51 protein-coding genes and 1 pseudogene (1 of these 52 only partly in view) are annotated in these 57,339 nt (G+C 68.2%); 29 read left to right on the top strand and 23 right to left on the bottom strand.

Translation table 11 applies throughout. The features are described from left to right. The 3 genes from D0C15_RS14755 to D0C15_RS14745 all read left to right on the top strand — a co-directional run. Positions 1-751, top strand: the end of a protein-coding gene (locus D0C15_RS14755) for an AMP-binding protein (RefSeq protein ID WP_116045443.1). Its footprint begins 806 nt before the window's first position; the window shows 751 of its 1,557 coding nt (coding positions 807-1,557); its start codon lies beyond the left edge, outside the window; the stop codon is at positions 749-751. Beyond that, positions 742-1,356: a TetR/AcrR family transcriptional regulator gene (locus tag D0C15_RS14750; protein WP_245975802.1), complete on the top strand. Its 615-nt coding sequence runs from the start codon at positions 742-744 to the stop codon at positions 1,354-1,356. Before D0C15_RS14755 ends, D0C15_RS14750 begins: the two co-directional genes overlap by 10 nt. 81 nt (positions 1,357-1,437) lie before the next feature. After that, positions 1,438-1,764 carry a hypothetical protein gene (locus D0C15_RS14745; RefSeq protein WP_091675088.1) on the top strand — a complete coding sequence of 109 codons (327 nt, stop codon included), beginning with the start codon at positions 1,438-1,440 and terminating at the stop codon, positions 1,762-1,764. 70 nt (positions 1,765-1,834) lie between these two features. Here D0C15_RS14745 and D0C15_RS14740 read toward each other — a convergent pair whose 3' ends face one another. Continuing rightward, positions 1,835-3,004, bottom strand: coding sequence for an acyl-CoA dehydrogenase family protein (locus D0C15_RS14740; RefSeq protein ID WP_116045441.1), 1,170 nt, complete (start codon positions 3,002-3,004; stop codon positions 1,835-1,837). Positions 3,005-3,119: 115 nt separating this feature from the next. Here D0C15_RS14740 and D0C15_RS14735 point away from each other — a divergent pair, with 115 nt between their 5' ends. Continuing rightward, on the top strand, positions 3,120-3,812 hold the full coding sequence (locus tag D0C15_RS14735; RefSeq protein WP_116045439.1) for a 4'-phosphopantetheinyl transferase family protein: 693 nt from the start codon (positions 3,120-3,122) through the stop codon (positions 3,810-3,812). A gap of 43 nt (positions 3,813-3,855) precedes the next feature. On the opposite strand, the gene D0C15_RS14730 is transcribed toward D0C15_RS14735, so the two are convergent. Further along, positions 3,856-5,034 (bottom strand): isochorismate synthase, encoded by a 1,179-nt coding sequence (locus tag D0C15_RS14730; RefSeq protein ID WP_245975800.1) that lies wholly within the window; start codon positions 5,032-5,034, stop codon positions 3,856-3,858. A 190-nt stretch (positions 5,035-5,224) separates the two neighbouring features. Beyond that, positions 5,225-5,536: an integration host factor, actinobacterial type gene (gene mihF / locus D0C15_RS14725; protein WP_116045434.1), complete on the bottom strand. Its 312-nt coding sequence runs from the start codon at positions 5,534-5,536 to the stop codon at positions 5,225-5,227. A gap of 393 nt (positions 5,537-5,929) precedes the next feature. Between mihF and D0C15_RS14720 the strand changes: the two genes are divergently transcribed. The 8 genes from D0C15_RS14720 (at position 5,930) to D0C15_RS14685 (ending at position 16,042) form a co-directional block, all read left to right on the top strand. Next, complete coding sequence (locus tag D0C15_RS14720; protein WP_116045431.1) at positions 5,930-7,558, top strand: long-chain fatty acid--CoA ligase; 1,629 nt, start codon at positions 5,930-5,932, stop codon at positions 7,556-7,558. Positions 7,559-7,758: 200 nt separating this feature from the next. Continuing rightward, on the top strand, positions 7,759-9,489 hold the full coding sequence (locus tag D0C15_RS14715) for a TIGR03767 family metallophosphoesterase (RefSeq protein ID WP_116045428.1): 1,731 nt from the start codon (positions 7,759-7,761) through the stop codon (positions 9,487-9,489). A gap of 63 nt (positions 9,490-9,552) precedes the next feature. Further along, positions 9,553-9,954 (top strand): PaaI family thioesterase, encoded by a 402-nt coding sequence (locus D0C15_RS14710; RefSeq protein WP_116045425.1) that lies wholly within the window; start codon positions 9,553-9,555, stop codon positions 9,952-9,954. Positions 9,955-10,031: 77 nt separating this feature from the next. Beyond that, entirely contained in the window at positions 10,032-11,306 is a 1,275-nt protein-coding gene (locus D0C15_RS14705; RefSeq protein ID WP_116045423.1) for a C39 family peptidase, read from the top strand. 157 nt (positions 11,307-11,463) lie between these two features. Then, positions 11,464-12,117 (top strand): TetR/AcrR family transcriptional regulator, encoded by a 654-nt coding sequence (locus D0C15_RS14700; protein ID WP_116045420.1) that lies wholly within the window; start codon positions 11,464-11,466, stop codon positions 12,115-12,117. Beyond that, positions 12,114-13,676: a glycerol-3-phosphate dehydrogenase/oxidase gene (locus D0C15_RS14695; protein ID WP_116045417.1), complete on the top strand. Its 1,563-nt coding sequence runs from the start codon at positions 12,114-12,116 to the stop codon at positions 13,674-13,676. Before D0C15_RS14700 ends, D0C15_RS14695 begins: the two co-directional genes overlap by 4 nt. 210 nt (positions 13,677-13,886) lie before the next feature. After that, positions 13,887-14,819 carry an ABC transporter ATP-binding protein gene (locus D0C15_RS14690; protein WP_116045415.1) on the top strand — a complete coding sequence of 311 codons (933 nt, stop codon included), beginning with the start codon at positions 13,887-13,889 and terminating at the stop codon, positions 14,817-14,819. Further along, complete coding sequence (locus D0C15_RS14685) at positions 14,816-16,042, top strand: ABC transporter permease (protein ID WP_116045412.1); 1,227 nt, start codon at positions 14,816-14,818, stop codon at positions 16,040-16,042. The genes D0C15_RS14690 and D0C15_RS14685 overlap by 4 nt, the downstream gene beginning before the upstream one ends. 9 nt (positions 16,043-16,051) lie before the next feature. Here the strand turns inward: D0C15_RS14685 and D0C15_RS14680 are convergent, their stop codons facing one another. The 4 genes from D0C15_RS14680 to D0C15_RS14665 all read right to left on the bottom strand — a co-directional run bounded on the left by D0C15_RS14680 (position 16,052) and on the right by D0C15_RS14665 (position 20,621). Then, a complete protein-coding gene (locus D0C15_RS14680) occupies positions 16,052-17,407 on the bottom strand; it encodes a cryptochrome/photolyase family protein (RefSeq protein ID WP_116045583.1) in 1,356 nt (451 codons plus the stop codon). A 122-nt stretch (positions 17,408-17,529) separates the two neighbouring features. Next, entirely contained in the window at positions 17,530-18,852 is a 1,323-nt protein-coding gene (locus D0C15_RS14675) for a citrate synthase (RefSeq protein WP_116045410.1), read from the bottom strand. A 190-nt stretch (positions 18,853-19,042) separates the two neighbouring features. Continuing rightward, positions 19,043-19,978: a carbohydrate kinase family protein gene (locus tag D0C15_RS14670; protein ID WP_116045408.1), complete on the bottom strand. Its 936-nt coding sequence runs from the start codon at positions 19,976-19,978 to the stop codon at positions 19,043-19,045. 22 nt (positions 19,979-20,000) lie between these two features. Beyond that, a complete protein-coding gene (locus D0C15_RS14665) occupies positions 20,001-20,621 on the bottom strand; it encodes a TetR/AcrR family transcriptional regulator (protein ID WP_245975798.1) in 621 nt (206 codons plus the stop codon). Between the two features lie 69 nt (positions 20,622-20,690). Here D0C15_RS14665 and D0C15_RS14660 point away from each other — a divergent pair, with 69 nt between their 5' ends. Continuing rightward, complete coding sequence (locus D0C15_RS14660) at positions 20,691-21,845, top strand: acyl-CoA dehydrogenase family protein (RefSeq protein WP_116045404.1); 1,155 nt, start codon at positions 20,691-20,693, stop codon at positions 21,843-21,845. A 92-nt stretch (positions 21,846-21,937) separates the two neighbouring features. Here the strand turns inward: D0C15_RS14660 and D0C15_RS14655 are convergent, their stop codons facing one another. The 6 genes from D0C15_RS14655 to D0C15_RS14630 form a co-directional block, all read right to left on the bottom strand. Further along, on the bottom strand, positions 21,938-23,152 hold the full coding sequence (locus tag D0C15_RS14655; RefSeq protein WP_116045402.1) for an amidohydrolase: 1,215 nt from the start codon (positions 23,150-23,152) through the stop codon (positions 21,938-21,940). Between the two features lie 147 nt (positions 23,153-23,299). Next, complete coding sequence (locus tag D0C15_RS14650) at positions 23,300-24,208, bottom strand: aldose 1-epimerase family protein (RefSeq protein ID WP_116045400.1); 909 nt, start codon at positions 24,206-24,208, stop codon at positions 23,300-23,302. 75 nt (positions 24,209-24,283) lie between these two features. Further along, complete coding sequence (locus tag D0C15_RS14645; protein ID WP_116045398.1) at positions 24,284-25,669, bottom strand: APC family permease; 1,386 nt, start codon at positions 25,667-25,669, stop codon at positions 24,284-24,286. 59 nt (positions 25,670-25,728) lie between these two features. Then, positions 25,729-27,024 carry an MFS transporter gene (locus D0C15_RS14640; RefSeq protein ID WP_116045397.1) on the bottom strand — a complete coding sequence of 432 codons (1,296 nt, stop codon included), beginning with the start codon at positions 27,022-27,024 and terminating at the stop codon, positions 25,729-25,731. 168 nt (positions 27,025-27,192) lie between these two features. Then, entirely contained in the window at positions 27,193-27,882 is a 690-nt protein-coding gene (gene pdxH, locus D0C15_RS14635) for a pyridoxamine 5'-phosphate oxidase (protein WP_162830082.1), read from the bottom strand. A gap of 124 nt (positions 27,883-28,006) precedes the next feature. Beyond that, a complete protein-coding gene (locus D0C15_RS14630; RefSeq protein WP_116045394.1) occupies positions 28,007-28,648 on the bottom strand; it encodes a TetR/AcrR family transcriptional regulator in 642 nt (213 codons plus the stop codon). Positions 28,649-28,776: 128 nt separating this feature from the next. Between D0C15_RS14630 and D0C15_RS14625 the strand changes: the two genes are divergently transcribed. After that, a complete protein-coding gene (locus tag D0C15_RS14625) occupies positions 28,777-29,982 on the top strand; it encodes a lipase family protein (protein WP_425455396.1) in 1,206 nt (401 codons plus the stop codon). Positions 29,983-30,260: 278 nt separating this feature from the next. Then, positions 30,261-31,409, top strand: a complete 1,149-nt coding sequence (locus tag D0C15_RS14620; RefSeq protein ID WP_116045391.1) for a citrate synthase 2 — start codon at positions 30,261-30,263, stop codon at positions 31,407-31,409. Here D0C15_RS14620 and D0C15_RS14615 read toward each other — a convergent pair. Continuing rightward, a complete protein-coding gene (locus D0C15_RS14615; protein WP_116045576.1) occupies positions 31,352-32,005 on the bottom strand; it encodes a TetR/AcrR family transcriptional regulator in 654 nt (217 codons plus the stop codon). The two genes, D0C15_RS14620 and D0C15_RS14615, sit on opposite strands and share 58 nt — an antisense overlap. 29 nt (positions 32,006-32,034) lie before the next feature. After that, on the bottom strand, positions 32,035-33,789 hold the full coding sequence (locus D0C15_RS14610; RefSeq protein ID WP_116045388.1) for an SDR family oxidoreductase: 1,755 nt from the start codon (positions 33,787-33,789) through the stop codon (positions 32,035-32,037). A 333-nt stretch (positions 33,790-34,122) separates the two neighbouring features. On the opposite strand from D0C15_RS14610, the gene D0C15_RS14605 reads away from it, so the two are divergent. From D0C15_RS14605 to sepH, 4 genes are all read left to right on the top strand, one after another. Beyond that, on the top strand, positions 34,123-35,886 hold the full coding sequence (locus D0C15_RS14605) for an L-lactate permease (protein WP_116045573.1): 1,764 nt from the start codon (positions 34,123-34,125) through the stop codon (positions 35,884-35,886). Between the two features lie 5 nt (positions 35,887-35,891). Continuing rightward, the gene (locus D0C15_RS14600; RefSeq protein ID WP_116045386.1) at positions 35,892-37,250 is read left to right on the top strand and encodes a serine hydrolase domain-containing protein; all 1,359 of its coding nucleotides are present in this window, start codon (positions 35,892-35,894) and stop codon (positions 37,248-37,250) included. A gap of 83 nt (positions 37,251-37,333) precedes the next feature. Beyond that, positions 37,334-38,461, top strand: coding sequence for a phosphoserine transaminase (serC, locus tag D0C15_RS14595; RefSeq protein ID WP_116045383.1), 1,128 nt, complete (start codon positions 37,334-37,336; stop codon positions 38,459-38,461). 221 nt (positions 38,462-38,682) lie between these two features. Beyond that, a complete protein-coding gene (gene sepH, locus D0C15_RS14590; RefSeq protein WP_116045381.1) occupies positions 38,683-39,558 on the top strand; it encodes a septation protein SepH in 876 nt (291 codons plus the stop codon). Between the two features lie 8 nt (positions 39,559-39,566). Here sepH and D0C15_RS14585 read toward each other — a convergent pair whose 3' ends face one another. From D0C15_RS14585 to D0C15_RS14575, 3 genes are read right to left on the bottom strand one after another with little or no spacing between them, the layout of a single operon-like run. Continuing rightward, positions 39,567-39,947, bottom strand: a complete 381-nt coding sequence (locus tag D0C15_RS14585; RefSeq protein ID WP_116045379.1) for an MmcQ/YjbR family DNA-binding protein — start codon at positions 39,945-39,947, stop codon at positions 39,567-39,569. 56 nt (positions 39,948-40,003) lie between these two features. Continuing rightward, positions 40,004-40,615 (bottom strand): DUF2537 domain-containing protein, encoded by a 612-nt coding sequence (locus tag D0C15_RS14580; RefSeq protein WP_116045377.1) that lies wholly within the window; start codon positions 40,613-40,615, stop codon positions 40,004-40,006. 37 nt (positions 40,616-40,652) lie between these two features. Beyond that, positions 40,653-41,504, bottom strand: a complete 852-nt coding sequence (locus tag D0C15_RS14575) for a TrmH family RNA methyltransferase (protein WP_116045376.1) — start codon at positions 41,502-41,504, stop codon at positions 40,653-40,655. A 198-nt stretch (positions 41,505-41,702) separates the two neighbouring features. Between D0C15_RS14575 and D0C15_RS14570 the strand changes: the two genes are divergently transcribed. From D0C15_RS14570 to D0C15_RS14550, 5 genes are all read left to right on the top strand, one after another. Beyond that, on the top strand, positions 41,703-43,202 hold the full coding sequence (locus D0C15_RS14570) for a glutamate-cysteine ligase family protein (RefSeq protein ID WP_116045374.1): 1,500 nt from the start codon (positions 41,703-41,705) through the stop codon (positions 43,200-43,202). 76 nt (positions 43,203-43,278) lie between these two features. After that, positions 43,279-43,896 (top strand): TetR/AcrR family transcriptional regulator, encoded by a 618-nt coding sequence (locus D0C15_RS14565; protein ID WP_116045371.1) that lies wholly within the window; start codon positions 43,279-43,281, stop codon positions 43,894-43,896. 83 nt (positions 43,897-43,979) lie between these two features. Beyond that, positions 43,980-44,666, top strand: a complete 687-nt coding sequence (locus tag D0C15_RS14560; RefSeq protein WP_116045369.1) for a biliverdin-producing heme oxygenase — start codon at positions 43,980-43,982, stop codon at positions 44,664-44,666. 267 nt (positions 44,667-44,933) lie between these two features. Then, positions 44,934-45,557, top strand: coding sequence for a superoxide dismutase (locus tag D0C15_RS14555; RefSeq protein WP_116045367.1), 624 nt, complete (start codon positions 44,934-44,936; stop codon positions 45,555-45,557). Between the two features lie 106 nt (positions 45,558-45,663). Beyond that, a complete protein-coding gene (locus D0C15_RS14550; RefSeq protein ID WP_116045570.1) occupies positions 45,664-46,452 on the top strand; it encodes an arylamine N-acetyltransferase family protein in 789 nt (262 codons plus the stop codon). 206 nt (positions 46,453-46,658) lie between these two features. Here the strand turns inward: D0C15_RS14550 and D0C15_RS14545 are convergent, their stop codons facing one another. Together D0C15_RS14545 and D0C15_RS14540 are read right to left on the bottom strand one after the other, a co-directional pair. Beyond that, on the bottom strand, positions 46,659-47,912 hold the full coding sequence (locus D0C15_RS14545) for an MFS transporter (protein ID WP_116045365.1): 1,254 nt from the start codon (positions 47,910-47,912) through the stop codon (positions 46,659-46,661). A 149-nt stretch (positions 47,913-48,061) separates the two neighbouring features. Continuing rightward, positions 48,062-48,502 carry a MarR family winged helix-turn-helix transcriptional regulator gene (locus D0C15_RS14540; RefSeq protein WP_116045362.1) on the bottom strand — a complete coding sequence of 147 codons (441 nt, stop codon included), beginning with the start codon at positions 48,500-48,502 and terminating at the stop codon, positions 48,062-48,064. A 124-nt stretch (positions 48,503-48,626) separates the two neighbouring features. On the opposite strand from D0C15_RS14540, the gene D0C15_RS14535 reads away from it, so the two are divergent. Both D0C15_RS14535 and D0C15_RS14530 read left to right on the top strand, forming a co-directional pair. Then, positions 48,627-49,250 (top strand): RNA polymerase sigma factor, encoded by a 624-nt coding sequence (locus D0C15_RS14535; RefSeq protein WP_116045360.1) that lies wholly within the window; start codon positions 48,627-48,629, stop codon positions 49,248-49,250. Beyond that, positions 49,243-50,145, top strand: a complete 903-nt coding sequence (locus tag D0C15_RS14530; protein ID WP_116045358.1) for a CU044_5270 family protein — start codon at positions 49,243-49,245, stop codon at positions 50,143-50,145. Before D0C15_RS14535 ends, D0C15_RS14530 begins: the two co-directional genes overlap by 8 nt. 72 nt (positions 50,146-50,217) lie before the next feature. On the opposite strand, the gene D0C15_RS14525 is transcribed toward D0C15_RS14530, so the two are convergent. Continuing rightward, positions 50,218-51,675 (bottom strand): NCS2 family permease, encoded by a 1,458-nt coding sequence (locus D0C15_RS14525; RefSeq protein WP_116045357.1) that lies wholly within the window; start codon positions 51,673-51,675, stop codon positions 50,218-50,220. 83 nt (positions 51,676-51,758) lie between these two features. On the opposite strand from D0C15_RS14525, the gene D0C15_RS14520 reads away from it, so the two are divergent. Next, entirely contained in the window at positions 51,759-52,031 is a 273-nt protein-coding gene (locus tag D0C15_RS14520) for a DUF2530 domain-containing protein (protein WP_245975796.1), read from the top strand. A gap of 23 nt (positions 52,032-52,054) precedes the next feature. Here D0C15_RS14520 and D0C15_RS14515 read toward each other — a convergent pair whose 3' ends face one another. After that, positions 52,055-54,958, bottom strand: a complete 2,904-nt coding sequence (locus D0C15_RS14515) for a sacsin N-terminal ATP-binding-like domain-containing protein (RefSeq protein WP_116045355.1) — start codon at positions 54,956-54,958, stop codon at positions 52,055-52,057. Continuing rightward, positions 54,939-55,751 carry a DUF3027 domain-containing protein gene (locus tag D0C15_RS14510; RefSeq protein WP_116045353.1) on the bottom strand — a complete coding sequence of 271 codons (813 nt, stop codon included), beginning with the start codon at positions 55,749-55,751 and terminating at the stop codon, positions 54,939-54,941. The genes D0C15_RS14515 and D0C15_RS14510 overlap by 20 nt, the downstream gene beginning before the upstream one ends. A 329-nt stretch (positions 55,752-56,080) precedes the next feature. Here D0C15_RS14510 and D0C15_RS14505 point away from each other — a divergent pair, with 329 nt between their 5' ends. Continuing rightward, positions 56,081-56,866, top strand: coding sequence for a glutaminyl-peptide cyclotransferase (locus D0C15_RS14505; RefSeq protein WP_425455394.1), 786 nt, complete (start codon positions 56,081-56,083; stop codon positions 56,864-56,866). A gap of 38 nt (positions 56,867-56,904) precedes the next feature. Continuing rightward, a pseudogene (locus tag D0C15_RS34125) lies at positions 56,905-57,339 on the top strand (hypothetical protein); the annotation flags it as partial.

Genomic DNA, 57,339 nt, shown 5'->3' with positions numbered 1-57,339 from the left:
GCACCGGGTAAGGGCGATCAGCGCCTCAGCGATTCCCCGCGACCTGCACGCCGAGCTGGAGCGACGCTGGGCAGCTCCGTGGCACGAGGCCTTCGGCATGACCGAGACCGGCGGCGACATCCGGGTTTCCGCGGCGGATCACCGCGACGCGGTCGGCACCGGCTGCCTGGGCAGGCCGGTTCCCGGGCGGGAGGTGCTGATCGCCGACGAACACGGCCGCGCGCTCCCGCGTGGCGAGACCGGCGAGTTGCTGATTCGGGGCGTGGGGCTGATGCACGGCTACCACGAGGACCAGGAAGCGACCGAGCGGGCGTTCCGGGGCGGCTGGTTCCATACCGGCGATCTGGCCACGATGGACACCGAAGGCCGGGTGTACTACGTCGGCCGCACGAAGGACATGATCCGGCGCAGCGGCGAGAACGTGTCGGCCGACGAGGTGGAACGCGCCCTCATGTTGCACCCCGAGGTACGCCTGGCCGCGGTGATCGCGGTCCCGGACGAGATTCGCGGCGAGGAGATCAAGGCGTACGTGGTGCTCGACGGCGAGCACGACGTGTCCACGCTGCCACCCACCGAGCTCGCCGAGTTCTGTGCGGAGAAACTGGCCTACTTCAAGGTTCCGCGCTACTGGGCCTACGTCGAGGAGTTGCCGATGACACCGTCGGAGCGGGTCGCCAAGGGCGAACTGCGCCGGGCGGGACCGGATCTGCGGGTGGGCTCCTACGACAGGACGGACGGCACGTGGCGGTGAAGGACCCGGTACCGAGCCGGGAACGCGTGCGCCGGGCCGCGCTGAAACTCTTCGCGACACGAGGGTTTCACGGCACCGGGATCCGAGATCTGGCGCAGGAGGCGAACCTGTCCTCCGCCAGCCTCTACCACTACATGGGCACAAAGGAGGCGTTGCTGGCCGAGCTCATGCGGGAGTCGCTGGTGTCGCTGCTCGGCTCGGCCCGCGCCGCCGTGGCCGGTATCACCGATCCGAGGGAGCGGCTACGCGTGCTCGTCGCCCTGCACGTGACCACGCATGCGACACAGCCCGACGAGACGCGCGTGGTGGACAACGAGGTGCGATCCCTCTCACCCGAATCCCAGCAGGCCGTCATCCGATTGCGCGACAGTTACGAGACGCTCTGGGCCGAGGCCATCGACGACGGTGTCCGCAGCGGGATCTTCCACACGGACGAACCCACGGTCAGCAGGCTGGCGTTGCTGGAGATGTGCAACGGCGTGGCCAGGTGGTATTCGCCCAGCGGCCCGTTGTCTCTGGAGCAGCTGTCCCGGCACTACGCCACGCTCGCATTGGGTGCACTCGGCGCGTCCGGGTCAGCGGAGCCGGCCGGAAAATCCCCCTGAACAGGGGTGGAGGTGAGGTCGGCAGCGTGTTGGGCCCCGCTAACGCTTGCCCCGGCAGCGATGCTGGGGGACGCTCGAAGGGTGACTGAGGAAACGATCCAACTGGAACTCACCGAATCGGGCCTCGCACCTGGACTTCCGGTGCCGACCGACCCTCGGGACCAGGTACAGGATGTGCCTTATCGCCCGGTCGAGTTCCGCGATGATGATCTACCTGCGGCCCTGGAACGTTGCGCCGGGTGGCTTCGGGACGCACAGCGTTGGCTGGGTGAACCCGTGGACGTTATCGCCATCCACCTGGACTACGACGAGCGGGAAGGTTCGCCGTACTACGACCTGAAACTGCTCTGCAACGAAGAAGATCTGGCAGGCGTTCCCCTGGCACTACGCGCACGCAAGGACGACTGAGAACCTGACCATCGCCCACCTCGGGAGCTGCTGACGCTCCCGAGGTGGGCCATGACGGCTTCCGCTCCGCTCAGCCCAGCGCGCCACTGACCTTGGCGTGCCCCTTCAACAGGTTTCGCGCGATTGTGCGGCGCTGGATCTCGTCGGTGCCCTCGTAGATGCGCAGCAGGCGCAGTTCCCGGTACCACCGCTCGATCGGCAGTTCGCGTGTGTAGCCCATGCCACCGTGAATCTGCATCACCCGGTCGACGATCTCGTTGGCCTTCACGCCGCCGTACAGCTTCGCCATCGACTGTGCGTGCCGGGAATCCAGGCCGGAGTCGACCTGCCAGGCCGCGTGCAGGACGAGCCAGCGCAGTGCCTCGAGTTCGACACCGGAGTCCGCGATCATCCATTGGATAGCCTGCCGTTCGGCGATCGGCGCGCCGAACGTCTCCCTGGTGTTCGCGTGCTCGATCGCCATCGTCAGCAGCCGCTCACAGGAACCGATCGCCCTGGCGGGCAGCAGGTATCGGCCACGGCCGATCCACTGCATCGCCAGCGCGAAGCCCTGACCCAGCTCACCGAGGATCTGACTCTCCGGCACCCGGACGTCCTCGAAGACCAGGGCCGCCGGGCCCCACTCGCCCATCGTGTCGATGTACTCCGAGCGCCAGCCCATCTCCCGGTCCACGAGGAAGCAGGTAACGCCGCCGTCGGCGCCCTTTTCCGGATCCGTGATGGCGAACACCATCGCGAAGTCCGCCTCATTACCGCCGGTGATGAAGGTCTTCTCACCGTTGATGATCCAGTCCGTGCCGTCCTTCTTGGCGGACGTACGAATGTTCTTGGCGTCGGAGCCCGCACCCGGCTCGGTGATGGCGAAACAGGACTTCCGCTCGCCGGAGATGGTGGGCAGCAGGTAGCGCTCGCGCTGCTCTTCGTTGCCGTGAAACAGAATGTTGTCAGCGGAGCCGCCGAACTGGAACTGCACGAACGTGCGACCCAGCTCCGCCTCCAGCAGCGCGGTCATGACCGCGGACAGGCCCATACCGCCGTAGGACTCGGGGGTCTGCACTCCCCAGAAGCCCGACTCCTTGGCCTTGAGCTGCAACTCGGTCAGCTCGTCCCTGGTCAGCCCCGGCTCGCCTGCCCGCTCCCTGCGCAGCACCTCCTGCTCGCGGGGAACGAGTTCACGCTGGACGAACGTACGCACCCAGTCGCGTACCTCGCGCTCTTCGACACTGAGACTGAAATCCATGGGGCACGGCTCCTTCGACTACCCGGCGGTCGCGCAACTAAGCGGTCGCTTAGTACTGACCGTAACGTATGCCGAGCACTGGCGGCAGTCCCCGGTCTGCCCGTACGTTCGTCTGGTGATCGACTGCGCCGTCTGGTGGGCCACCCCGGTCGCCCGTACCGACGAGTTCCTCCCACTGCTCAGCCCTTTGGAGGCCGAGCGATACGACGGCTACCGGCAGGAGCTGGACCAGCGACGTTTCCTGACCGGCCGGGTACTGGCCAAAACGCTCGTCGCGGCTCGGCTCGGCATCGCCCCCGAAACCGTGACGTTCGACGCCACCTGCGCGGACTGTGGCAAACACCACGGCCCGCCGCGCCTGCCGGACGCCCCGGTGCGGTTCTCGATCTCCCATTCCGGGGAACGAGTCGGCATCGCGCTGACCGAGGACACCCCGGTCGGTCTCGACGTCGAGGCCGCGAACCGGCGCGCCGAGGACTCCCTGATCGACTACGCGCTCAGCGAGACGGAGCGGCGCACCGTGCACGCACTACCTGAGGACGAGCGCGCGGACGCCTTCTTCACCTACTGGGCCCGCAAGGAGGCGGTACTGAAGGCCACCGGCAAGGGTCTGCGGCTCCCGCTGCGCAGCATCACTCTCACTCCGCCGAGTGAACTCGCGGGCCTGCTCAGCTCGACCGACGACTCGCTCACCCCGGAGAGCACCAGGCTGGCCGACCTCACACCGGGCCCCGGGTACCGCGCGGCCGTCGCCCTGCTCACCGAGCAGGAGATCGCCGTGACCGAGCACCACTGGTCACCGGCCTAGGGCGTGTCTGATGGATCCGGAAAGCGGATCCGTCGGACACACCCTAGAAGTCCAGTTCCAGCCCCATCGCGTGCAGCAGGGTCTGGAACTTCGCCGAGGTTTCCGCGAGTTCCGCATGCGGCTCGGAGTCGGCGACGATCCCGCCACCGGCGTACATCCGCAGCCCGTGCCCGGCGACCTCGGCGCAGCGGATCGCGACCGCCCACTCACCGTCGCCCCTGGCGTCCACCCAGCCGACGGCCCCGGCGTAGTACCCCCGGTCGAACGGCTCGAGCTTGCCGACGAGTTCCCTTGCGAAACCCGTCGGTGTGCCGCAGATCGCCGGTGTCGGGTGCAGGGCCGCGGCCAGACGCAACGCTGTCACATCGGGATCGACGAGTTCGCCGCTGATCGTGGTGCGCAGATGCCATACGGCCGGCGTCGCCACGAGCGAGGGCTTCGCGGGCACGTGTAGTTCCCGGCAGAACGGCCCCAGCGTCTGCACCACGGCCTCGACGAGCACCGCGTGCTCGGCGTGGTCCTTCGCCGAGGCCAGCAGGGCCTTCGCGTTGGCCGCGTCCGTCTCCGGGTCGTCCGATCGCGGGGCCGATCCCGCATGTGGGTGCGCGAGCACCGAGCGGCCGGTGCGGGAGATCAGCAGCTCCGGGGTGGCACCGACAAGGTTGCGCCCATCGGGCAGACCTGCGGCGTAGGTATAGCCATTGGGGTTGTCGAGCACCAGGTTGCGCAGGATCGTCGCGGGATCGACGGGATCGGCGAACTCGATGTCCAGCGCACGGGCGAGCACGACCTTGCGCAGCTCGCGATGGCGCAACATCGTGATGGCCCTGGAAACGGCTTCGACGTGCCGGGCGGGTTCGGGAACGGAGTGCGCGCCGATGGGAATGCCGACGGCGCGGCGAGGCAGGCCGATGACGCCGGGATGCGCGGGCCCCGCGGAACGGACGCGCTCGGGCAGCACGATTCGACCTGGAGCGCCCGCGGTCGCCGTGGTGTCGAAGGGCAGCGCTCCCGCGGCGAAACCAGCCGCGGAGCCAGCCAGCGCGGTCGCGGTGTTCTCGCTCAGCCGAACAGCGTCGGTGTCGGTGAACTCGGTCGTCTCCCCCGCGCCCAGCAGTGTGTGCCGGGTGGTAGCGAGGAAGAAGTCGCCAGCCGTGTAGTCGTCGAGCAGCTCTCGTGCGGTCGCCGCCTGCTGCTCGACACCCTCCTGCGTCACGCTCACCGACCTCAGCTCCTTCACGCGCGGGATTTCCGCACCCGTCCAGTTCAGCATGCACCCCTACGGGTGAAATGCCGGACCGGACGGCCAGTGAGGTCGGTCATGGTGCCGCAGGAGCGCAGGCTTGTTTCTCGCGCGGGCCGGGGTGCTGGACACCCCGGCCGCGCGCGAGTTCGAAACGCTCCTGGTCGGGCTACTTCAGCGCGTCGAGCAGAGCTTCGCGCTGGCGCTCACCGAGGCCGGCAGCACGCCGGTCGGGGTCGATGCCGGCCTGCTCGAGCAGGGCCGCCACCTTGACCGCGCCAAGACCCGGTACGGCCTTGAGTAGCTGGGTGACCTTGGTCTTGCCGATCGTCTTGTCTTCCTTGGCCCGCTTGAGCACCTTGTCGATGCTCTCCTTGCCGGACTTGATCGACGCAAGCAGCTCGGAGCGCGCCTTGCGAGCCTCGGCCGCCTTGGCCAGGGCGTCCGCACGCTGCTCCGGAGTCAACGTAGGCAGAGCCAACGCACTAGTCCTTCCTTCTCAGGTGTCCACCTCACGCCCGGCACCAGAACGGTGAAATCCGGGCGGAGGCCCTCAGTGGCGACAAGCAGCCACCAATGCTTGCAACTGCAAGCGCTGGTAGGACCGCCCTGCCACGGCCCCAGTAAACGCCACCTGCGGTTCGCGCGTGACACCGACACGCATAAATGACCCGGTAGAGCACAACCCGCCACAGCACCACTACCTGCTGCAACCTGCGGATCGGTCTATCACTCGGCCCAGTGGGCCGACGCAACGCTTGTGCATCGTGCACATGCCTCGTATGCCCGAGTCGCATTAGAGTCGCCCGTGACTTGGTTCACTGAGGAGTCTTGAGCAAGACACTGTCGAGCGAGCAACGATGCGGGAGTCACGATGTTGAGCACCATGCAGGACGCACAGCTGTCACTGGCGGATCTGCTCCGCCACGGCACTACCGTCCACTCCGAGAGCGAGGTCCTCACCTGGACGGGCTCGGAATCCCGCCGTAGGACGTTCGGGGAGATCGGCGAGCGTTCGGCCAAGCTGGCGAACGCGCTTCGCGGCCTGGGCGTGGACGGGGACCAGCGGGTCGGCACGTTCATGTGGAACAACGCCGAACACCTCGAGGCCTATCTCGCGATTCCGGCGATGGGTGCCGTACTGCACACCCTGAACATCCGCCTGTTCCCCGAGCAACTGGTCTTCGTCGCCAATCACGCGGAGGACCACGCGATCATCGTGGACGGCACGCTCGTGCCGTTGCTGGCCAAGCAGCTGCCGGAGATGAAAACCGTCAAGCACGTGATCGTGGCCAACGGCGACCCCTCGACCCTGCAGGCCCCGGACTCGATCCAGGTGCACTCGTACGAGGAGCTGCTCGCGGCCGCACCGGACACCTTCGACTGGCCGGTCGTGGACGAGCGCTCGGCCGCGGCGATGTGCTACACGTCGGGAACGACCGGCGACCCGAAGGGTGTCGCCTACTCGCACCGGTCCATCTGGCTGCACTCCATGCAGGTATGCATGAGCGACAGCATGCGCCTCTCGCAGGCGGACAAATCGCTGGCGATCGTGCCGATGTTCCACGCGATGTCCTGGGGACTGCCCTACGCCGCGCTGATGGTCGGCGCCTCACTGGTCATGCCGGACCGGTTCCTGCAGCCGGGCCCGATCGCGGAGATCCTGGCGGCGGAGAAGCCGACCATGGCGGCCGCCGTACCGACCATCTGGCAGGGACTGCTGGCCCACCTGGACGCCAACCCGCAGGACATCTCGCATGTCCGGGAGGTCGTGGTCGGCGGATCCGCCGCGCCGCCCGCGATGATGCACGCCTTCGAGGAGCAGTACGACGTCCCGGTGCTGCATGCCTGGGGCATGACCGAGACCTCGCCGCTGGGCAGCGTCGCCCGCCCACCCGCTTCGGTGAGCGGGCAGGAGGCGTGGGCATACCGCTATACGCAGGGCCGGTTCCCGGCCTCCGTGCGCGCCAGGCTGATCGGCGACTCCGGCGAGGAGATGCCGTGGGACGGCGAGAGCGTCGGCGAACTCGAGGTACAGGGCCCGTGGATCGCTGGTTCGTACTACGGCGGCGAGTCGGTCGACCCGGAGAAGTTCCACGAGGGCTGGCTGCGCACCGGTGACGTCGGCAAGATCACCCCGGACGGCTTCCTGACCCTGACCGACCGCGCAAAGGACGTGATCAAGTCCGGCGGCGAGTGGATCTCGTCGGTGGACCTGGAGAACGCCGTGATGGGGCACCCCGCCGTCGCGGAGGCCGCGGTGATCGGTGTGCCGGACGAGAAGTGGGACGAGCGCCCACTGGTCGCGGTCGTCGTGCGCGAGGGCCAGAACGTCACGGCCGCCGACCTGCGGGAGTTCCTGGCCGACAAGGTCGCCAAATGGCAGCTGCCGGAGAACTGGACCTTCGTCGAGGAGGTGCCGAAGACCAGCGTCGGCAAGTTCGACAAGAAGCGTCTGCGCGCCTTCCACTCCGAGGGCAAGCTCGACATCAGCCGCCTCTGACTGGCCGCCGCAGCCGCCTCAAGGGGTTCCCCAATGTGGCTTTCGGGAACTTGAACGTCCCCAATGCCACATTGGGGAACCCCCACCCCCGCAAAACGTGACGAAATTTCGCGTTTGGCTTCCCCGGTGTTCACCGCTCGGTTAGCCTCGGACGGCACTGTGTTCGCACCGACACCGTTCGTAGCTGACTGGGGAGTGCCGTGGCCGAGCTGACTCGAAGAGGATTCGTCACCGCCGCCGGGTTGTCCGGCGCCGGACTGCTTCTGTGCACCCCGGCAGCGAGCGCGATCGACAGGGCGCTGCGGGAGACCACCCGGCGCACGATCGCGCCCTCGGGCACCACGCTGGAGTCGGTGGCTACGCCGGTAAGCCCGGGGCCGGGTTACACCCGCCTCACCTCTGGACCGGGCTGGCCGGTCGTCGTGCGGCAGGATCTCACACCAGCCAAGGCCGGCCGGGACGACCGGCGCACCGCAGTCGCCTCCTTCGTCCAGTTCACCGACCTGCACATCACCGACACCCAGTCCCCGGTCCGGTTCGAGTACCTGCACTCCTTCACCGGATCCGCCCACCGTCCACAAGAGACATTGGGGGTGGTGTCGACGGCCTCCCTGGTGAACCGGGTCAACGCACTGGCAGGCGGGCCGTTCACCGGTCGCCCACTGGACTTCATGATGACCACGGGGGACAACACCGACAACCACGAGCAGGTCGAACTCTCCTGGTTCCTCGACCTGCTGAACGGTGGCAGCATCACCCCCAACACGGGCGATCCGAACAGGTACGAGGGCGTACAGGACTCCGGATCCGCGCACTACTGGAATCCCGGCACCGTCCTGCGGGACGAGTACACCGAGAAGGGTTTCCCGCACCTGCCCGGCCTGCTCGACGCGGCGATCACGCGGTTCTCCTCGCCAGGTCTGGACATCCCCTGGTACTGCACGTTCGGCAACCACGACAACACCCCGGTCGGCACACTGCCCGCCAACCTTCCCGGCATCGAGTACTTCTACACCGGCCGACGCAAGGTGATCGGCAAGGACGAGCGCACGTCCAGGACACTGGCCGCCGCGATGAAGAAGCCGGGCGGAACGCTTCCGATCGCCGAACTCTTCAGCGGCGGCGGCACGATCCGCGAGATCACCCCCGACGAGCGGCGCACCCCGTTCGGTACCGCCGAATTCGTGCAGGCGCACCTTGACCCCGCCAATGCCGGCCCCGGCCCGAACGGTCACGGCTTCACCGAGGCCAACGCCGACGGCCGCGAGGTGTACTACACGTTCCAGATCGCCCCCGGCATCACCGGAATCAGTCTCGACACCACAACTCTGGCAGGGTTCGCCGACGGCTCGATCGGCCTGGCCCAGTACCTCTGGGTCGAGCGAACCCTGCGTCGCGCCAGTTCCACCTACTACAACTTCTGGGGCCGCAAGGTCACGCAGAACGTCAGCGACGAGCTGTTCGTTCTCTTCAGCCATCACACGAGCGACACGATGGGCAACGTCCTGCCGGACTCGCGCAGTCCGCTCGACCCGAGGCTGAACGGGGACACCTTCGCCGGAATGCTCAACCGGTTCCCGAACGTGCTCGCCTGGGTCAACGGCCACACACACCTGAACAGGGTCGTCGCGCACCAGGGAAACACGCCCGCACAAGGGTTCTGGGAGATCAACACCGCCTCGCATGTGGACTTCCCCCAGCACGCGCGCGTGCTCGAGTTCGCCGACAACGCCGACGGCACGCTGTCGCTGTTCACCACGCTGGTCGAGTCCGATGCTCCCTACTCCGCGAGCTACGACGACACCTCACCCGGCGCGCTGGCCTCGTTGTACCGCGAACTGTCGTACAACGACGTACATGCGGAACCAGGCCGGGTGGGCGGCACGGCAGACCGCAATACCGAACTACTACTGGTGCACCCGTTGCGCTGACGCCACCGCGATTACCCCAGAGGTAATGGACGCACCTCTGCCTGCCCCGGCAGGCTGGCGGGCATGGACACCGAAGGCACCGCACTCTTCCACCGCACCATGCCGTTCACCGAACGCCTCGGCGTACGGGTACTCGAACATGCCGCCGAACTCGTGCGCAGCAGTGTGGCGTGGGACGAGACGCTCTGCACGCTCGGTGGTGTGTTGCATGGCGGCGTGCTCATGTCGCTGGCCGACGCCAACGCGGCAGTGTGCGCGTTCCTGAACCTGCCGGACGGCGCACAGGGCACCACCACGATCGAGTCGAAGACCAACTTCCTGCGTGCGGTGCGCTCCGGAGAAGCCGTCGCGTCCTCCCGGCCACTACACGTGGGCCGCAGGATCATCGTGGTGGAGACCGAGATTCACGACGACCACGACACCCTGATCGCGAAGGTCACCCAGACACAGGCCGTGCTCGGTTAGTCCAGACAGAGGTTTACAACCAGTGGATTTAGGGTGAAAATCCTCCACTATCTTGCAAGTGCGAAGAGTGGAGCGACATGCGCGGACGTGCCCTCACGATGATGCTGGTCCTGGCCATGGCGGCGATGGCCGTGCCCGCGACAGCACAGCCGTCCGGCATCCGAGCGAGTGCGGCGGCGAGCGGGGAAGAATCGATCGACTATCACGAGTGGGCTTCCAGCAGGGATTTCGCGGCGGGCTCGCGCGAGGGCGTCTCCCCCGGCGCCGGCGGGCTCAGAATCACTCACCCCTCGGGCACGGTCCAGCGCAGCGAACCCGCACTCGGCACCACCCGGACCTATGAGTTCGGCACCTGGACCTCGCCGAGCTACGAACCCGGTTTCGACGCGACCGAGCTCGTGGCCTCCTGGAACGCCCGTACCCCACGTAAAACGTGGTTGCAGGTGGAAGCCAGCGCCAGGACAGCGAACGGGAACGAGACCAACTGGTACGTGCTCGGCCAATGGGCCCACGGCGACGGCGACATCCAGCGCACCACCGTCGCGGGCCAACGCGACGAGCACGCCAGTGTCTTCGTCGACACACTGGCCACCAAGACAGGTGTGACCCTGCGGTCCTACCGTCTGCGAGTGACCCTCTACCGCGAACAGGGCAGCAGGGCGACCCCGATGGTGAGCGCCGTCGGCGCGATGACCTCCGCGGTGCCCGATCGGTTCGAGGTACCCACCTCCACCCCCGGTGCGGCGCGCGGAATCGAGCTTCCCGTACCACGCTACGCGCAGAACATCCACAAAGGACAGTATCCGGAGTACGGCGGGGGCGGGCAGAACTGGTGCAGCCCGACGGCCACCCAGATGGTGATCGAATACTGGGGCCGTAAGCCGAGTCAGCGAGAGCTGTCCTGGATCCCGGCCGGATACACCGATCGAAGTGTCGCGCACGCGGCTCGGCACACCTACGACTACTCCTATGAGGGCACCGGAAACTGGCCGTTCAACACCGCCTATGCGGCACACTACGGGCTACGCGGGCACATCACCCGCCTGCACTCACTGGCCGAACTGGAAGGCTACATCGCCAGGGGCATCCCGGTGATCACCTCGCAGTCCTTTCTGGAGAGTGAACTGGACGGGGCGGGATACGGCACCGCGGGACACATCATGGTCGTCGTCGGGTTCACCGAAGACGGTGACGTGATCGCGAACGATCCAGCCTCGAACAGCAACGCGGGCGTGCGTAACGTGTACGACCGCGCGCAGTTCGAGACGATCTGGCAGCGAACGCAACGCCTCGATGCGGACGGTGACGTGGCGGGCGGACCAGGCGGGATCGTCTACCTGATCAATCCCTGACCAGGGTTCTGCTCGAGCGGTCAGAGGCAGCCGCTCGCCGCGACGACAGAACGCGCCGAATCGCGTGCGGGCCGATACGCTCGACCAGGACAACCCAGGCGTCCACGAACGGTGAAGACAGTGGTCGACGATGTGGATCACCATTAAAGTGTGACAAATGGAGACTAAACGTCACAGTGAACGTGGCCCGGGTAGCGCACTGTCCGATACGCGTTCCCGGCCCGCCGCCTCTCGCGTCTCCGACGACGTTCTGCTCGACGCGGCCCGCTCATGCGTGCTCGACAAGGGCGTGCGCCGCACCACCCTTGCCGAGATCGCCCGTACCGCCCGTGTCAGCCGCATGACGTTGTACCGCCGGTTCCCGGACGTCCGCAGCGTCCTCGCCGCGTTGATGACCAGGGAGTTCGGCACCCTCCTGCGCGGTACCACCGCCGGAGCGGCCACCGCGGACACCGCGCGGCAGCGGCTGGTGGACAGTGCGGTCGCCGCCGTGCGCGCACTGGTCACCGACCCGTTGATGCGAACGGTGCTCGACCTCGACGCCGAACTCGTCATGCCGTACGTCGTGCAGCGTCTTGGCGCCACCCAGCGCCTAGCCGAGCAGGTGCTGACCGCCCAGGTCACGGCGGGACACCAGGACGGCTCCATCCGGGGTGCGGACAGTGCCGTACAGGTGCGCGCGGTACTGCTCGTGGTCCAGTCGTTCGTCCTCTCGCTCCGGCCTGCGACCACCGACGTCGACAAGGGGGCGCTGCTGGCGGAACTCCGGCATCTCCTGGACGCCACCCTGCGCCCGGAGCCCGGAACATGATCCACGGCTCGCTCAACGCCCGCCGCAGACGGCGTGAGCTCGATCGGCTGGCCTGCGGCGAGACGGTCGACGTACTGGTGGTGGGCGGCGGGGTGACCGGCGCAGGGATCGCGCTGGACGCGACTTCGCGGGGGCTTTCGGTCGCCCTGATCGAGGCCGACGATCTGGCATTCGGCACCTCCCGCTGGTCCAGCAAACTGGTCCACGGTGGCCTGCGTCATCTCGCCAGGGGCAATGCCGCGCTCGCCCACGAGACCGCCGTCGAACGACACATCCTGATGGCCAGAACAGCCCCGCACCTGACCCATCCGCTGGGACAACTGCTTCCGTTGCTGCCCGGGACATCCCGGGCGGAGCGCGCACGCGTCACAGCGGGTCTGCTCGCGGGAGACGCGCTGCGCCGCGCGGCAGGCACACCGGCAGACGTGCTGCCCCGGCCGAGAACGATTCCACCGGTCGAGGCGCTCGCACTCGCACCCGGCCTGCACCGCGGCGGCCTGCGCGGCGGGCTGCTGTCCTACGAAGGCGCTCTCACCGACGACGCCAGGCTGGTGGTCTCCCTCGCCAGAACCGCCGCGGCGTTCGGAGCCAGGATCCTCCCGCGGGTTCGGGCGAACGACGTGGACCGAGACAACGTGCACGCCACCGATGAACTGACCGGCGAGTCACTCGAACTGCACGCACGGCAGGTGGTGAACGCGACGGGTGTGTGGGCAGGAACGCTGGTCCCCTCGGTGCGGTTGTCCACTTCCCGCGGATCCCACCTGGTGCTCGACACCGGCGCTACCGGGCTCGGTGGTACCGCTGTGCTGGTGCCGGTCCCCGGCGAGCGCGACCGGTTCGTGCTGCTGCTGCCCCAGCCCGGCGGCAGGTTGTACCTCGGGCTCACCGACGAGCCGGTGCCGGTCGATTCACCGGACGCCGCCGTGGTTCCACAGTCTGATGTGGACTTTCTACTCGCCACCGCGTCCACCGTCCTGGAACGGGATCTCACCGAGGCAGACGTGCTGGGCCGCTACGCGGGCCTGCGACCGCTGATCCACACCCACGGACGAACGGTGGACCTGTCCAGGAAGCATGCCGTGCTCACCTCGCCGGAGGGCGTACTCACCGTGGTGGGTGGCGACCTCACCACCTACCGCGGAATGGCCGAGGACGCCGTCGACGCGGCGGTCTCGGCGGCCGGACTGCCTGCGGGCCCGGTCCGCACCCGCTGGCTACCACTGCTGGGCGCCACCAGGAGGGACCGGCTGCCCTCGGTGCAGGCACCGGCACGGCTGGTGGAGAAGTACGGGATCGAGGCACTCCGGGTCGCCGCCCCTGGCGAACTGGACCCGGACCTCGCAGAACCGCTGTTTCCCGGCTGTGCGGTCACCGCGGCCGAGGTGGTGTGGGCGGTCCGGCACGAGGGCGCGCTCGACTCGGGGGATGTCCTCGACCGCAGGACCCGGCTCGGTCTCGTGGCGGACGAACGCGCCGCGGCCGAACCCGCGGTGGCGGACCTCGTACGGCGATCGTTGATCGGCCTCGAGGACGACCCAAGCCGGCCACCTTCGTGACGGATCGGGATCGCCACGACACGTCGGGCGAAAGTTGACCTTTTATCGCGTTTTTGCCAACGTACGGCTGTAAGGAGGGTTCGAAACCGAACTCGCTGGGGACCGGAGACATACTCCATATCAAGTTGGGCACGATTCTGTGTACCTGCAGGACGCGATGCCGGGCTCACGACCTCATAGACCTCGCGATTGTGCAAGGAGAGAATTCCCGTGCCAGACAACACGCTGGAGATCGATCAGATCTCCAAGCGGTACGGCGACATCGTCGCCCTCGACTCGGTCAGCTTCGACGTCCGGCCAGGTGAACTGTTCGGTTTCGTCGGCAGCAACGGCGCCGGAAAGACCACGACGATGCGCATCGCGCTCGGTGTGCTCGCCGCCGACTCCGGGGAGGTCCGGTACGACGGCAGGCCCGTCGATCACGAGATCCGGACGCGCATCGGATACATGCCCGAGGAGCGCGGGCTCTACCCGAAGATGAAGGTGCTCGACCAGCTCGTCTATCTGGCACAACTGCACGGCCTCAGCGCCAACGAGGCGCACAAGAGCGCGGAGGAATGGATCGTCCGGCTCGGGCTGCGGGAACGACGCGGGGACGAGGTCCAGAAGCTCAGTCTCGGTAACCAGCAGCGGGTACAGCTCGCGGCCGCCCTCGTGCACCACCCCGCCGTCCTGGTGCTCGACGAACCCTTCTCCGGTCTGGACCCGCTCGCGGTGGACGTGATGAGTCAGGTGCTCCGGGAAAAGGCGGCGGGTGGCGTCCCGGTGGTGTTCTCCAGCCACCAGCTCGATCTGGTCGAACGGCTCTGCGACCGGGTCGGGATCATCCGCGCGGGCAGTCTCGTCGCGGCGGGAACCGTCGATGAACTCACCACGACCGCCGCGACCCAGCTCACCGTGCGAGCTCCCCAGGCGCCCGAGGGCTGGGCGGCCCAGCTGCCCGGCGTTCGCGTGTTGTCGGAGAACGGCTCCGGCACCCTGCTAGAGCTGTCACCGGAGGCCGACGACCAGGCGGTGCTCAACGCCGCACTCGCCACCGGCCCGGTCACCGAGTTCAGCAGGCGCCGGCCCTCGCTGACCGAACTGTTCCGCAGCGCCGTCTCCGACGACACCGACTCCACGGAAGGAGCGGCCCGAGCATGAGCACTCCCACGACGACTCAGCCGCCCGGAAACAGCCGAGCCGTCCGGCCCATGACCGCGGTCCGCCTGGTTGCCCAGCGCGAGCTGAACACGAGACTGCGCACCAGATCCTTCGTGATCGGTACGGCCGTGATCCTGCTGGTCCTCGCCGGATATTTGCTACTACAGGCCTCACTGTTCAGCGATATGGACAAGAAGGAGGTCGGGCTGGCCGGGCAGGCCGCCGGTATCGAAGCACCACTGCGCGCGCAGGCCGAGGAGCTTGGCCAAGACATCGAGACAACCCAAGTGTCCAGTGTGGAGGCAGCACGCGAGCAGGTCGAGAACGGCGACTTGGACGCGGTGATATCCGGCAGTGGCGCCGATCTGCAGGTGCTGGTCAAGTCCGAACTGGACCAAGAGCTGCAGATCCTGCTCAACTCGATCTCGCAGAACGAGGTGCTGAGCGCGAAACTCGCGGAGGCGGGCGTCAATCCGTCCCAGGTGCTGAGCGAGGTGGGCGCGGCCCAGGTCTCCGTCACCACGATCGAACCCGAGGACCCCGAACGCGGTCAGCGGATGGCAATCGGGCTGATCATGGTTTTCCTGCTCTACATGAGCATCATCACCTACGGCAGCCTCGTCGCGCAGGGTGTTGTCGAGGAGAAGGCCAGCCGCGTCGTGGAGATCCTGCTCTCCACCGTGCGCCCCTGGCACCTACTGCTCGGCAAGGTGATCGGGCTCGGTCTGGTCGGGCTCAGTCAGTTGCTCATCCTGGCAGGCGCCGGACTCGTGATGGCGAGCGCGACGGGCGTACTGACGCTGTCCGGGGTGGCCATGAGCGCGATTCTCTGGGGCCTGCTCTGGTATCTGCTCGGGTTCTTCCTCTACGCCACGATTTTCGCCGGGGCCGGCTCGCTGGTCTCCCGGCAGGAGGACGTGCAGTCGGTGGTGACGCCCGTGTCCATGGTGCTGATCATCGGCTTCATCGTGGGCCTCAACCTGATGATCCAGGATCCGGAGGGGACGGGAACCGAGGTCCTTTCGATGATCCCGTTGCTGTCGCCGGTACTGATGCCCGGCCGCATCGCCGCGGGATCCGTGGCCGGTTGGGAGATCGCGGTGTCGATCCTGTTGACCGCCGCCACGGTCGCGTTGTTCACCTGGCTCAGTGGCAAGGTCTACCGCAACGCGGTTCTGCGAACCGGCAGTCGCGTCAAACTCTCCGATGCGCTGCGCGGCTGAGTTTTCGTTCTACCGGCCGGTGATCCGGCCGTAGCGCTCCAGCGCCACCCGGCGCTCGTGTCCGTGTTCGACCACGGGCGCCGGGTAGTCGCGCCACTGTTCGGGCGGTCGCTTCCATGGCTGGTGCACGGCTTTACCCGCTATCGCGCGCAATTCCGGGATGTAGGCCCGCACGTAGTCGCCTGCCGGATCGAACTTCTCGCCTTGGGTGACCGGATTGAAGATCCGAAAGTATGGCGCGGCATCGGTGCCCGATCCCGCCACCCACTGCCAGTTCAGCTGGTTGGACGCGAGGTCACCGTCCACGAGGTGGCGCATGAAATGGCGCGCACCCCAGCGCCAGGGCAGGTGCAGGTCCTTGACCAGGAAGCTGGCCACCACCATGCGGATTCGGTTGTGCATCCAGCCCTCCGCGAGCAGCTGCCGCATTCCGGCATCGACGATCGGGTAGCCGGTGCGTCCCTCACACCACTGATCGAACGCCATCCGCGCGGCCGCACCGGACTCAGTGACCATCGCGTCGAATCTGCGGTCGTAGTTGCCCCTTGCCGCGTCAGGGCACTGCCAGAGCACGTCGGCGTGAAACTCCCGCCAAGCGAGCTCACTGCGCAATGTGTCCGGTCCGGGTCCCTCCTCGCCTGCCAGGTCCGCGAGCAGGGTACGCGGATGCAGGCACCCCCAGCGCAGGTACGGAGAGAGCCGGGTGGTGGCGAGCCGGTCGGGGCGGTCGCGGTCCTCGGCGTACGCTGCTAACCCGTCGGTCAGGAAGTCCCGCCAGCGATCGAGGGCCGGTTCCTCACCTGGTTCGGGAAGCAGCATTCCTTCCGGGGCCGGAGTGTCCGGCACGTCTGTGCGACCCTCCACCGCGGGCGGCTCCAGCCAGTCCACAGTGGAACTTGATGTATCGGCGGGAGCGGGCCACCCGTGGCGCAGCCAGGCCCGGTAGAACGGAGTAAACACGCGGTAGGCGTCGCCGTCCGGCTTGCGCACCCTGCCGGGTGTGACGGCGTAGGGCGATCCGGCTCGCACGAGTTCGACGTCGTCTAGTGCCCGCTCGACCTCGGCGTCACGCCGCCGTCCGTACGGGCCAGCGTCGGCGGCGATGTGGACGCTCCCGGCGCCGACCGCGGCCGCGACCTCGGGAACGACCCTGACCGGATCGCCCCGCACCACCAACAGCTTCCCGTCGAGCTGTGCCGCGAGCGCCCGCAGGCAACCGTGCAGGAACGAGGTGCGTGCGTCGCCCGCGGGACCGATCAGCGAATCGTCCAGGACGTAGAGCGCGAGCACGCTGCCGCGACTGCGGCTCGCGGACAGCAGGGCCGGATTGTCGATCAAGCGCAGGTCCCGGCGAAACCAAAGCACCGAAGGCACAAGCAGACATTAAAGGCCGGTCCAGGTCCCCGCAGATCGGGTACCAGAACGGCGTCAGGGCCGCCCTGCTTCGGCAAGGGCGGCCCTGACGGGGTTCAGCTGCGAACCTGGATTCAGCGCTCGCTCATCGGAACGTAGTCGCGCTCCTTCTCGCCCGTGTAGATCTGGCGAGGACGGCCGATCTTGGTCGCCGGATCCTGGATCATCTCGCGCCAGTGCGCGATCCAGCCCGGCAGCCTGCCGAGTGCGAAGAGGACCGTGAAGTACTTCGTCGGGAAGCCGAGTGCCCGGTAGATCAAACCGGTGTAGAAGTCGACGTTCGGGTACAGCTTCCGTTCGACGAAGTAGTCGTCGGAAAGGGCCGTCTCCTCAAGCCGCAACGCGATGTCGAGCAGTTCGTCGTTGCCACCGATCTTGCGCAGGATCTCGTCCGCGGTCTTCTTGATGATCTTCGCGCGCGGGTCGTAGTTCTTGTAGACCCGGTGGCCGAAGCCCATCAGGCGGACGCCCTGCTCCTTGTTCTTCACCCGCTCCACGAACTTGGCGACGTCACCACCGTCGTTGCGGATGCCCTCGAGCATGTCCAGCACGGCGGCGTTGGCACCACCGTGCAGTGGACCGAAGAGCGCGTTGATACCCGCGGAGATGCTGGCGAACAGGTTCGCCTCGGAGGAGCCGACGAGCCGCACCGTCGAGGTGGAGCAGTTCTGCTCGTGGTCCGCGTGCAGGATGAACAGCAGGTCCAGCGCCTTGGCGACCTCGGGGTCGACCTCGTAGGGCTCCGCGGGCAGACCGAAGGTCATCCGCAGGAAGTTCTCCACCAGGTTCAGCGAGTTGTCCGGGTAGAGGAACGGCTGGCCGATGGACTTCTTGTAGGCGTAGGCCGCCAGCGTCGGCACCTTTGCCAGCAGGCGGATGGTGGACAGCTCCACGTTCGGTTCGTCGAACGGGTTGAGCGAGTCCTGGTAGAAGGTGGACAGCGCCGATACGGCACTGGACAGCACCGGCATCGGGTGCGCATCGCGGGGGAAGCCGTCGAAGAAGCGCTTCAGGTCCTCGTGCAGGAGCGTGTGCCGGTTGATCCGGGAGGTGAAGTCCTCCAGCTGCTGGGTGTTCGGCAGCTCGCCGTAGATCAGCAGGTAGGAGACCTCGATAAAGGTCGAGTGCTCGGCAAGCTGCTCGATCGGGTAACCCCGGTACCGCAGAATCCCCGCGTCGCCATCGATATAGGTGATGGCCGACGAGGCGGCACCGGTGTTCACGAAGCCCGGGTCGAGGGTGATGTACCCCGTCTGCGCCAGCAGCTTCCCGAGCTCGATACCGGGAGCGCCCTCGACGGCCTGGACCACCTTCAGTTCGTGCTCGTCGCCGGTGGGCAGGCGGAGCGCGACTTTCCCGGTACCGGTCTGCGCCCCCGTGTTTGTCGCGTCGGACATGCAGGTCCCTCTCACGGTCACACGGGACGGCGGTGCCCACAGGTTGCGCAGGTCACCTCGTCAGCACGCGAGCAGGAATCCGCTCGCCGCACACCGCCCCGCTGGGGTATGAATTCTTCCCTACGCTAGTCCACCAATAGCTGTACGCGCAGCCATTGAGTTACCCACAGCTAAGCGTTTGGGACCAGGTTCACACACCCGAGGCCGTCAGCTCGGCCGTCCACGGTGGTTCGGCCCCGCTTCGGGAGACGGTGACGGCCGCGGCACGAGCCGCGTAATCCAACGCCTGGCGCCAATCCGCCTCGTCCAGCGCGGTCAGATCACCCGCGTCGCGCCGGTACAGCCAGGCGAGCAGGGCACCCTGGACTGTGTCGCCGGCGCCGATGGTGTCCACCAGGGTCGCCGGCGCTGTGGGAATCGTCACGTCGATTCCGCCGGCTGTCAGCACGCTCAGGCCGTCTCCCCCTCTGGTGAGCACGACCGCGTGTACCCCGGTGTCCAACCAAGACCTCGCCGCCTCGGCCGCGTCGGCCCCGCCCGCCAGCCAGGCCGCGTCCTCGACGGACAGCTTCAACAGCCGTACGTGCGGTAGCCAAGACGCGAAGCGGGCTCGGTAGGCGACGCCGTCGACGATCAGCGCCTCCCTGATGTTCGGGTCGAGTGCCGTGAGCACTCCGTCGGCCGACGCTCGCCGCAGTACCGATTCGTAGGCGGTCGCGCCCGGCTCGAGCACCATGCCGAGCGTGCCGAGTGACACCGCGAAGGTCGAGTCGGGCAGCGGGCCAGGATCAGCGACCAGCCGGTCGGCCGTGCCTTCGGTGTAGAACGTGTAGTGCGCCGAGCCGGTCTCGTCGAGTGCGACGACGGCAAGCGTCGTCGGCTCGGCACCCCGCTGCACCATCGATACGTCCACTGAGGACTCTTCGAGCCGGCTCAGCAGGGCGGCGCCGAACCGATCGGTCGACACCCGGGACAGGAACGACACCGGAGTGTCCAGCCTTCCCGCGGCGAGCGCGACGTTGTACGGGCCCCCGCCGAGCCGTGGCCACAGAGGCCGTACTCCAGTGTCCGGATTGGACTCTCCCGGCACGAGGTCGACCAGCGCCTCTCCACCCACCACGATCACGCCGCGATGTTATCCCGCCGTATCACCTGGCGGCCAGCCCGCCGAGCAGCAGATCGGCGAGGGCACGGAAGGCCTCTGCGTCGCTCACTCCGGCACGCTCACCCACCACCCCGGTCTGGATGGCCTCGACCAGCAGGCCCGCCATCTCCGCGATCAGCCCCGCGTGCACGTCGCGGAACACCCCGTCGGCGACTCCCTTTGCGATGAACGTCCGGATGCGGGCCGCCGCGGCCTGCGAGTTGAGCTCGTAGGCGTGCCGGGCAGGGGCGAACGCGGCGACGTCGCGCATGAACTCCGGCGAGGCCCTGTGCAGTTCCTCGGCCGCTCCGGAGAGGTAGGTCTCGATGAGCTTGGTGGCGTCGTCGACCCCCTCGATGCGGCCCTCGATGCGTTCCGCCGCGCCTTTGAAGAAATGCCCGACCACCCGGACCGCGAGCTGTTCCTTACTCGCCGCGAGGGCGTACAGGGTCGACTTGGAGCAGTGGGCCCTGGCGGCGAGGTCCTCGAGGGTGAATTCCACGAACCCCTCGGCGAGAAAGAGTTCCTCCAGCTCCGCGAGCAGGGCCCGTTGCCGGGCGGTGAGCGGTTTGCGGGCCGGTGATCCGGGAAGCACGACCGAAGCGTACGCGTCGACAGGTGCCATCTTCATACAGTACTGTAGATGGGCCCACAGTACTGTTTCTAGTACCTTGATCTCTTGCGGAGGACTTCCATGCCGGCGGACCGACTGCTCCCCACCACCGAGGCAGCGGACCTCGTCGCGCTGGCCCGCGAGATCGCCAGTGCCGAACTGGCGCCGCTGGCCGCGGAGTACGAGGAGGCGGAGCGCTTCCCCCGTGAGCAGTTCGCCCTGCTCGGCAAGTCCGGACTGCTCGGCCTGCCGTACTCCGAGCGCTGGGGCGGTGGCGAGGTGTCCTACGAGGTCTATCTCCAGGTGCTGGAGGAGGTCGCCGCCGCGTGGATGTCGGTCGGCGTCGGCCTCTCGGTGCACACGATGTCCTGTTTCGCGCTGGCCCACCACGGCACGGACGCGCAGCGCGATCGCTGGCTGCCCGCGATGCTCGGCGGCGAACTGCTCGGCGCATACGCACTCTCCGAGGCGCATGCGGGCTCGGACGCGGCGGCGCTGACCACCAGGGCCCAGCGCGAGGGCGAGCACTATGTCGTCAACGGCACCAAGGCGTGGATCACCCACGGCGGCCAGGCCGACTTCTACACCACCATGGTCCGGACCAGCGGACACGGTGAGGAGGCAGGCAGCGGGATCAGTTGCCTGCTGGTGGACGGGGAAACTCCCGGGCTGTCCGCCGCACCGCCGGAGCGCAAAATGGGCCTCACCGGCTCGACCACCTCGCAGATGATCTTCTCCGACGCGCGGGTCGAAACCGACCGGCTGATCGGGTCGGAGGGCGAGGGACTGCGCATCGCCCTTTCTTCGTTGAGTTCGGGCAGGCTGGGTATCGCCGCCTGCGCCGTGGGGCTCGCACAGGCCGCGCTGGACGAGGCCGTCGCCTACGCCAAGAGCCGTACCCAGTTCGGCAGGAACATCATCGACTTCCAGGGCATCGAGTTCCTGCTGGCGGACATGGCCGCGGCCGTGGAGTCCTCAAGGGCCACCTACCTCGAAGCCGCCCGCCGCCGCGATCGCGGTAAGCCCTTCCAGCGCCAGGCATCGGTGGCCAAACTCGTCGCGACCGACGCCGCGATGAAGGTGACCACCGATGCCGTGCAGGTGCTCGGCGGCGCCGGCTACACCAGGGACTTTCCGGTGGAGCGGTACATGCGCGAGGCCAAGGTCCCGCAGATCTTCGAAGGCACCAACCAGATCCAGCGCCTGGTAATAGCCCGAGACCTCAAAAACACCTAACCGACACGCCCAGCCCCCGACTTGGCAGTTCCAGGGCCCGACTTGGCAGATCCGGGGCCCGAGTTGGCAGATCCGGGGCCCGAGTTGGCAGATCAGCTCTCCTGGTAGCGGCGCTCCGCGACCACGCCCTCACCCTGAACCTCGTCGAAGTGGTACACCTCGCGGCCCCGGACGAACACGCGCATGGCCCGGTTCATCACGTCCAGCGGGTCGCCGGACCAGATGACGACGTCGGCGTCCAGGCCGGGCTTGAGCGCGCCGATCCGGTCCTGCAACCCGAGGATCGCGGCGGGGTTGACGGTGAGCGCGCGCAACGCCGTGTCGGTGTCCAACCCTTCCTTCACCGCCAGCGCGGCCTGGTAAACGAGGAAGTTGATCGGAATGACCGGGTGATCGGTGGTGATCGCCAGCTGGACGCCGGCGCGGGCCAGGATGCCCGCCGAGCGAATCGTGCGGTGCCGCACCTCCACCTTGACGCGGCTGGTGAACAGTGGCCCGAGGATCACCGGAATGCCACGCTCGGCGACGAGATCGGCGATCAGGTGCGCCTCCGTGCCGTGGTTGAGCACCAGTTTGTAGCCGAACTCCTCGGCGAGGCGGATCGCGGTGACAATGTCGTCGGCACGATGCACGTGCTGGTCCCAGTAGAGCTCGCCGTCGAGCACCCGCGCCAGTGTCTCCAGGGTGAGGTCGACGTCGAACGGTTTGCCCTCGGCCTGCGCGTGATCGCGCTGCAAGGAGTAGTTGCGCGCCTTGGTGAACGCCTCCCGCAGCACGGCGGCGACACCGAGCCTCGTTGACGGTGTCTTGTCCTTCTCGCCGTACACCCGCTTCGGGTTCTCGCCCAGTGCGCTCTTCACACTGACGTCCTCGGCGAACACGATGTCGAAACCGTTGCGGCCCCACGTCTTCACGCCGACGGTCTGCCCACCGATCGGGTTACCAGAGCCCGGCTTGATCACCACGCTGGTGACACCACCGGTCAAGGCGTCGTCGAAGCCGACCTCGTAGGGGTCGATGCCGTCCAGCGCGCGGAATCGGGCTCCGTTGGGATCGGTCATCTCGTTGGTGTCGTTGCCGGACCAGCCCTCGCCGTCCTCATGCACGCCGAGATGGGCGTGCGCGTCGATGAAGCCGGGGAGCACCCACGAGCCGGAGGCGTCGATCAGCCTCGCCTCGTCCGGGATGTCGACATCGGCCTCGGATCCCACCGCGACGATCTTGTCGTCGGACATGAGTACGGTGCCGCCGTCGATGGGGTCTCCGTCGACGGGAACTACATAGCCACCAGTGATCGCGCTGTACATAGTTCGACACGCTAACGAATTACCCGCCTCCGGCGCCACCACCCGCCAGTCACGATCCAGCCACCTCGCACTTTCCCGGGAAAGTGCGATACGTGCACGCGCATGTACCGCACTTTCCCGGGAAAGTGCGAGGGGTAGGAACCGGGCTCAGAGGTGAACGGCTACGCCCCAGCTCGCGGTCCAGGTGCCGGCGGGGGCGAGGGTGATGAGGTCGGTGCCGGAGTTCAGGGCGTCGGCGGGGCAGGTCATCGGCTCGATCGCCACCGCTCGGCCCCGGCCGACCAGGTCGGCGGGGGTGAAGACCTGGGCCCAACGGAAGTCCGCGTCAGTCCAGACCTCCACCGTGGTGGACTCGTGGGCCAGCAGGTGGTGGTGACGGCCGTCGGCGGCGGGCAGCAGGCCACCGAAGGCCGTGTCCAGATCCAGCTCACCGACTCGGACTCCCGAGCGCAGGTCGTACTCGGTGCCCGCGACGTCGCGCTCCTCGCCGTAGGGGAGCTGCTCGTCCGCCAGGTACGGACGCACCCGCGTGGCGGGCAGGGTCAGCGTGAGGTCGTCGGTGGGCACGTCACCGATCCGGAAGTAGGGATGCGTGCCGACGCCGAAACCGATCGGCGAGTCCCCGTCGTTGCGCACCTGGTGCGTGACGGTCAGCTCGCGAGGCGCCAGGTCGTAGGTGATCACCGCATGCAGCGGCACCGGCCAGCCCTCCTGCTCAGGGATGTCGATCGACATCGTGATCGAGGACTCCGCGTGCTCCAGCAGCTGCCACTCCTCGTGCCTGACCAGGCCGTGAATCGCGTTGCCCCGGGCCTGCTCGGTGACCTTCAGCTGCTGGGGCTCACCGTCATGGGTCCAGCGGGCGTCCTTGGTCCGGTTGGGCCAGGGCAGCAGCACCTGGCCGGCACCCTTCGGCGGCTTCTCGTCGGCGTCGAAGGACTCGAGGTACGGCACACCGCCGATCTCGAAAGCCCGCAGCCCGGCGCCGATCTCGGTGACCACCGCCCTGGCACTGCCCCTGGTGAGTTCGAACTGTTCGCCGGTCGGGTTTCCCATACCCGCGAATCTACCGGCGGGTGATCTCCAGCAGCGCGGACCAGGAGGCACGACGATCTGGGATTGTCCGCGCCGCTACCCCAGGTCCTCGGCGTCGATCCTCGACGGCGGTTCGTGGTGGGCGCGCATGATCATCCAGTTGATGCCCCACAGCACGAGCCCGACGGCGAGCAGGATCGCAGCGACGGTGTAGTCCCGGGCGGGCCGCCCGGAAAGCGGGCTCACCAGGTAGAGACAGAAGATCGCCGCGAACACCGGAATAGCGGTGGGAGCGCGGAAATGCTTGTGTTCCACCTTTTCCCTGCGCAGCACGAGCACGGCGATGTTGACGACGGCGAACACCACCAGCAGCAACAGCGCCGTCGTACCGCCGAGCACGCCGATATCCACTGTGGACACCAGGACGATCGCGATCACGCTGGTGAAGACGATCGCGACCCACGGACTGCGGCGGAACGGGTGCACCGTGCCGAGTTGCTTCGGGATGATCTTCTCGTTGGCCATGCCGTAGAGCAGGCGGCTGGCCATCAACATGTTGATCAGCGCGGAGTTGATGACGGCGAACAGTCCGAGTGCGGAGAAGATCTCGCGCGGCATACCCGGCGCGCCGACGTCGATCACCTTCAGCAGCGCACCGCTCTCGGCCGCCTTCAGATCGTCGGCGGGTACGAGCAGCGAGGACGTCACCGACACCAGGATGTAGATCGTGGCGGCGACGACCATTCCCCACAGCATGGCCTTGGGGAAGATTCGCACCGGATCCTTGCACTCCTCGGCCATGTTGACCGAGTCCTCGAAACCGACCATCGCGAAGAACGCCAGCGAGGTTGCCGAGGTGATCGCCACAAGCCAGGTCTGGTCGGCGGTGTCCACCTCGACGAGCCTGCCGGGCTCCCCGTTGCCGTTCATTACCGCCCATACGCCGACGCCGATGATGATCAGCAGGCCCGCGAGCTCGATGCACGTCAGAACTACGTTGGTCTTGACGGACTCGCTGACGCCGCGGAAGTTGATCAGCCCGAGTCCGACGATGAAGAGGATGGCCACCAGCGGCATCGGGGAACTGATGAACTCGGCCAGATATGTGTTGCCGAAAGCGACCGCCGCCGAGGACGCCGAGGTGATTCCCGAGCACATCACCGCGAACGCGACCATGAACGTCAGAAACGGAATCCGGAACGCGCGATTGGTGTAGAGCGCCGCGCCCGCGGCTCTCGGGTACTTGCCGACCAGTTCCAGATAGCCGAACGCGGTCATGAACGCGACCGCGAACGCCAGCAGGAACGGTAGCCACAGCGCCCCGCCGACCCGGCCGGCCACCTGGCCGGTGAGGGCGTAGATACCGGTGCCGATGATGTCGCCGACGACGAAGAACAACAACAGTTTCGGGCCGATCACCCGCTTGAGGGCTGGCTGCCCGGAAGGTCCGGTATCGACGTGCTCGGTGCGCGCATCCGCCATGGCGCAAGAGTGTGCCCCAACTACGGGGTCAAGGACAGACCGAATCGCTCACGAACTCGTCATTCACCCACTAGGCGTTCACCGGAGGGCGCGCGGTAACGCCAGAAGGCGGGCAGCAATGCGACGGCCACGACGACGACCACGATCACCAGCACCCCGCCACCGGTCGCCGCGGCGGTGGTGCCGATGCCTGCGGCCGCCCAACCGTGGGTCACGTCGGCGATCCGGGGTCCGCCGGCCACGACGACGGTGAAGACGCCCTGCAGCCGCCCGCGCATGGCGTCGGTGGTCGCGGTCTGCAGGATCGCGCTACGGAACACCATGCTCACGAAGTCGGCCGCGCCACCGAGGGCGAGGAAGAGCACCGCGAGCCAGAGCGAGTCGGCGAGCCCGAAACCGATGATCGCGATGCCCCACACGCAGATCGAGACGGTTACGGCGACACCGTGCCGCCCGATCCGGGTCAGCCAGCCGGAGGCGAGGCCACAGGCAAGAGCACCGAGTGGGATCGCGGCGTACAACCAGCCGAGCGCGAGCCCGCCGCCGGGCGGATCGCCGAACGTTCGTTCGGCCATTTCCGGGAACAATGCCCTCGGCATTCCGGCCACCATCGCGATGATGTCCACGAGGAAGGACGCGAGCAGGATCTTCTTCGTCGCGAGATAGCGGAAGCCGTCGAGGACGTCGCGCAGCCCCGCCCGACGGGTCGGACCTTCCAGCGGCGGCAGCGCGGGCAGCTTCCACACGGCGAGCAGCGCGAGGGTGAGGGCGATCGTGTCCAGGAGATACAGCGTGGACAGCCCGAGCACCGGCAGGAGAGCTCCCGCGAGCATCGGTCCGAGCACCGCGCCGAACTGCATCATCGTGGCGCCGAGCGCGACAGCCGACGGCAGCAGATCGAGCGGGACGAGCCGGGCGATCACGGCGCTGCGGGTGGGCATGTTGACCGCGAAGAACGCCTGATTGAGCCCCAGCAGCGCGAGCACCACCCAGACCGAGTTCACGGCGAAGAATGCCTGCGCCCAGAGCAGGACCGACGTAGCGGCGATCCCGGTGTTGGTGACCAGCAGGAGCTTGCGCCGGTCCACGGTGTCGGCGATGGCGCCGCCCCAGAGGCCGAAGACGAGCAGCGGCACCAGTGCGACGGCGCCGGTCAGCCCGACGTAGCCGGAGGAGCCCGTGAGGTCGTAGACCTGCTTTGGCACGGCGACGACCGTGAGCTGGCTGCCGATCGCGGTGACGGCGGTGGAGATCCACAGCCGCCGGAACGCCGGAACGCGTAGCGGGCGGGTGTCGACGGTGATCGAGCCGAGCACCTTACGTGCTCCCCTGCGCTCACCCGCCCCAGTAGCCACGAATCGTTAGCCTACGACAACTAACGAGGTGGCCCGCTGCGGAGGTCTTCCCCAATGTGGCATTGGGGACGTTGGAGTTCCCCAATGCCACATTGGGGACGTCTAAGTTCCCGAAAGCCACATTGGGGAACTTCGCTGTGCGGGAGGAACGGCCGCCCGCGGACGGTTCTATGGAGCGAGGCGCTCGATGCCCCAGCCGTCCTCGTCGCGGACGTAGCGCAGCCGGTCGTGCAGCCGGTCCCGCCTGCCCTGCCAGAACTCGACGACGTCGGGACGAATGCGCCAGCCGCCCCAGTGTGGCGGGAACGGGATCTGCTCGGCGTCGGCGAACCGGCGTTCGATCGCGTGCAGCGCGTTGTCCAAGGATCGGCGGTCGCCGACCACCCGCGACTGCGGCGAAGCCCAGGCGCCGAGCTGGGAGCCACGCGGCCGGGAGGCCCAGTAGGCGGCGGTCTCGGTGACGTCCACCTTCTCCACCTCGCCGCGGACGTTCACCTGCCGGTGCAGGGAGTACCAGGGGAAGGTCACCGAGGCGTACCGCGTCGCGGTCAGGTCGTGGCTCTTGGCCGAGGTGTAGTTGGTGTAGAACACCACTCCGCGCTGGTCGAGGCCCTTGCACAGCACGGTTCGCGAGGACGGCCTGCCTTCGGCATCCGCCGTGGCGAGCACCATGGCGTTGGGTTCGGCGACCCCGGCGGACTCCGCCTCGTCCAGCCAGACCTGCAACTGCTCGGCCCAGCTGGGAGCGAGTGCCGACTCCTCAAGTGCACCGCCGTCATAGGCCACCCGCATCCCGGGCAGGCGCACCGTTACGTCACCGATTCCGGTGATTCCGTCCATGTTGTCCACTTCCGGCATGTTCGCCCAACCTCCGCGCCCACGAACACAATTCGGCCTCGGCCCTGTCAGGCGACGGTAGGGCTTGCAGGGGCGGCGGGGGAACCTCCCGAACGGTGACACCTGACACTCGTTTACCGCAACTTCACGAATCAGCCACCTTACGGGTGATGGCCGCGATCATGATCCCCGTCATTTCCTCGGCTATGGCGGTCGCCGGTGTGGGCGGATCGTGGGCCTGCCACTCCCTGAGCAGTCCGGTCACCGCTCCGACGAGCGCGATCGCCGTGAGCCGGTAGTCCCGAGCAGGCGCGATCCCGTGCTCAGCGGCCCGCGCTGCCTCGTGGCTGATGAACTCCGCCCACCGCCCGACCCACTCCTGATGCTGCGCCTCCAGCGCGGGACTCACGCCCACCGCCTCGACGTAGTTGAGCCGTGGCAGCCGGGGATCGGCGGCGACGGCGCCGACGAAGGCATCGACCAGTGTGCCGATCCTGGTGGGCATATCCGCCTCCGCGACCCGCTCGAGCTCCTCGCTCACCCTGGCCATGGCCAGCTCGTTGATCCGCGCGTGCAGCGCCAGCAGCACATCCTCCTTGCCCCGGAACTCCTCGTAGAAATTGCGTGTGGACACGCCTGCCCGTGTGCACAACTCGGCGATCTTCGTCGATTGGTAGCCGGTCGAGGTGAACTCGTCCAGGGCAGCGAGCAGCAGCCGTTCCCTGCGCTGGGCCCGGCGACGCCCGGGTCCCACTCCGCGATACATCCGGCCCGGTTCCTCGGGCATACGGCCTCCTCGATCGACTGAGCGCAAATGGTAATGAGGATTGCCAAATACGCCCGTTCGGTCTAGATTACGAAAATCTGAATTACCACTGTAGCTCGCGTCACACGGAGGCCATCGTGGTTCGTCGTCTGCTGGCTCCCTTACTCCTGGCGATGACGCTGCTCGTCACCGCCGCCCCCGGTGCGGTGCAGGCGACGCCCGCCCCGCCCGCTCCCGCGGAGGATCCCTTCTACACTCCGCCCGACCCGCTGCCCGCCGTCGCAGCGGGCGAGATCCTTCGCCTGCGCTCGGTCGACGTCTTCGCCGAGCCGCTCCGGCTGCTGCCCGCGCCGGTCAGGGCATGGCAGCTGCTCTACCGCTCGACATCGGCGTCCGGCGCACCCAACGCCGTCTCCGGCACGCTGCTCGTACCGCCCACACCGTGGCAGGACGGGCCGCGCCCGCTGGTCACCTACGCCGTCGGCACACACGGCCTCGGTGACTCTTGCGCGCCCTCGTACAAGCTGCGCACCGGCACCGAGAACGAAATCGCGCTGATCGCCCAGGCCCTGTTCAAGGGGTGGGCCGTCGTTCTCACCGACTACGAGGGCCTCGGTACGCCCGGCACACACACCTACGCGACCGGCCAGTCCGAAGGCCGGGCGATGCTGGACGCCGCACGGGCCGCCGCGAACGTGCCGGGCGCAGGCCTTTCCTCGTCCGGACCCGTCGGCATCTTCGGCTACTCGCAGGGCGGCCAGGCAGCGGCGTTCGCTGCAGAGCTGCAGCCCAGCTACGCACCGGACGTGCGCGTCGTCGGCGCCGCACCCGGCGGAGTTCCCGCCGACCTCGCCGAGGTGGCCGAATTCAACGAAGGCGGTGCGGCCTTCGGCCTGGTCATCGGCGCCGCGATCGGACTCGCGACCGCGTACCCGGAGGTACCGTTCGCGGAGATCCTCAACGAACGGGGACGGGCACTGGTGGAGCGGGTGGAGCAGGCATGCGTCGTGGAACTCGGCGCCGCGGCTCCGTTCGGCCGGCTGCAGGACTTCGTCACGGTCCCCGACCCCCTGTCCGATCCCCGCTGGCAGACACGGCTCACGGACAACAAGGCGGGCCAGCATCGTCCCGGTGTTCCCGTTTTCCTCTACCACGCCGCGTACGACGAGCTGATCCCTTACCGCACCGGTAAGGCACTGCTCGCCCGTTACTGCGACCTCGGCGCGACCGTGCAGTGGCAGCGGATCCCGCTGGCCGAACACATCATCGGCGTCTCGGTCGGTGGCCCGATCGCGATGGAGTGGCTCGGCTCGCGATTCGCCGGAAAGCCGGCGCGCAACACCTGCGCTGCCTGATCCCGCCCGCCGGTAACTCGCCGACGAATTCCCGCACCGTTCTATAGGGGATTCGTCGGCGAGTTCTCGCTGCCGAGGCGCAGAATTTGCCGTCCAAGGACCTGTTGCACTGAATCGTTCTCGTAATCGTGACCGAAAGCACCACTTGTTTCGATTGCTCCCGGGCCGTCGGAGGGGCACTGTTTGTCCAACCGTGCGATGGGGCACGCCATACGCCTCGCCCCCGCACGCTTGACGAGAGAACTTGCCGGGGAACGCGTATCGAAAGGTCTTCTCCCATGACGACGCCCACGCCTGTCTCAAACGGTCAGCCTGCCACTGCCGAGCAGCCCGACGACGGGTTCCGGCCCGGTCTGGAGGGCGTCGTCGCCTTCCGCACGGAGATCGCCGAACCCGACAGGGACGGTGGCGCGCTGCGCTACCGCGGCGTGGACATCGAAGACCTCGCCGGCAAGGTGACCTTCGGCGACGTGTGGGGCCTGCTCGTCGACGGCCGGTTCGGTCAGGGCCTGCCGCCCGCGGAAGCGTTCCCGATCCCGGTGCACACCGGTGATGTGCGGGTTGACGTCCAGGCAGCACTCGCCATGCTCGCCCCGATCTGGGGCTACCAGCCGCTGCTCGACATCAGCGACGAGGCCGCCCGTGACCAGCTGGCGCGCGCCTCGGTGATGGCACTGTCCTACGTGGCCCAGTCCGCCCGGGGAATCGGTCAGCCCGCGGTGCCGCAGTCCACGGTGGACGAGGCGGCCTCGATCACCGAGCGGTTCATGACGCGCTGGCGCGGCGAGCCGGACCCGGCACACGTGAAGGCCGTGGACGCCTACTGGGTGTCCGCCGCCGAGCACGGGCTGAACGCGTCCACCTTCACCGCCCGGGTCATCGCCTCCACCGGAGCCGACGTAGCCGCGGCGATGTCCGGTGCCATCGGCGCGATGTCCGGCCCGCTGCATGGTGGCGCACCCGCCCGCGTGCTGCCGATGATCGCCGAGGCCGAACGGACCGGCGACGCCCGAGCGGTCGTCAAGGGCATCCTCGACCGCAAGGAGCGGCTGATGGGATTCGGGCACCGGGTGTACCGGGCCGAGGACCCACGCGCCAGGGTGTTGCGCCGGACCTGCCAGGAACTGGGCGCCGAGCGCTACGAGGCGGCCGCCGCGCTGGAACAGGCCGCACTGGCCGAGCTGCGCGAGCGCAGGCCCGATCGGGCGATCGAGACCAACGTCGAGTTCTGGGCAGCGGTCATCCTGGACTTCGCCCAGGTGCCGCCGCACATGATGCCCGCGATGTTCACCTCTGCCCGCACCGCGGGCTGGGCGGCACACATTCTGGAGCAGAAGCGCACTGGACGCCTCGTGCGGCCGTCAGCGTCCTATGTGGGTCCCGGCCCGCGTAGCCCGCAGGAGGTCGAAGGCTGGAACGAGCTCTGAGAGATGCTCATCACCGCCGCCGTCGCCGCATCATGGGCGGCGGTGGCGGAAAGCATGGCGACGAGCTGATCCACCAGCCAGCGGTCGAGTTCCACTTGCCGCGGGATGCCCTCCTGCAACCAGGTGAGCAGCGCGCCCTCGACCACCGCCGTCCAGCAGCGCAGGGTCGCGAGCAGTAGCGGCGAGGGGTCAGCGACACCGGTCTCGTCCAGGATCACCTCGACCGCGCGGTTGCGGACCTGGTCCACCACGGCGTTGGTCTCCGAGGTCGCGACCACGGAACCACTGCGCAGCAGCGCGACGTACCCGGCGCGGTACTCGCCCGCGACTTCGATGAGCCCGCGCACGGCGGCCCGCAGCCGCTGCGTCGGCGTCCCTTCCTCGCGCAGAGCCAGCCGGTCGATCAACCCGTCGGTGACCGAGCGCAGCGCGGCGAGATGCAGTTCCCGGACACTGGAGAAGTAGCGGTAGAACAGCGGCCGGGACACTCCCGCCCGCGCGACGACGTCATCCACCGAGACATCCTCCGGCGGCCTGCTGCCGAAGAGTTCCAGCGCGGCCGAGATGAGATCCTGCCTGCGGGCCTCCGGCGACATCCGCCGGGGCTTGTCCGCGTTCGTCCTGCTCACTTCGCCGTTGGATCCAGCCTGGCGGTAGCGCGCAACACACCCGGCGTCAGCCGGGACAGCACCAAGGCCGCCTTTGCCTCCGGAGTGGACGGTTGAAGTGCGATGTCGCGCTCCACGGCGCGGAGGATGTCGCGAGCTACCTTGTCCGGACCGAAGCCGCGCTTGGCGTACATACCGGTGGCGGACCGTTGCCTGCGGGCCTGCTCCGCGCCGTCCACGCCGACAAACCGAGTGGTGCTGGTGATATTGGTGTGCACGATGCCAGGGCAGACAGCCGTGACTCCGATGTTCTCGTGGAACAGTTCCGCACGCAGGCACTCGCTCAGCATGAGCACGGCCGACTTCGTGGTGGCATAGGCGGACAGGATCTTCGACGGCGTGAAGGCGGCGGCCGAGGCGAGGTTGACGATGTGCCCGCCTTCACCGCGTTCGACGAGCTGCTCGGCGAAGACCCGGCAGCCGTGGATCACGCCCCAGAGGTTCACGTCGATAACGCGCTGCCAGTCCTGTTCACTGGTGTCCAAGAAGGACCCCGAGACGGCGATGCCCGCGTTGTTCACCACGATGTCGGGCACGCCGTGTTCGGCGCGAACGCGGGCGGCGAACTCGCGTACGGCCTCCCCGTCCGCGGCGTCCACTGTGTACTCCGCGGCCGTCACCCCGTGCTTGCGTGCGAGTGCGACAGTCTCCGCGGCCGCGGCGGCGTCCACATCGGTCACCACAATGTCGGCGCCCTGCTCGGCGAAAGCCAGAGCCGTCGCCCTGCCGATGCCGCTACCCGCTCCGGTGACCACCACCAGCCTGCCGGGAAAGCGGGCACTCCTGGTGCCGGCCGGGGTGACCCTGGTCCGGCGCAGGGCGCGCGCCTCGTGGCCGCCTTCCACGCTGTCGATCAACTCCGCCGCCGCCCGTGCGACCAGCTCCGGCTTCTCCCTGGTGATCCAGTGCCCACCCGTGACCGGGCGGACGCGCAGATCGGGAACCCATTTACCGATTTCGGTCTGCAGAGGAGGGCTGACGTAGTGGTCGCGTGACGGGGCGAGCACCTGCACCGGCAGGTCGGCGACACGCGGTCGCGGCCGACCGAGCCTCGGCAGCATGTTCGCCCGGTACAACTGCAGCCCGTGGATACCGTCCGATGTGTCTGGGGCGGGTTCGGCCGGCTCGAGTGCGGTGATGATCCGGCGCATGATGCCCAAGCGCCAGAACAGCTCGGGGAGCACCGGTAGCTGAAAGGCCGCGATGTAGCCGGAGTGCAGGAATTGCCGCAGGGCATTTCGCAGCGCGCGGGGGCTGGGTCGCAGCTGGGCGCGGAACCAGGCGCCCGCGTGATCGAGATCGGGACCGGAAATCGAGGTGTACGAGGCGATCCGGCCGCGCATCCGCTCGCCGGTCACCGCGTGCCAGGCCTGGATGGACCCCCAGTCGTGCGCCAGCAGATGGACCGGCCGGCCGGGGCTGGCCGCTTCGGCGACCTCGGCGAGGTCGTCGGCGAGCTGATCGAGCCGGTAAGCGGCCCGTTCGCGAGGCTTGTCCGACTCGCCCGCGCCGCGCACGTCGTAGACGACCACGCGGAACCGCTCGCGCAGTTCCGCGGTCACGCCGTCCCACATCGAGCCGTTGTCCGGATAGCCGTGGACACACAGCAAGACCGGCTGGCCCTCCGGGCCGCTCGCGCGCACCGAGAGGCGCACTCCATCACTCGCCGTTACCCAGCTCTGGGATCGCTCGTCGAAAGCCACGGGAGTCATATTAGACAATCTGTCAACAAGACGCTGTCCGTCGTCCGCCGGACAGCCGGGTTCAACGAGAGCGTGGCCCCGATGTCTCCGACCCACCCGCTCACCTGACCCGCACTTTCCCGGAAAAGCGCGGCCCCACCCCTCGCACTTTCCCGGGAAAGTGCGGAGTTCCGGCCCCGCGACCTGCACCCGCCTCGCGCTTTCCCGGGAAAGTGCGGGAGGGGTGGCGCGGGCGAGGCGGGGGTTGACGGTGATGGCCGTCACTGGAATCTTTGCCTGTCTAACGATATGGCGGAAGCGACATTCCGTCATGCGGAAGACTGGCCGAAGGGTGGTTCGGGCATGGACAACCTCGCCGTTCTCAGCGCGGTCGCGCTGGCACCGATCGCGATCATCGGAATCCTGCTCGTCGGTCTGCGCTGGCCCGCGAAGTACGCCATGCCGGTCGGCTTTGTCGTGGTCGTGCTGGCCGCGGCCTTCGTCTGGGACGTCGACGCCGTCGTCATCGCCGCCTCCGGGGTGGAGGGATTGATCCTCGCCGTCGGCCTGCTCTACATCGTCTTCGGCGCACTGCTGCTGCTCGGCACGTTGAGCAAGAGCGGGGCGATGGCCTCGATCCGGGCCACCTTCACCGACATCAGCCCCGACCGGCGGATCCAGGCGATCATCATCGGCTGGCTGTTCGGCAGCTTCATCGAGGGCGCATCCGGCTTCGGTACCCCCGCCGCTGTGGTGGCGCCGCTGCTGCTCGCCCTCGGCTTCCCCGCGATGGCCGCGGTCATGGTCGGGCTGGTCATCCAGAGCACACCGGTCACGTTCGGCGCGGTCGGCACCCCGATCCTGGTCGGCGTCAACGACGGCCTCGCCGGAAGCAGCGCCGTCGAGCAGCGAATCTCGGTACTCGGGGTCGATATGCCGGAGTACGTCTCCCGCATCGCGCTCGACGCCGCGATCATGCACGCCGTCATCGGCACCCTGATCCCGCTGTTCCTGGCGTGCATGCTCACCGGATTCTTCGGTGAACGCCGCAGGTTCGGCGAGGGTCTGCGGGTGTGGCGGTTCGCGTTGTTCGCCGCGTTCGCGATGACCGTCCCCTACGTGGCGGTCGCCGCGTTGCTCGGCCCGGAGTTCCCCGCACTACTCGGTGGCCTCATCGGCCTGACCATCGTGGTCACCGCGGCCCGGCGGGGACTCTTCCTGCCCGAGCAGCCGTGGGACTTCCCGGCACGCGAGCGCTGGGAAGACCGCTGGACGGGCAATGTCCAGCCGGACGGCGACGTGGCAGGCAGGACGATGCACCCGTTGCGCGCCTGGGCGCCGTACCTGCTCGTCGCGGCACTGCTGGTGCTCACCAGGACGGTCACGCCGGTGAAGGAGTTCCTCACGGGCCTGTCGATCGACTTCGACGCCATTTTCGGCACCGAGGTGGCGGAAAGCCTGCAGCCGTTCTACCTGCCCGGGTTCATCCTGATCGTGGCGAGCGTCAGCGCCTATGCCCTGCACCGGATGAGCGGCTCGCAAATCCGGGCCTCCTGGCAGATAGCGGGCAAACAGATCGCCGGCGCCGCCGTCGCGTTGCTGTTCGCCCTCCCGCTCGTACGGATCTTCATCAACTCCGAGATCAACGGCTCGGGGTACGAGAGCATGCCGCTCACGCTCGCCGACGGCGCCGCCTCGATCGCGGGGGATGCCTGGCCACTGCTCGCGCCGTGGATCGGCGCGCTCGGCGCCTTCGTCGCGGGCAGCAACACGGTGAGCAACTTGATGTTCTCGCTGTTCCAGTTCTCGACCGGCGAGCAGATCGGCGTTCCGCCGGAAACCGTCGTGGCATCCCAGGCGGTCGGCGGTGCAGCGGGGAACATGATCACCGTGCACAACGTCGTTGCGGCCTCGGCGACGGTCGGACTGCTCGGCCGGGAAGGCGACCTGATCCGCAAGACCATCTTCCCGATGATCTACTACTGCCTCTCGGCAGGCGCCCTCGGTTTCGTCCTGGCCAACGGACCGGGCCTGAACGCGGGCACCGTGCTGCTGGTGCTGATCGGCGCGGCTCTCGCACTGATCATCCTGCGGCTGCGCAAGCAGGCGAAAATCCCGGCAGAATGAGGCCCATGCTGCCTACCACCGAGCTGGCCCTGCTCCGCCGTGTCGCCACCGAACAGTCGACCAACCGTGCACCCTCGCTCGTCGCCGCCGTGGTGCGCGACGGTGAGCTGGTCTGGTCCGGGGCACGGGGATTCCTGGACGGCTCCGGTGGCGATCAGCCGGACGACGACACGCAGTACCGGCTTGGTTCGATCACGAAGTCGCTCGTGGCCGCACTGGTACTTCGTCTGCGCGACGAAGGCAGGCTGGAGCTGAACGACCCGGTGGATCGGCATGTCCCCGGCACGGCGTTCGGGTCGACGACGATCGCGCAACTACTCGCGCACACCGGCGGCCTCACCGCCGAGTCACCCGGTTCGTGGTGGGAACGCAGCGAGGGCGGTGACTGGCCCGCGCTGGAGAACAGCCTCACCCCAGGCGAGGTCAAGCACCGGCCCGGCCGCCGCTTCCACTACTCCAACGTCGGCTACGGCGTGCTCGGCGAACTCGTCGCCCGGATGCGCGGGACCAGCTGGCTGGAGGCGGTGCAAGCCGAGATCACCGGTCCGCTCGGGATGACCCGCACGTCTCCGCATCCCGAGGGCAGGTACGCCCCCGGCTGGGCCGTGCACCCGTTCGCCGACGTACTGCTGCCGGAGCCGTCGCCCGACGCGGGCGCGATGGCACCGGCAGGGCAACTGTGGTCGACGGTCAACGATCTGGCGCGCTGGACCTCGTTCACCGGTGGGCACACCGGCGGCGTACTGCATCCGGACACGGTTGCCGAGATGCGCGAGGTCGCGGTCGTCGATGACGCCGACACCTGGACCGCCGGTTACGGCCTTGGTTTGCAACTGGTCCGCACCGGCGGACGCAGGCTCGCCGGGCACACCGGCTCGATGCCCGGTTTCGTGTCCTGTTCGCTGGTCGACCCCGCGACGGGCACCGGTGCGCTCGCGATGGCGAACTCGACCGCCGGGGTGGCGGTCGTGCCGCTGGTGCTGGACCTGATCTCCATCGCCGACGAGTACGAGCCCAACCTGCCCGGCGAGTGGCGGGCGAGCCCGACGGACACCCGGCTGCTGGAACTGACCGGGCTTTGGCATTGGGGTCCCAGCCCGTTCCATCTGCGGCTGCTTCCCGAGGGTGGTTTCAACCTCGCCCCTGCCGAGGGCCGGGGGCGCGCCTCGCGGTTCCGGCCGGTGGCGGAGGACGAGTGGATCGGCCTCGACGGCTACTACGCGGGTGAGACCCTGCGGGTCGTTCGCGGCACGGATGGCCTGCCGCAGCACCTGGACCTGGCCACGTTCATCTTCACCCGCACTCCCTACGACCCCGCCACGCCGATTCCGGGCGGTGTCGACGAGAAGGGCTGGCGCCCCTGATCCGCATCCGGTCCGCATATGCGGATCCCACGAGGCGGACATCTGTGCGCAGTGGGTGGACACGTCGTGTCAGACTTGGGTCCATGACCGACGCCGCTGACCTGACCATCCCTGCCGATCTCAAACCCGCGGACGGCCGCTTCGGCTGTGGCCCCTCGAAGGTCCGCCCCGAGCAGCTCGCGAGCCTGGCCAGGGACGGTTCCGCCCTGCTCGGGACGTCGCACCGGCAGAAGCCGGTGAAGTCTCTCGTGGGGCGTGTGCGGGCGGGGCTCTCCGAGCTGTTCTCCCTGCCGGATGGCTACGAGGTCGTGCTCGGCAACGGTGGCACCACCGCCTTCTGGGACGCGGCCGCGTTCGGTCTCGTGCGGGAACGGGCACAGCATTTCACCTATGGCGAATTCTCCTCGAAGTTCGCCACGGTCACGAAGGGCGCCCCCTTCCTCGCCGACCCGATCGTCGTCTCGGCCGATCCCGGCAGTGCGCCGGAGATCACCTACCAGGAGGGCGCCGATCTCGTCGGCTGGGCACACAACGAGACGTCCACGGGTGTGGCCGTGCCCGTGCGCAGGCCCGCGGGCAGCGAGAACGCGCTTGTCGCGATCGATGCCACGTCCGGAGCCGGAGGCCTCCCGGTCAAGGCCGAGGATTTCGACGTCTACTACTTCGCGCCGCAGAAGTCCTTCGCCTCCGACGGTGGCCTGTGGCTCGCGCTCATGTCGCCCGCGGCGATCGAGCGGGTCGGCGAGATCGGCGGTTCCGACCGCTGGGTCCCGGAGTTCCTTTCCCTGCCCACCGCGCTGGACAACTCCCGCAAGGACCAGACGTACAACACGCCCGCGGTGGCGACACTGTTCCTGCTTGCCGACCAGATCGACTGGATGCTCGCGGGCGGTGGGCTCGACTGGGCGACCGCGCGGACCAAGGAGTCTTCGACGCGGCTGTACGACTGGGCGGAGAAGACCGGTTACACGACCCCGTTCGTATCCGACCCCGCGTTGCGTTCGCAGGTCGTCGGGACGATCGACTTCGCGGCCGAGGTGGACGCTGCCGCTGTGGCTAAGACGTTGCGGGCCAACGGGATCGTCGACGTGGAGCCGTACCGCAAGCTCGGCCGCAACCAGCTGCGTGTCGGCCTGTTCCCGGCGATCGACCCGGACGACATCTCCGCGCTGACCGACTGTGTCGAATGGGTCGTCGAGCGCCAGGGGTAGTCGGGCTTGGCAGACACGGGTGCTGTGGGCATTCATCCGGCACAGCCGCCCACAGCGGACACATTTTTTTGCCGCCACAGCGCCCGTGTCGCCGTGCGAGTACCCCTCACCTGGGTCAAGATCATGGTCGGATGGGTGACAACTCGGCGCGCCTCGCGCGTCAAGCCGACGCGCCGCCCTAACGTAGGCACCCACAAAGGTGAAGTATTCGGGAGGACGGCATGCGGGCGCTACGGGTAGTGGGGCTACACGAGGACGGTAAGTCCATCGTGTGCGAAGACCCCGCGAGCCGTGACCGCTTCCTGCTGCCGGCCGACGAACGGCTTCGCGCGGCCGCCCGTGGTGACATCACTCGCCTCGGCCAGATCGAGATCGAGCTGGAGAGCCAGATGCGTCCACGTGAGATCCAGACCAGAATCCGCGGCGGTGAATCCGTCGAGCAGGTGGCGAGCAGTGCCGGTGTGCCCGTGCAGCGGGTGGAGCGGTTCGCCTACCCCGTCCTGCTGGAGCGCTCCCGCATCGCCGAAATCGCCCAGCAGGCGCACCCGATCCGCGAGGACGGCCCGGATGTGCAGACCCTCGGCGAGATCGTCGCGTACGCGTTCGGCACCCGCGGGCAGGACTACACACAGTCCACCTGGGACTCCTGGCGGGGAGATGACGGCAAATGGGTCGTCGGACTGCACTGGCGGGCCGGGCGGTCGGAGAACCGGGCGCACTGGTCGTTCTCGCCGGGAGCACACGGCGGGACCGTCGTGGCTCTGGACGAGCCCGCGGAGGCCCTGCTCGATCCGCACGCCCACCGGACGCCACGCACACTGCGTTCGATCAGCCCCGAGGACGGCGAAACCCCGGAATCGGACCAGCCGATGCTCGACTACCACGGCACCGGTCAACAGGGCGCGACGGTGATCGAGGCCCCAATTCCGGAACCGGAAGAGGACGACACCACCGAGTTCCCGCGGATCCCGCCGGAGGAGCAGGCCGACGGCAGTTCCGCACACCAGGGCAAGCAGGCTGTCAAGGGCAGGAAGGGCCACCCCACGGTCCCGGCGTGGGAGGACGTACTGCTCGGGGTTCGCTCGCAGCGCGGCTGATCCTCGCATCACCTCCGTTGCTCGGCGTCCAGCCGAGCGATCAACAGTTTCGGCGCCACCATGCGGTACGCGTCGGTGACGATTCGCGCGATCTCGGCCCAGTCGACGTCGACGTCCAGACGCACACCGAGCCAGCCCCGGTGACCGACATACGGCGGCCGGTAGAACCGCTCCGGCTCCTGCGCCACGAGCTCCTCCTGCACGCCCTGCGGCGCGGGACACCAGAAACCCAGCCGGTCGTCGTGATGGTGATCCGCGTACGTCACGAACGTCTTCTTGCCTCGGACGAACCAGGTGGGCTCGCCGTGACTGAGCCGTTCCGTGGACTCCGGCAGCGTGAGGCAGATCCTGCGCAGCGACTCGAGCGGATCCTGTTGTTTGCCGGGCATGACTCGATTGTCCGGCGGGCACCGACAGTTTCGACGCACCTCGCTCCGAGGCCGAGTCAGAACGCGATGACCAGTATCCCGATCCAGGACACGGCCACGCCGACGGCAGTACCGAGCACCAGCCAGCGCAGGACCGGCAGCCGGCGTGCGAGCCAGAGCGACGGGGCCAGTCCCGCGGTGACCACGAGCGCCGCGACGACCGCGAGCCAGCCCGAGGTCTCCGTTGCCAGCGTCGTCGCGAGCGCGAGCATCGCGACGACAGCCACCACCGCCGCGAACGCCGCGACCACCAGACCCGTGCTCCACGGCGTCGGTTCCTCGCCGATTCTGCCCGGACCCAGCAACCGCCGCAGCAGCCGGGACGTCATCGGAGGCCGAGCCGGCGGGGACACCAGCAGCGGCTCGCCGCTGACCGGATCGACGTAGTTCACCGGGGTGCCGAAGGTGGCGGCGACACGCCCGGCGAGCTGACGGCCTCGCTGCGAGACCATCCTTGCCGCCTCGACCTCGGTCTCCGCCTCGGCACTCGCACGTCGCAACGCGGCAACGACCCTGGCCCACTCGTGCAGCGCTTCGGCGAGGTCGAGATCGAGGGCGACCGAACGGGGATCAGCTTCCCTGCCGTGTGCCCCAAGTACCGGGCGCTCCCCCTTGACCCGAAGCTCCACTCGCTCACTCCCGTCCTGCCCGCGGCCGCGGCTCAATCTACCCACGATCGGCGAGCTCGTAGAAGCCAACGGCAGCGGCGGTGGCGACGTTGAGCGAGTCGACGCCGTCGGCCATGGGGATCCGGACGGCGACGTCCGCCGCATCGATCGCCTCGGCGCTGAGGCCTGGCCCCTCGGCACCGAGCAGCAACGCGATCCTCCCGCCCTCCGGTCGCGTCTCGCGCAACTCGCGCAAGGAGAACGAACCGGGCCTCGGCGTCATCGCCGCGACGCGAAAACCTTGTTCGCGCAGTAGTTCCAGGCCCGCGGGCCAGGGGCGCAGTGCCGCGAATGGCACGCGGAGCACATTGCCCATCGACACCCGCACACTGCGCCGGTACAGCGGGTCGGAGCAGCGTGGACCGAGCAGGACGCCGTCCACGCCGAGTGCGGCGGCGTTGCGGAAGATGGAGCCGAGGTTCTCGTGGTCGCCGACGCCTTCGAGCACGGCGAGGATGCGGCCGTTCCGCGCGATCTCCTCCGCCGAAGGCAGGTCCGCCTTGTCCGCGATCGCGAGCACACCCCGGTTGAGATGGAAACCCACGACGCTGGCCATGGTGTCCGCCGATGTCTCGTACACCGGCGCGCGGACCCCAGCGAGGTCCCCGGCGAGCTCCTCGATCCGCCTCGGCACACCCAGCACGGCCCGCACCGGATAGCGCGAGGCGAGCAGTCTGCGGACCACCACGGCGCCCTCGGCGATGACGAACCCACGACCGCCGGGACGATCAGGCCTGCGGTCGGCTGTAGTGAGATCACGGAAGTCGTCGAGCCGAGGATCGTTCGGATCATCGGTCCGGATCGGATCGCAGGTCGCGTTCACCACGCAGGCGAGTCTCCCATCCGCCATCCTGCCCGCTCCCGCGTACTCCGAACCTCGCTGTCGCACCTGGCAAATGGGTGATGATCGCTCAGGGTTAGGTCGAGGTGACAGACGGCACCAGTTTGGCCGCTAGCCGCGTGGGTACCGGTGTGTAACGGTTGTCCGCCGAGCAGTTCAGCGCCAAGGTCGCGGGGAGCCATGGCCGAGCAGAAGCGGGGATGCGCCATGGGCGAAGACGTGTCGTCGGCGGAGCTGTTCCAGCAGCGTGATCGAGGGCGCTACCGGCGCAAGGTCCAGCGGTGCCTGGACACCCTGGCACGGATGCTCACCGAGGGCGGTTTCTCGTTCCCCCGAAGGCATATGGGTGTCGAACTCGAACTGAACCTGGTGGACGAGTCGATGCACCCTTCGATGACGAACGCGATGGTGCTCGACGCGCTGGACGACCCGTCGTTCACCACCGAACTGAGTCAGCACAACCTCGAGTTGAACGTGCCGCCCCGGCCGCTCGCCGGAGAATCGGCGCTGGAACTGGAGAACGAGCTGAACTCCTATCTCACGACGGCAGGCGCGAAAGCCGGTGAGGCGGGGGCGAGGCTGGCCATGATCGGCATCCTGCCGACGCTCACCCAGGACCACTTCGACCAGAAATGGCTGACCAACAACGCGCGCTATTCGTTGCTCAACGACCAGATCCTCGCGGCGCGGGGCGAACAGACCCTGCTGTCACTGGACGGCGCTGGCCTGCCGGGACAGAAGCCCGAGCGGTTGCGTTGCTATGCGGAATCAATCCTGCCCGAAGCCGCCTGTACGTCCGTGCAATTGCACCTGCAGGTGGAACCCGAGGAGTTCGCCGCGCACTGGAACGCGGCGCAATGTCTCGCGGGTATCCAGGTGGCGACGGCGGCCAACTCCCCGTTCCTGCTGGGCAAAGCGCTCTGGCAGGAAACGCGGATCCCGCTGTTCCTGCAGGCCACCGACACCCGCCCTGAGGAACTGAAGAACCAGGGTGTCCGTCCCCGAGTGTGGTTCGGCGAACGCTGGATCACCTCGATCTTCGACCTCTTCGAGGAGAACGTCCGCTACTTTCCCGGCCTGCTGCCGGAAACGGACTCCGAGGATCCGATCGAGGCACTGGACTCAGGGCTGGCGCCGAAGCTCACGGAGTTGCGGCTGCACAACGGCACGGTGTGGCGGTGGAACCGGCCCGTCTACGACGTGGTGGGCTCCCAGCCGCACCTGCGGATCGAGAACCGCGTGCTGCCCGCGGGCCCGACCGTGCTGGACATGATGGCCAACGCGGCGTTCTTCTACGGCGCACAGCGGGCTCTCGCCGAGGCAGATCGTCCGGTTTGGACCCAGATGTCCTTCCAGGCCGCGGAGCAGAATCTGTACGCGGGAGCACGGGGCGGCTTCGACGCACAGCTGTACTGGCCGGGCATCGGCTGGCTGCCCCCGGACGAGCTCGTGCTGCGCGTACTGCTGCCGCTGGCCCATGACGGGCTGCGGCGATCGCAGGTCTCGGACGAGGCACGGGAGCGCTACCTCGGCGTCATCGAGCAACGCTGCATAGTCAGGCAGTCCGGCGCGTCCTGGCAGCGGTCGTTCGTCGCACGCGCCCAGGAGCGCGGGGCAGACCGGAACTCGGCGCTGACGGCGATGCTCACCCGCTACCTCCAGCTCTCCGCCGAAGGAAGTCCCGTGCACACCTGGCACTGCGACTGAAACGGCGGCGGGCGACAAGCAGCGGAACTGGGCAACGCCTGGTGGTGCATGATGGGGGCAGGCGAGGAGGTGAGCAGTGCCCAAGATCATCGGTGGCTCGCTCGCCGAGCATCGGGAGCAGGTCCGCACACGGGTGTTCGACGCGCTGCGCAGGCAGTTGTACGAACGTGGGTTCGATGCCGTAACCCTTTCCGGAGTCGCGGCCGAGGCGCAGGTCGGGCGATCGGCGATGTACAACCACTTCCCCGACAAGCAGCACCTGCTCGTCGCCTTCGTGGAGGAGGAGGCGGCGAACTACGTGCAGCGGCTACGTACGGCCGTGGCCGCCGAACCGGACCCGGTGGCGAAGCTGGCCACCTTCGTCAGGTTGCAGTTGCGCGTCCTCGCCGAGTACCACCTGCCACCCGGCGGGTCGCTCGACGCGACGCTCGACCCCGCCGCGTACCGCAGGGTGGCCGCACACGCCGATCCGATCACCGAGCAGTTGCGGGAGATCCTCGACGAATGCGCGAGGGAGAAGCTGCTCACCGAGGAGGAACCGGACGTATTGCTGGGACTGATCACCGCGGCACTCGGGAGCAGGCAGGTCGTCGACGTTCCCGCGGAACGGCTGGAGACCACGATCGAGACCGCCGTGCGGTTCGTCCTTCGCGCGATCGGAGCAATTCCGGCCGCCAAGGTCGATTTAGGCTAGCCTAAGTACGCGATCTGCCCTACGCTCTTTCTGACAAGGTGTCATCTCGTTCCGAGGCACGAACCAGCGAGGGAGGACGTCTCATGGCCGCATCCACGGTGACCGCCCCGGACATCGCGGTGGAGAGCGTCCCGTTCTCCCAGACCCTGCGTGAGTCGACCAAGCGGCTGCACGACAAGGCGCATCACTCGGCCTATATGGACGCACTGCTCGGCGGCTCGCTCACACTGGCGGGCTACGCCCAGCTCGCCGCGCAGTACCACCTGATCTACGAAGCGCTGGAAGCCGCGTCCGACCGGATGGCCACCGACACCATCGGTGCGCCGTTCGTGATCGACGAACTGCGCCGGATGCCGGCCTTGGCCGTCGACCTCGAGTTCCTGCTCGGACCGCAATGGCGCGCGAAGATCGATCCCGTTCCGGCCACCATCGAGTACGCGGAGCGGATCCGGACGGTGACGGACGGCTGGGCGGGCGGATTCGTCGCCCACCACTACACGCGCTACCTCGGTGATCTCGCGGGCGGTCAGGTCGTGCGCTCCCTGCTGAACCGCACGTACGGGATCACCGGAGCAGGGGCGGCGTTCTACGACTTCAGCGGAATCGACAACCCGCACGCCTTCCGTAAGCACTACCGCGGCCTGCTCGACCGCGCGGACTGGACCGCGGCCGAACGCGTACGCATCGTGGACGAGACGCTGATCGCATTCGAGCTGAACATCGCCGTCCTCGGCGATCTCGCCGAGCGGATCGAGCCCTTTCGCGCCTGAGCCCACCGCCGACCGGCGGCGCCGCACTGTGTCTCCTGCTACATCGTGATTGACCTCTACCAAAGTAGAGGTTGCAGAGTGGACCTTGTACGGCGCGTTTTACGGACGTCCACAAGGGGGATTTCGGCACGACGAAACATCTCCCCGGTTCGCCCGCCCGATGCGCGGCTACTAGGTTTGACTACGGCAGAGGTTCGCGTCGCGGCGCCTCGCGCGCTGAGACGCCACAGCACACGCGTCGACACGCAGACATACGAAGGAGGGCTAATGGCCCTGTACGAACTTCCGGAACTCGACTACGACTACGGCGACCTCGCCCCGCACATTTCCGGCGAGATCAACGAACTGCACCACAGCAAGCACCACGCGACCTACGTCAAGGGCGCGAACGACACGATGGAGAAGCTGGCCGCCGCGCGCGAGGCCGGAGACTTCGGCAACATCGTCGGTCTCGAGACCACCCTGGCCTTCAACCTGGCCGGGCACGCGAACCACGTCGTCTGGTGGAAGATCCTGTCGCCCAACGGTGGCGACAAGCCGACCGGCGAACTGGCCGCCGCGATCGACGAGAGCTTCGGCTCCTTCGACAAGTTCAAGGCCCAGTTCACCGCGGTGTGCACCACGATCCAGGGCAACGGCTGGGGTGCACTGTCCTGGGACCCGATCGGTAAGACGCTGATCACCCAGCAGCTGCGCGACCACCACAACAACCTGATCCTGCCGACGCAGCCGATCCTGCTGGTGGACGTCTGGGAGCACGCGTTCTACCTGGACTACAAGAACGTCAAGCCGGACTACGTCAAGGCGCTGTGGAACGTCTTCAACTGGGACGAGATCAGCAAGCGCTTCGAGAACGCCAAGTCGGGCGGGAACGGCCTGCTGCTCTCCTGAGCGGCCGCTGACGAACCGGGGCCCTACCTCCAGCAGCGGAGGGAGGGCCCCGTTTTCGTGTCACGGGTTTGACCTCGAGTTCACCTGAGGTAGCAAGATGATCGACATGGACACATCGGCATACCTGGCCAGGATCGGTGCCGGGCATCCGGTGGCGGCGGACCTCGGCGCCCTGCGCGCGCTGCAGGTGGCCCACCTGGCCACCGTCCCGTTCGAGAACCTGAGCGTGCACCTCGGCGAACCGATCTTGCTCGACCCCGGCGCGCTGGAGGACAAGATCGTGCGACGCCGGCGCGGCGGCTTCTGTTACGAGCTCAACGGCCTCTTCGCGATCCTGTTACGTGAACTCGGCTTCGAGGTGAGCCTGCTCGCCGCCCGTGTCCACCTGCCGGACGGCCGGCTCGGGCCGCCGTTCGACCACGTCGCGCTGCGGGTGGACCTCGACGACTCCTGGCTCGTCGACGTCGGATTCGGCGCCTTCTCCCGGCAACCATTGCGCCTGTTCGCCCCGGACGTCCAGCCGGACCCCGATGGCGAGTTCCTGTTGCTCGACCAGCCAGGCGGCGAGGTGCGGGTATGCCGGGACGGTAAACCCGTCTACCTGCTGGAACTCAGGGCGCGTGAACTGGCCGACTTCATCCCGACCTGCTGGTGGCAGTCGACGTCACCGGACTCGCACTTCACCCAGGGCCTGACCTGCTCGCTGCCGACGAGCACCGGCAGGATCACGCTCTCCGGCGACCGGCTGATCGAAACAGTGCACGGCGAGCGCCAGGAGCGAATCCTGCCGGAGCCGGAGATCGCAGCCGTCTACCGCGAACGTTTCGGCGTCGAGCTGGAGCGGGTACCTTCGCTGGGCGGCCGTCAGGTGAACGTCGCGCCGAGTACCGCATGAACGAGGCCCCGCCTCCGGGGTTTCCCGGCTGCGGGGCCTCGCCCGTTCCCGAACTGACTGCCGCTCCCACCACGAAGCGGACAAGTATGAGGTTAGCCTAACCTCATAGCCCTCGCAAGCCCCTCGGCGGCGAGAAGTACTCCACTCACCCATCCGGGCCAGGCCGAACGTCGCACTTTCCCGGGAAAGTGCGAGGGGACGGGTGGTCAGCGGCGGGTGAGGATGCGGAACTGGCCGCGGGAGGGCCTTGGCAACGTGACGCCACCACGACGGATGAACACGATCGCGCAGACCACCGCGGCCAGCGCCGAAACGGCGCCGCCGACGTAGAAGGGCGCCCGCCCGCCGAAAGTGTCGGCCAGCCAGCCGGTCATCGGGCCACCCACCGGGTTGCCGCCGATCAGCACCAGCACGTACAGGCCCATGACGCGGCCGCGCATCTCCGGGCTGACGGCTGTCTGCACGAGCGCGTTCGCCGTGTTCAGGAAGGTGATGGTCGCGAAACCCAGTGGGATCAGCGCCAACCCGAACGTCAGGTACGTGGGCATGAACGCGGTCCCGAACTCCAGCGCCCCCAGCAGGAACGCCGAGATCAGCAACAGCCGTACCCGCGGCCTGCCCCGCGATCCCCTGCGTACCGACATCAGCGCACCGGTGAAGGTGCCGACGGCCAGCAGAGTGGACAGCATCCCGTAGCCGTCGGCTTCGGTGCCGAAGACGTTGCCCGCCACGATCGCCAGCGAGGTGAAGAAGGTGATCCCGAAGGTGCTGACGAAGAACACCAGCACCATCAGCGTGATCAGGTCCGAGCGATTGCGCACGTAACGCAACCCCTCACGCAACTGGCCCTTGGCCCGCCCCACACCGGCACTGCTGCGAAAGAGCTGGTCCGGATCCATCAGCGCAAGCCCGGCGAGTACCGCCACCGTGCTGACGGAGTTGGCCAGGAACAGCCAGCCCGTGCCGACCCAGGTGATCGTGAAACCGGCTATGGCAGGTCCGATGATCCGGGCCATGTTGAAGACCGACGAGTTGAGTGCGACGGCGCTGGCGACCTGCTCCCGGCCGACCATCTCCGCGATGAACGACTGTCTGGTCGGTACCTCCAGCGCGGAGAGGCAACCGAGGGCGAAGCACAGCAGGTAGACCTGCCACAGCGTGACCAGTCCAGTGACGTCGAGCAGCCCCAGCACCAGCGCCTGCGTCGCCACGCCGATCTGGATGCCGATCAGCAGCTTGCGCTTGTCCACCCGGTCCGCCAGCACGCCCGCCCAGAGCGAGAGCAGCAGGGTCGGGGTGAACTGCAGCGCGATCGCGATGCCGAGCGCGAGCGGATCGTTGCCACTGAGGGTGAACACCAGCCAGTCCTGCGCGATGCGCTGCATCCACGTGCCGATGTTGGACACGATCTGGCCGGAGAAGAACAACCGGTAGTTGCGCAGGCGCAGCGATTGGAACATCGCCCAGCGCGGCCTGGGCGCCTCGGCGGGCGGCGGCGAGTTCCGGGTAGGCGGAAGCGGGGGTGCCGTCGATCGGATAGTGCTCGGCTTCGCGGTCAGTTGAGCGTCGCTACCCGTCGTTCCCGGCATCCCTGGTTACTGCCCCCTTGTTACTGGTTCCCCTGCTCTGCCATCCGGTCGATGATCTCGGCCGCGCGGGAGAGCACTTCCCGCTCCTCGTCGTCGAGTTCCGCCAGTCGTTCGTCGAGCCAGGCCTCGCGCGCGGAGATCGTGGCGTGCACGTACTCCAGTCCGCGCTCGGACAACGCGACGATCGCCTGCCTGCCATCGGTCGGATGCGGGGTTCGCTCGACGTAACCCAGCTCCTCCAGCGCGGCGATGACCCTCGTCATCGACGGCGGCTGGACCCCCTCTTTGGTGGCGAGCTGGCCCGGGGTGAGCGCCCCACATTTGTGCAGCGTCGACATCGCGGACACCTGGGTCAGCGAAACGTCCTGGCCCGTCCGCTGCGCGCGCAACCTGCGGTTGAGCCGCACCACCGACAATCGGAGCCGGCCAGCCAGCGATCGCTCGTGCACACAATCGGACATATAGTTAGCATACCTCACGAACTTTGTCTCCTCCGGGTGAACCTTGCCACCAGTAGCAGGTGAACCCGTTTGTGGCCCCGTGCGGATAACCGGGTGACGACGTTCTCACCACGGAAGGTGGTTCATGACATCCAGAGACGGCCCGGCCAATGAGGATGCCGACGGTAGCGATGCCGAGATGATCGCCACCTCGGTGGCGGACCCGGACGCGTTTGCCGTCGTCTTCGACCGGCACAGCCCGCACATCCACCGCTATCTCGCGCGCAGACTCGGCAGGCAGGCCGCCGACGATCTGGTGGCCGAGACCTTCCTCGCGGCGTTCCGCAAACGCGCCGGATACGACCTCACCCGGCCTGACGCCCGGCCCTGGTTGTACGGCATCGCCACCAAGCTGGTCAGTGGACACCGCAGGGCGGAGCAGCGCGAGTACCGACTGCGCGGGATGGCGGCCGTGCGGCAGGAGACGGACTGCCACGCCGACCGGGTGGCCGCGCAGGTCACCGCGCAGGCCATGGGGCGGCTGCTGGCGACGGCGCTGGCCGAGTTGAGCGAAGGCGACCGCGACGTGCTGTTGCTCATCGCCTGGGAGGGACTGGCCTACGACGAGGTCGCCGATGCGCTCGGCATCCCCGTCGGCACGGTCAGATCGCGGCTGAACCGCGCCCGGCGCAAGGTCCGGCTCGTGCTGGACGCCCCCGAGACAGACCTGACACACACGAACACCGAGGAGACGACCAGCCATGGATGAGATGCAGCTGATCCGGGAGATGAACGGCAACACCGAACTCGCCACCCCCGAGGAACTCGCCCCGGCACGGGCCCGGCTGCTTGCCGCGACCGCAGGTGCACGAGCACAGCAGCCGACCGGTCCGCGCCGGCGCCGGTTCGGCACGGGCGCACGGCTCGGGTTCGGCGGTGTTATCGGGATCGCCGCCGCAGCGGCGGCCGTCGTCGTCATCGCGCCGTTCGGCGGGCAGGCACCGGAAGCCTCCGCGGCGCAGGTCCTGCACGGGGCCGCGGAAGCGGCACTGGCTCTGCCCGACGCCGAACCGGAGGCGGATCAGTTTGTCTACAAGAAGGTCGCACTGCCGGACGGGCGTAGCTATGAACTCTGGCGATCGGTCGACGGGACGCGGGACGGCCAGTACGTCGAGGGGGGCGAGAGCAGTCCGGTCTACGGATGCCAGGACGGGAAGCAGCAGGTGCCCAAGCCGACCGGTCGGCCGACCGAGGAGACGGACTGTGAGGCGAGCCCCGCCGTACGGACCGGACTGCCGACCGAGCCCGACGCGATGCTCAGCTATCTGGTCGACCACACGAAGGCGGTGCCGAAGGACCAGCAGCCACTGGCGAAGTACCTGGTGAAGGACTTCCTCGTGCTGCAGGACGACCTCTACACCGAACCGGAGGCCCGCGCGGCACTGTTCGAGGCCTTCGCGACGCTGCCGGACATCGCGACGGTCGAGGACGCGGAGGATGCCACCGGGCGCTCCGGAATCGGCATCAAGGTCACGGGTGACGATGACGCCAGGAGTTCGCACCCGGTACTCGTGTTCGACCCGGAGACCTATGCCTACCTGGGTTCGAGCGAAGACACCGTCGTCGGAGTGGGCATCACCGACAAGGTCGGTGAGCGCCCCTGACAGAGTTCTCCCACTTTCGGAGGGAAAGCGCGGTGCTGGGGGTGCCGCGCTTCCCCTCCGAAAGCGACGCGACTACGCGAGTGCTGCCTCGATCGGGCCGACGGCGAAATAGGCGACGAAGGCGGCCGCGACCACCCACATCAGCGGGTGCACGTCGCGGGCCTTGCCCGTGGCCGCCCTGATCAGGACGTAACTGACGAATCCGGCCCCGATGCCGTTGGCGATCGAGTAGGTGAACGGCATCACGACGATGGTCAGGAAAGCGGGAAGCGCGATGGAGAAGTCGCTGAAGTCGATCTCGGTGACCTGCCGGATCATCATCGCCCCGACCACGACCAGCGCGGGCGCCGCGGCTTCGACCGGCACGATCTCGTACAGCGGGGTGAAGAACATCGCAGCGATGAACAGCAGGCCGGTGACCACGTTCGCCAGACCGGTGCGGGCGCCCTCGGCGATTCCCGCTGCCGATTCGACGTACACGGTGTTCGAACTGGCCGACGCCGCTCCGCCTGCCACCGCGCCGACACCGTCGACGAACAGTGCCCTGCCGACCCCCGGCAGCTCACCCTTCTCCTTGATCAACCCGGCCTCCTTGCCAAGACCGGTCATCGTGCCGATCGTGTCGAAGAAGTCCGTCAGCACCAGGGTGAACACCAGCAGCGCCGCGGTGATCGCCGGCACCTGGACCCAGGCGTCGAAGGACACCTGGCCGAGCAACGACAGATCGGGCAGCCCGGCCAGATCGTCCGGCAGGGCCGGATAACCGAGATTCCAGCCCTTCGGGTTGACCCCGGCCGACGGACCCGCGTTGACGACGGCCTCCACCACGATCGACAGCACCGTGGCCGCGAGGACTCCGATCAGGATCGCGCCCTTGACGTTCTTCGCGACGAGAATGCCCATGAGCACCAGTCCGACCACGAAGACGGCCGTCGGCCAGGACGCGATGTTCCCGTCGATCCCGAGCCCGACCGGCACCGTGGTGCCGGCCGCGTCGGGCAGCCGCCGGACGAACCCGGCGTCCACCAGCCCGATCAGGGCGATGAACAGCCCGATACCCACCGCGATGGCGGACTTCAGGTACGAAGGAACGGCGTTGAACACCATCGTCCGGACACCGGTGACCACGAGCAGCAGCACGATCAGGCCGTTGACCACGACCAGTCCCATCGCGGCCGACCAGCTCATCTGGGGCGCGATGGTGACCGCGACGAGCGAGTTGACACCGAGACCCGCCGCCAACGCGAAGGGGTAGTTGGCGACCAGTCCGAACAGGATGGTCATCACGCCCGCGACGAGCGCGGTCACCGCGGCGACCTGGTTCACCGGAAGGATGTCGCCGAAGGCGTCCGTTTTGGCCCCGGTGTCGTCGGCGGAGAAACTGCCGAGGATCAGCGGGTTCAGCACGATGATGTAGGCCATCGTCACGAATGTGACGACGCCGCCGCGAACCTCTCTGCTCGTGCTCGAACCGCGTTCACTGATCTTGAAGAACCGGTCGAGTCGGGTCCGCGTGCTCTGCTCGGCCATGTCACCTGCCTCCGTGTAGTCACCAGCAACCGAGGGTGCCCGTCTCGGGTCATCTTCGCGCGGGCAGGGGTAGCCTCCCTGACGTGGGCAGACCGATCAACGACAGGGGCGGTTCCGGAAGGTTTCGTCCCCCGCCCGAGCTACCGAAGCGACTGCTCGACCTGTGGCCGGTTGTGGTCGCGGGAACCGCGGTGTGGTTCGTGGTTTTCCTCGTCCTGCTCCTGACCGGCGTCACCGGACTGTGGCTGTGGACGACCCTCGCGGGCGGAGCGCTCGGCCTGCTCGGGCTCGCGGTGATGGCCTGGCAGCGCTCCGCCGCGAAGCGCGGTTCCAGGGGCGCCCAGCGCGGCCTCTGACTCCGCGGTTCTCCCCCGCACGCTCAGGCGAGCAGGGTGGGCGCGTCGGGCTCGTCGAGCAGCGCCACGATCAGCAGCCGGTCGGCCCAGCGGTCCGAGGCCCAGGCGAAGGCCCTGCCGAGACCCGCCGAGCTGTCCTCGGCATGCACCCGGTCATCGACCCACCACGGCACGTCCCGCGACTCGCCGGCCAGCGCGACGGAGAGCCGGTCGTGCATCCGCACTCCACCGCCGGGCAACGGCAGGTCCAGCAGTTCGGCCACCGCCCGTACGGCATCGAGTTCGTCCCACCGCGCGTACTCGCCCACCGTTTCGACCGCCGCCCGTGTCCGCTCGCCGGCCAGCGGCAGATCCAGCAGGTCCGCGAGCCGGGGGTCGAAAGCCGGGCCCGCGACGAGCCGGTTCGCGGGCCATACCGCGAGCAGCCACGGCGCGTCCAGCACCACGGCGTCCGCGGCGTTCGCGACCGAACCCGCGAGAGTGCGTACCAGCTCCGGTGGGTCGAGCTCGTCCACCGCCATTTCGGCGCTCAGGAGCGCGGCATGCGTACGCAGGGCCAGCCCTTGCCCGATTGACCGGCCTGGGTCACCGAGCCGGTCGAGCAGATCGGCCGCGTCGTCGGTGTCGGCCACCGACAGTTCGCCGCGCACACCGATCGCGCGCAGCACGTCGTCCCGCATCCCGAGATCGGGCACCGGCTCGTAGAGCCCGGCCAACGCGGTTGCCGAAGGCAGCCGCCACTCGAGGGGCGGTCGCCCGGCCAGCGACGCGTATCTGGCGACCCACCACCCGGTGTGTCCGCGCGGCTCGGTGAGCGCCCGCCAGGTTTCCGGCCGCCCGGCAAGCAGGCGCAGCGCCGCAGGCCACGCGTCCTCCGCGACAAGATCGAGATCCCGGACCGCGAGCACCCTGGCAGGCGGTTCCGTTTCCGACTCCCACCAGTCCTGTTCGTCCGGCAGATCGTGATCCGGTTCGACGGGTTCGTCGTCCGCGACGACGGCGAAGGAACTGAGTACGCCGATCGCCTCCAGCACCGGCGCGGGCCAGCGCGCCGCGAACTCGGTGTCGAGTACGTCCAGCGGCGCGTCCTCGCCAAGCGCCTCGGGGTCCAGCACCTCCAGCAGGTCCGCTTCGGGCAGCACGAGTTCGTCGGCGCGCCGCCAGCGGGACGCGGCGGGAAGAGCGAGCGCGCCGAGCCCATCCAGGCCGGCCATCTCGCCGTCGGACAGGATGCCCAGCACCGTCTCCGCAAGCGCGGTGGTGTCCACACCGGACCGGGCGTCCTCGACGCTGCGCCGCACGGCATCACGTAACTCGGGCGCGTCCAGCAGGTCCGCGATTCCCGCCCTGGTGGCGCCGAGGCGTTCGAGCAGTGGATGCGCCACCTCAGGATGCACCAGCCGCAGCCCGACGATGTCCACACCGGACAGTTTTTCCGCGAGGCCGCTGCCCGAGTCGAGCAACAGTGCGCCACGCGGCCCCGGCAACACACGCCCGTCCAGCAACGGGACGGGCAACGCACCCAGTTCGTCGGCGGACAACTGCCTGGCGTCGAGCGCGGACAGCAGTGCGTCGTACAACTCCCGCCACCAGAGCAGGGGCCGGTCGAGACCGCTGACCGCCTCGACCATCTCCGCAGGGGCGAGCGGGGTCGCTCCCACGGTTGCCAGTTTCCTGCCCGCTTCCGGTCCGCACAGGGGCGCGGCCACCAGATCGGGCACGATTCCGGCGAGCAGCGCGACGAGGGCGGGCGCATCGATACCCAGCACTCGCGCCCTACCGGCCGCGATGTCCGCCACCTCATCGGCCGAGGGCAGCCACGGGCGGGTCCGCAGCGCGCGCAGAACCAGTTCCCGTAGTTGTTCGTCCACTTCGGAGAGTGGGAAACCGGCTCGTGGGACCAGCTGAATCCGGACGGCGGGCGCGATTCTGCGTGCCAGTCGCGGGTACTCCTGAGCGGCTCTCTCCAGCTGCGCGGTCACTGCTTCACCGGGCAGGACCCTGCGCCTGGATGGCTCCATCGCGACGTCGGCGAACAGGCGCGCCGGAAGGGAGAGTCGCTCATCGGTCGGCGTCGGTGTACGCAGCACGTCGCCGTCCAACGGCAGTGGCGCCTCGTCGGCGTCGACCGGCAAGAACCACATGCCACCCCCGCCGTCGAGTGGCTGAGTCAGCCATCGCCGGACGGCGCCTTCGGGGTCGGTGATCGCCACGAGGCCGGAGGCGGGTTCACTTCGCCGCCAGAGCGCACCCGCCACCTCGATGCTCGCGAGCCACGGCAATGCCAGCAGGAGGTCCTCGGCCTCTTCGGCGAAACCGGCGAGCAGAGCTGACCGGTCCACATCGGCCTGGAGCGGTAGCCGCACCTCGGTGTCGTAGCCGACGGCCGGAGGGGGCTCTTCGGCGGGCACCGGCCAAGGCAGGCGCAACACGGGCACCTCACCGCCCTCGCCTGCGCCGGGGACTCCCGCTTCGGCGGCAGCGGCCGAGGTCCGGGTAGCGGAGAACGCGACGCCACCGGTACGGGAGACGATCCTCGGTTCGGTCGTGACCGTGAGGACCGCTGCGAAGCCGACGCCGAACCGGCCGACCGTGTCTCCCCGCTTTGCCGAGGCACGCAAGGAGGAAAGCGCCGCGACACCGGGGGGGTCCAGGGGGGAGCCGGTGTTGGCGACCCACAGCTCGCCGTCCACAATGGACGCCCGAAGGCTGCCGGGCCGCCCTGCGGAGAAGGCAGCATCGGCGGCGTTCTGGGCCAGCTCGACGAACAGCCGATCACGGTAGCCGCCGACCTTCAGGTCGTGTTCGGCGTTCGTGTCCTCGGTGAACCTGGTCGGTGATTCCCGCCAGGCTCGAAGTACGGCGGCTCGCAGTTCGGCGGCCCCGAAGGGCTCACTCGCGGGCGCTTCAGTCCCCGACGGACTCACCGGCGCTCGACCGCTCGGCCGCGGTGGCGGCATCCCCGGCAGGCTCCATGTCCAGCAGCGAATCGTCGTAGACCAGTTCGGCGACCGGCACCGACGGAGCGACCTCCACCTCGACCTCGGAGTGGGCGCCGCAGCCGTACTCCACATGCACGACATGCCCGTCCGCGGGCGAGATGTCGTTGGCGCAGGCCCCGAAAGCCGCACGGAGGGAACCGTCGATCGCGAGGAAGAAGCCGCAGGTGCCACAGGTCGCGGGGGCTCCGCGTGCCATGTCCGAACGGGGCCCGAACTCGCTGCCGCGCCACCTGGAGGCGGCCTCCAGCCTGCCGTAACGCGACAGCACGCGAACGCGGCCGAGACCGACCTCGTGCGCGGCGTCCTCCACCTGTGGGTCGTCGGAGGCGAGGTACGCGGGCACGAGCCGGGGATCGTCCCGCTCGGTCGGGAAGAGATCGCCGACGCCGAGGTCACCGGCCTGGACCCGGCGCTCCCACGGCACCCACTGCGGCGCGACGATCGCCTCCGGCCCCGGCTGCAGAACGACCTCGCTCACAGTGACCGGAGCGTCCTCGTCCGCGGTGGCGAGGGTGACGGACCACCGCCAGCCTCGGTAGCCGGGAACCATCGCCTCGAACAGGTGACTGACCGAAACGGCGTCCTCGTGTTGCACGCCCACGTGCGCGCCGACCTGCTCGGCACCCGCGTCGAATACCGCGGCCGCACGTGCGACATCGATCGCGCCGGTCAGTTTCTCGCGGATCGCGCCGTCGTCGAGAGTGAGCAGGAGCGTCATAAGGCCCCATTGTGCAGTACGTAGCGGGAGAAGGCGGGGTCAGGCTGCCGTGCATCACCCGAACATCGAAGGGGGCACTGTGCGGGTTATGCACAATGCGGCCGCATACCCGTCAGACACCAACGTCAGGCGAACCGATCCGCTGTGCATCACCCGAACATCGAAGAGGGCACTGTGCGGGTTATGCACAATGCGGACGACAGGAGCCGGACGGAGCCCGCGTAGTCCGGCTCGTGGCGGCCGCATACCCGTCAGACACCAACGTCAGGCGAACCGATCCGCTGTGCATCACCCGAACATCGAATGGGTCACTGTGTCACGCTGAGCAGGTGCGCATCATCACGGTCCTGCTCGCGGTCGCCGCGGTGGCCACGGGTTGCGCCGGCACCACGCTCCAGGAGGAAGCGGCGTCGGTCGAGCAGTTACGGGTGCGGGTCGAGGAGGAGTTGCCCCACGACAACGAGGCCTTCACCCAGGGGCTCGAGCTGCGCGACGGCATCCTCTACGAGGGCACCGGGCTGGTCGGCAGGTCCACTCTGCGCGCGGGCCCTCCCGGCGAGCGGCCCGAACTCACCGCGGAACTCCCGCGACCCCTGTTCGGCGAGGGCATCACCGTCGTCGGCGATCGGGTCTGGCAGCTGACCTGGCAGAGCGGTCTCGCGATCGAGTGGGACCGGGAGGCGCTCACCGAACGACGCAGGGTGCCGTACCAGGGTGAGGGCTGGGGACTGTGTCATCAGCCGGAGGCAGGCAGGCTGGTGATGAGCGACGGTTCGGCCCGGCTGACGTTCCGCGACCCGCGGACCTTCGCCGTTCTCGGCTCGGTCACGGTGCGCGCGGACGGACGGGAGTACGACCAGCTCAACGAGCTGGAATGCGTCGGCGGCCAGATCTACGCCAACGTGTGGCGCTCCGATCGCATCCTGCGGATCGATCCGGCCGATGGTTCGGTGACCGCGGAGATCGACGCGTCCGGACTGCTCACCGCTGCCGAGCGGGATTCGGCCGACGTACTCAACGGCATCGCCGCCGTGCCGGGCAGCGACCAGTTCCTGCTGACCGGGAAGCTGTGGCCGAAGATGTTCCGCGTGACACTGGTCCCGGCGGACGGGTAAGGGGCGCGCCATGCTGGGGATACGGCAGGATTGACATCATGACGCGTTTCGGTCCGCAGCCCGAACCGGACGGCAGGCGTTTCGGCCGTCTGGGGAAGCGGCGCGCCGGGCGCAAGGGGAAGCGCAAGTGGACCCCGGAGCCGGGCGGTAGTGTGCCCCGGCCCGCCACGCCGCCGAGGGAGACACGGCTCTACGAGACTCCCGGCGGCGAGCAGGGGACCCCGCCTTATCGCGAGCCTTTTCGAGGGACCGCGCCACCGCCGTCGCCTGCCACACCGCCGCCACCACAGACTCCGCCGTCACCGCAGACACCGCCTCGCGGCAGGTCCTTCCCGAACGCGGACGACGCGAGCACCGGCACCATTCCCACACCGCCGCCCGCACCCCGGCGGGGTGCCCGCCCGTACCCGCCACCGGACCAGCGGCGGACGCAGCAGGTCCGCAGGGACTACCCCCCGCCGCTGGTCCGGTGG

Source organism: Amycolatopsis palatopharyngis (genome assembly GCF_003385185.1).
Classification (GTDB): Bacteria; Actinomycetota; Actinomycetes; order Mycobacteriales; family Pseudonocardiaceae; genus Amycolatopsis; species Amycolatopsis palatopharyngis.
The sequence above is the reverse complement of the archived record's forward strand: the minus strand, read 5'-3'. Positions and strand labels throughout refer to the sequence as shown.

What these genes read in the sequence shown, in the direction of transcription:
- serC (WP_116045383.1), top strand. Translation starts at nt 37,334, where the DNA reads ATGACCGACGCCGCTGACCTGACCATCCCTGCCGATCTCAAACCCGCG.
- D0C15_RS14685 (WP_116045412.1), top strand. Translation starts at nt 14,816, where the DNA reads ATGAGCACTCCCACGACGACTCAGCCGCCCGGAAACAGCCGAGCCGTC.
- D0C15_RS14720 (WP_116045431.1), top strand. Translation starts at nt 5,930, where the DNA reads ATGTTGAGCACCATGCAGGACGCACAGCTGTCACTGGCGGATCTGCTC.
- D0C15_RS14550 (WP_116045570.1), top strand. Translation starts at nt 45,664, where the DNA reads ATGGACACATCGGCATACCTGGCCAGGATCGGTGCCGGGCATCCGGTG.
- D0C15_RS14695 (WP_116045417.1), top strand. Translation starts at nt 12,114, where the DNA reads ATGATCCACGGCTCGCTCAACGCCCGCCGCAGACGGCGTGAGCTCGAT.
- D0C15_RS14620 (WP_116045391.1), top strand. Translation starts at nt 30,261, where the DNA reads ATGACGACGCCCACGCCTGTCTCAAACGGTCAGCCTGCCACTGCCGAG.
- D0C15_RS14545 (WP_116045365.1), bottom strand. Translation starts at nt 47,912, where the DNA reads ATGTTCCAATCGCTGCGCCTGCGCAACTACCGGTTGTTCTTCTCCGGC.
- D0C15_RS14645 (WP_116045398.1), bottom strand. Translation starts at nt 25,669, where the DNA reads ATGGCGGATGCGCGCACCGAGCACGTCGATACCGGACCTTCCGGGCAG.
- D0C15_RS14540 (WP_116045362.1), bottom strand. Translation starts at nt 48,502, where the DNA reads ATGTCCGATTGTGTGCACGAGCGATCGCTGGCTGGCCGGCTCCGATTG.
- D0C15_RS14650 (WP_116045400.1), bottom strand. Translation starts at nt 24,208, where the DNA reads ATGGGAAACCCGACCGGCGAACAGTTCGAACTCACCAGGGGCAGTGCC.
- D0C15_RS14510 (WP_116045353.1), bottom strand. Translation starts at nt 55,751, where the DNA reads ATGACGCTCCTGCTCACTCTCGACGACGGCGCGATCCGCGAGAAACTG.
- D0C15_RS14600 (WP_116045386.1), top strand. Translation starts at nt 35,892, where the DNA reads ATGCTGCCTACCACCGAGCTGGCCCTGCTCCGCCGTGTCGCCACCGAA.
- D0C15_RS14535 (WP_116045360.1), top strand. Translation starts at nt 48,627, where the DNA reads ATGACATCCAGAGACGGCCCGGCCAATGAGGATGCCGACGGTAGCGAT.
- D0C15_RS14585 (WP_116045379.1), bottom strand. Translation starts at nt 39,947, where the DNA reads ATGCCCGGCAAACAACAGGATCCGCTCGAGTCGCTGCGCAGGATCTGC.
- D0C15_RS14705 (WP_116045423.1), top strand. Translation starts at nt 10,032, where the DNA reads ATGCGCGGACGTGCCCTCACGATGATGCTGGTCCTGGCCATGGCGGCG.
- D0C15_RS14615 (WP_116045576.1), bottom strand. Translation starts at nt 32,005, where the DNA reads ATGTCGCCGGAGGCCCGCAGGCAGGATCTCATCTCGGCCGCGCTGGAA.
- D0C15_RS14675 (WP_116045410.1), bottom strand. Translation starts at nt 18,852, where the DNA reads ATGTCCGACGCGACAAACACGGGGGCGCAGACCGGTACCGGGAAAGTC.
- D0C15_RS14665 (WP_245975798.1), bottom strand. Translation starts at nt 20,621, where the DNA reads ATGGCACCTGTCGACGCGTACGCTTCGGTCGTGCTTCCCGGATCACCG.
- D0C15_RS14630 (WP_116045394.1), bottom strand. Translation starts at nt 28,648, where the DNA reads ATGCCCGAGGAACCGGGCCGGATGTATCGCGGAGTGGGACCCGGGCGT.
- D0C15_RS14530 (WP_116045358.1), top strand. Translation starts at nt 49,243, where the DNA reads ATGGATGAGATGCAGCTGATCCGGGAGATGAACGGCAACACCGAACTC.
- sepH (WP_116045381.1), top strand. Translation starts at nt 38,683, where the DNA reads ATGCGGGCGCTACGGGTAGTGGGGCTACACGAGGACGGTAAGTCCATC.
- D0C15_RS14560 (WP_116045369.1), top strand. Translation starts at nt 43,980, where the DNA reads ATGGCCGCATCCACGGTGACCGCCCCGGACATCGCGGTGGAGAGCGTC.
- D0C15_RS14740 (WP_116045441.1), bottom strand. Translation starts at nt 3,004, where the DNA reads ATGGATTTCAGTCTCAGTGTCGAAGAGCGCGAGGTACGCGACTGGGTG.
- D0C15_RS14575 (WP_116045376.1), bottom strand. Translation starts at nt 41,504, where the DNA reads ATGGCGGATGGGAGACTCGCCTGCGTGGTGAACGCGACCTGCGATCCG.
- D0C15_RS14555 (WP_116045367.1), top strand. Translation starts at nt 44,934, where the DNA reads ATGGCCCTGTACGAACTTCCGGAACTCGACTACGACTACGGCGACCTC.
- pdxH (WP_162830082.1), bottom strand. Translation starts at nt 27,882, where the DNA reads ATGCCGGAAGTGGACAACATGGACGGAATCACCGGAATCGGTGACGTA.
- D0C15_RS14570 (WP_116045374.1), top strand. Translation starts at nt 41,703, where the DNA reads ATGGGCGAAGACGTGTCGTCGGCGGAGCTGTTCCAGCAGCGTGATCGA.
- D0C15_RS14610 (WP_116045388.1), bottom strand. Translation starts at nt 33,789, where the DNA reads ATGACTCCCGTGGCTTTCGACGAGCGATCCCAGAGCTGGGTAACGGCG.
- D0C15_RS14710 (WP_116045425.1), top strand. Translation starts at nt 9,553, where the DNA reads ATGGACACCGAAGGCACCGCACTCTTCCACCGCACCATGCCGTTCACC.
- D0C15_RS14700 (WP_116045420.1), top strand. Translation starts at nt 11,464, where the DNA reads ATGGAGACTAAACGTCACAGTGAACGTGGCCCGGGTAGCGCACTGTCC.
- D0C15_RS14525 (WP_116045357.1), bottom strand. Translation starts at nt 51,675, where the DNA reads ATGGCCGAGCAGAGCACGCGGACCCGACTCGACCGGTTCTTCAAGATC.
- D0C15_RS14655 (WP_116045402.1), bottom strand. Translation starts at nt 23,152, where the DNA reads ATGTACAGCGCGATCACTGGTGGCTATGTAGTTCCCGTCGACGGAGAC.
- D0C15_RS14660 (WP_116045404.1), top strand. Translation starts at nt 20,691, where the DNA reads ATGCCGGCGGACCGACTGCTCCCCACCACCGAGGCAGCGGACCTCGTC.
- D0C15_RS14605 (WP_116045573.1), top strand. Translation starts at nt 34,123, where the DNA reads ATGGACAACCTCGCCGTTCTCAGCGCGGTCGCGCTGGCACCGATCGCG.